Genomic DNA, 47,696 nt, shown 5'->3' with positions numbered 1-47,696 from the left:
TTTGTCGACGTGGTGGAGCCAGGTGTCGTCGGTGGTGGTGAGGGTGTCGATGAGGGACCAGCCGGTGAGGGGGTCGAGGGCGGTGGCGCAGGTGTCGAGGGCGTCGTGGAAGTGGGGGTCGGTGTGGTAGAGGTCGCGTGCCATGCCGGCCCATTGGGAGCCCTGGCCGGGGAAGACGAAGACGGGGCCACGTCCGGAAGGAGCCGCCACCCCGGTGATCAAGTGCGGTGCGTTGACACCGTCGGCCAGGGCCCGCAGGCCCTCCAGGGCGCTCTGGTGGTCCTCGGCGACCACGACCGCCCGGTGCGGGAGCAGGGCGCGGGTGGTGGCCAGGGCGTGGGCGACGTCGGGGAGGTGCTGCTGCCCGCCCTCCAGCGCGTCGGCGAGCTGTCCGCCCAACGCCGCAAGCGCCTGCGCACTCGCCGCGGACACCACCAACGGCACCGCTCCGTCGGGGGCGACGGCCGGTTCGTCCGGTGGCGACGGCGGTGCCTCCGTCAGCACGGCGTGGGCGTTGGTACCCCCCACGCCGAACGCCGAGACGCCCGCCACCAACGGGCGGTCCGGGCAGGGCCAGGGGCCCGTCTCCGTCTGCACCCGCAGCCGCAGCCGGTCGAACGGGATCGCGGGGTTCGGCGTCCGGAAGTTGAGGCTGGCGGGCAGTTCGCGGTGATACAGGGACAGAGCCGCCTTGAGCAGGCCCACCACGCCGGCCGCGCCCTCCAGGTGCCCGATGTTGGTCTTGGCCGAGCCGACCGCGAGGGCGGCCCTCCGGCCCGGGGCCGTGCCCAGCGCCGCGCCGAGCGCGGCGGCCTCGACGGGGTCGCCGACCGGGGTGCCGGTGCCGTGCAACTCGACGTACTGGACGTCCTCGGGGCGCACACCCGCGTGAGCGAGTGCCGTCGTGACGACCTCGCGCTGGGCCTCGCCGTTCGGCACGGCCAGGCCCTCGCCGGAACCGTCATGGTTGACGGCGGTGCCGCTGAGCACGCAGTAGACGCGGTCGCCGTCGGCCAGCGCCCGGGACAGCGGCTTGAGCACGACCAGGGCGCCGCCCTCGCCGCGGACGAAACCGTTGGCACGGGCGTCGAAGGTGTGGCAGCGGCCGTCGGGGGAGAGCGCGCCGAAGCGGTCGACCTCGGTGGTGCTCTCGACGGCGAGATTGAGGTGGACGCCGCCGGCCAGGGCGAGTGCCGCCTCGCCACGCCGCAGCGCCTCGGCGGCCAGGTGGACTGCGACCAGTGAAGAGGACTGGCCGCAGTCGACCGTCAAACTGGGGCCCCGCAGCCCGAGCGAGTACGAGAGCCGGTTGGCGATCAGGCCTCGCTGGACGCCGGTGAACACATGCCGCGTGATGCCTTGTGGGCCGCCGCGGCGCAGGAGAGTGGCGTAGTCGTCGGCGATCGCGCCGACGTAGACGCCTGCGGGAGAGCCACCGAGGGAGTCGGGGGCGATACCGGCGTCCTCCAGCGCTTCCCAGCCCAGTTCGAGGGCGAGTCGCTGCTGGGGGTCGATGGCCTGGGCCTCGTGGGGCGAGATGCCGAAGAAGGCGGCGTCGAAGCCGTCGACGCGGTCCAGGTAGCCGCCGGGCCGGGGGCCGTCGGTGTCGGCGCCGGGCGCCGGGTGCCGGTGCGGTGGCGGTTCGGTGATCGCGTCGCGGCCCGCCCGCAGCAACTGCCAGAAGGCCGCGGGGTCGGCGGCGCCCGGCAGCCGGCATGCCAGGCCGATCACCGCGACCGGCTCGGCATGGGCGTCCGTGGTGGCACCGGAGGCCGAGGAACGGCCCGCGGCCGTGGACGAGTCGTGCACCGCACCCATCAAGACATCCCTTCTGTGGACCGCCGAACCCGCGAAGCCGACCGCCGCCCGACCGCCGGGGAAGGCGACGGGCACGGCGGCCGGCGGTGTGTCAGATGTCCCCGTGCGGCCGGACCGGCATCTTCTCCAGGCCGTGGGTGACCGTGCTGAGCCGCCACTTGAGTTCGCCGGGGTCGCAGGCGAGGGCCAGGTGGGGGAAACGGTCGAGGAGCCGGCCGATGGCGATCTCCGCCTCCAGCCGGGCCAGCGGCGCACCCATGCAGTAGTGGATGCCGTGCCCGAAGGTCATCTGGCCGCCGATCGGCCGGGTGATGTCGAGGAGCTCGGGGTTGTCGAAGCGTTCGGGGTCGCGGTTGGCCGCCATCAGGGACACCATGACCACCTCGCCGACCGGGATGGTGACGTCGCCGAGCACCACGGGCTCGACCGTGTACCGGAAGGTGGCCAGGTTCACCGGGCCGTCGAAGCGCAGGAACTCCTCCACCGCCTGCGGCAGCAGCGAGCGATCGGCCCGCAGCCTCTCCAGTTCACCGGGGTGGGTGAGCAGGGCGAGCACACCGTTGCCGATGAGGTTGACCGCCGTCTCGGTGCCGGCCGAGAACATCAGATAGATCGTGGCGAGCAGCTCGCCCTCGCTGAGCTTGTCGTCCTCGTCACGGGCGGCGATCAACGCGCTCAGCAGATCGTCACCGGGATGGTCGCGTTTGACCTGGATCAGCTTCACCAGGTACTCGCGCATCGCCCGGGTGGCTTCCTCGTAGCCCTCCGGTGCGAGGTCGGACAGCACCACCGCCGCGTACCGGCCGAACGCCAGCCGTTCCGCCTCCGGCACCCCGAGCAGCGTGCACAGCAGCTCCATCGGGACCGGGTAGGCGAGCGCCTCCAGGAGGTCGATCTCGTCGTGCTTGTCCATCTCGTCGAGGAGCCGGGTCGTCAGCTCCTCCAGCATGGGCCGCATGCTCTCCACCCGGCGCGGAGTGAACGCCTTGTTGACCAGGCGGCGCATCCGCGTGTGGTCCGGCGGGTCACTGGCCAGCATGTGGCCGACGAGCGCCTCGTCGTACTGCTTAGGGGCGTGCCCCTCCTTGGTGTGCTTGGCCATCAGCTCGTTGAGACCCTTGAAGTTCTTGCTCAGGGCCGGCTCTGTGAGAGCCTGCCGCACCTCCTCGTAGCGGGTCACGATCCACACCAGCGAGCCGTTCGGCAGCATCACCTTCACGGCGGGTCCGGCCTCGCGGAGCCGCTTCAGCACCTCGTGGGGGGCCTGGACGAAACTGACGTCCAGTTCCTCGGTCACCTGGGTTTCCTGCACGACTGCGCCCTCCTGGCCACGGGACCGCGTCCCTGCTCCGGGTACTACGGGTTGCTGCCGGAAGCATGGTCCGCAGCCCTTGCCGGGCACGGGCGGGCGCCTTGCGGATCCCTGACGGGGAGGCTTGCGGAATCCTGAAGGAGGACTTGCCGGGTGCTTGCGGCCACGTTCCCGGGGGCCCGCGTCACCCCGCCCCGTTCAGTTTGCGGCGCAGATCGCGGGCGTCCGGGTGGCGCAGCGCGTCCAGCAGGGCGAGCGCCTCCTGCCAGGCGCGGGTCGCCCCGGCGCGCTCACCGCGGGCCAGCCGGGTGTGCCCGATGTGGATCAGAGTGGTGGCCTCGAGGTAGCGGTCGTCCAGCTCGCGGTGGAGAGCGAGGGCCCGGTCGTAATGGTCCAGGGCCCGGTCGTGGGTGCCGAGGTGGTGGTGGGCGTAGCCGAGGCTGTCGTGCGCCGTCGCCTCGCCGGGCAGGTGCCCGGCGGCGCGGAACAGTTCGGCGGCGCGCTCGCACGGGTCCAGGGCGGCCGCGTAGTCGCCCTGGAGCAGGTACGTCCAGCCGATGTCGTTGCGGACGTCGGCCTCGCCGATGGTGTCCGCCGCCCGCCGGTACAGCTCCAGGGAGCGGTGGTAGTGGTCGAGGGCCTGGCGGTGACGGGCCGCCGCGTTGGCCCGGAAGGCGATGCACCGGTGCACTGCGGCCTGGCCCTGATGGTCCTCGGCCTCCGCGAACAGGGTCAGCGCGCGGCGCAGGTGCGTGTGGGCGTCGGTGTGCCTGCCCAGCCGCCCGTGGGCGAAGCCGAGCGCGCGGTGCGCGCGCGCCCGCGCCGTCAGGTCGCCCTGGAGTTCGGCGGTGCGCAGACAGGTGCGCTGCAACGCGATCTGCTCGGCCCAGCGGGCCCGCCGGTCCAGTGGCAGTTCGAGGGCCAGCGCCAGCTGGCGGACGTGTGCGTGCAGACCGAGTTCGGCCGCCTCCGCCACCACGGCGCTCAGGACGGGCAGCAGTCGGCGGTCCAGCCAGGCGGCGGCCTCCGCGCGGCTGCCGAGCGGCTCGGGGCTGGTGCGCGGTTGGGGCGCCGGAAGCGTCTCGGACACGTTCCGGTGCGGAGTCAGGAGCAGTGCCGCCTCCCGGGCGGTGTGCACGTAGTGGTCGAGCATCCGGCGCACCGCGAGCCGGCGCAGGTCCTCCGGATCGCGCGCGAGGCACAGCCGCAGCGCCAGTTCGTGCAGCAGCGTGTGCAGGTGGTAGGAGTCCCGCTCCGGAGCGTCGAGCAGCCGGGCCCTGACCAGGTCGTCGAGGAGTGCGCGGGCCACCTCGGGAGGCACCCCGGCCAGGCTGGCCGCGGCGGTCACGCCGATGTCCGGGCCGGTGTGCAGCGCGAGCAGCCGGAACATGCGGGCCGTGTCGGCGGCCAGTTGTCCGTACGACCACGCCAGCACCCCGCGCACGGTGTCCGCCGTGGCCGCGGCGCCCGCGGGGCCGCTGCCGTCGGTCGTGGCGCGGTGTCCCCGCAACTCGGCGGCCAGGACGGCGAGTCGGGTCTCCGGCCGGAGTGCGGCGGCGGAGCCGGCCAGGGTCAGAGCCAGCGGGACTCCGGCGCAGGACGCGGCGAGCTCGGCCACCGCCTCGGGCTCGGCGTCGGCCCGTTCGGCACCCAGCCGAAGGATTACCGTCGCACGGCTGTGCGCAGGCTCCAGCGGACCGAGTGCCAACCGGTGGGCCCCCTCGGTGGTGACCAACTCGTCCAGCGGATCCCTGCTGGTGACGAGGGCCACGGAGCCGGGGGAACGGGGCAGCAACGGCTGTACCTGGCGGGCGTCCCGGGCGTCGTCCAGGACGACCAGCACCCGGCGGCCGGCCAGTTGGGCCCGGTACAGCGCCGTGCGTGCCCGCAGTCCGGCCGGGACCCGGTGTTCGGGGGTACCGAGGGCGACCAGCAGTCTGCGCAACGCCTCCTCCGGGTCGAGCGCGGTGCCGTGCAGGGAGTGCCCTTGCAGGTCGACGAAGACCTGCCGGTCGGTCGAACGGGCCGCCGACCGGTGCCCGGCCCGCACCACGAGCGCGGTCTTTCCGATGCCGGCCGGACCCACGACGGCCACCACCGGTGCGGGCACCGGGGGCGGGGGGACGGCCACGGGGGTGGTGACACGCGCCACCGGATGTGCGGGCACCCGGTGCACACACGAGTCCGTGTCCGGCTCGTGTCCTTCGGGACCTGAGAGGACCGGCTCCGGTGCCCGGGCGGGGAGCGGGGACTCCTCGTCCGCCGGTGACAGTGCGCCGAGGAACGCGAGTTCCGTCTCCCGGCCCACGAAGTCCTCGGGCGTCGCGGGTAATCGGCCCGGGGGGACGGCGTCCCGTACCCGCGACGTGCGCTGCCCGGGCAGCGCACGCGGGACCGTGGGCCTGGGGTTCGGTCGCCGGGGGGCCGGGACGACGGCGCCCGGCAGGGGCGGGGCGGCCTGGGCTCCTCGAAGGAGCAGGTCCTCGTACGCGGAACGCAGTTCGGGCCCGGGCGCGATCCCCAGCTGCTGGTCCAGATGGGCGCGCACCGCGTGATAGGCGCGCAGCGCCTCCGCCTGCCGGCCCGATGCGGCGAGCGCCTGCACCAGCTGAGCCTGCAGCATCTCGTCCAACGGGTGCTGGACGGCGGCCGGCTGGAGCACATCCAGTACGGCGCCCGGCTCGCCCAGCCGCGCCGCGATCCCGGCGGCCTCCTTGACCGCCGCCAGGTGCTCGCCCTCCACCGCCACGAAGTACGGGTGCTGGGCGACATGCGGCAGGATCCCGGAGGCGATCGGCCCCTTGGACAGCCGCAGCGCGCGGGCCAGCAGCCTGACGCTCTCCCGCATGGCGCCCTTCGCGGCCGACGCGCGTGCCTGCCGGGTGAGTTCACGAAAGTTCAGCAGGTCGAGGCTGGCGGCGGAGGCGTCGAGGCGGTAGCTGCCGGAGACCCGCGTCAGACGAGCGGCCCGCCGGTCCGCGCTCTGGTCGCCGCTCTCCAGGAGACGGCGGATCGCGGCCGCGTGGCGGTAGACAACGTTGGCAGCGCTGTGGGGCGGTTCCTGTTCCCACAGCACGTCGATGATCGTGCCGAGGCTGGTCGGCTGCCCCGTCCGGACCAGCAACAGGGCCAGCAGCGCCTGCCGTTTGGCCGGACCGAGGTCCAGCTCCACGTTGTCCTGCCAGGCCCGCACGGGCCCCATTACGGTCAACCACACATGACAGAGGGTAAACCTATTCGAATGTGATGTGCGCATGTTCGGGCCGTACGGCCGGTTTTGCTCATTCCGTGTGGAGGGCGATGGCCGGAATGCGTCTGTCGAGGGAGCGCTCTCACGGCGCGTCACATTTTCGGCACATCTGGTGTCCTACGATCGCACACCGATGCGACCTGGTGGCGGGCTCTGGTGGGAACGCATCGCGCAAAGGCATGGTGAGCTGTGTCGATGAACTGTCGCACCCGTGGAGGGGGGAGTGAGTGGGGCTGAAATTCAGGCGGGACCGGAAACGTCGCAACGCGCGAACACGGGCGTCACAATTCGCCGTTCAGTTCGGCTCATAAGGCTTCTTTGACCCGAAAATTACCGCAGTTCACGTGTAGTACCACCACTTGGTACCCGCATTTTCCGACACTTCCCTGTGGATGTAAGGAAGGGTATGACCGAACTGTTCGAACACATGGCCAGGGGCCGGACCGGCACGGTGACGCTGACATCCGGGGCCGCCGGGGAGACGACTGCTCCGGGGCAGGGGACCACCCAGGACACCTGGGAGCTGCGTGTCTTCGGATCGCTCACCGTGTTGCACGCCGGACAGGCACTGCGCCTCGGGCCACTGCGCCACCGCGCGTTACTGGGGCTGCTGCTGGTCCGGCTGGGCACCGTGGTCGCCGTGGGGCAGCTGGTCGACGAACTCTGGGGACCGCGCCCGCCCGGTCACCCCGTCGCCACGCTCCAGACGTACGTCTCCCATCTGCGCCGTGCGCTGGCGAGAACCCGGGAGGACGGCGGCGGCCGGGCCCGGCTCAGCCATCTGTCCCCGGGCTACGTCCTCGATCTCGATCCCGAACTGGTCGACGCCTACCGGTTCGAGCGGCTCGTGGAGCACGGCCGGAACGCCCTCGCCGCCCATCACTACCACCACGCCGATCACCAGCTGTCACAGGCGCTGGGTCTCTGGCGCGGCCAGCCCTACCTCGAACTGGTCTCCTACCGCCCCATCGCCGACGAGAACGAACGCCTGGGCCAGCTGCGGCTGACGGCCCTGGAAGCCCAGGCCGACGCCTGCCTGGCGCTTGGCGACGCGGACCGGGCGGTGCGGACGCTCTACCCGGAGGTCCAGCACAACCCCTGTCACGAACGCCTGGTCGGCCATCTGATGACCGGTCTGTACCGGCTCGGCCGCCAGGCCGAGGCCCTCAGGCTCTACGAACAGACCCGCCGCCACCTCGCCGAGGAACTCGGTGTCGATCCGGGCGCGGAACTCCAGCGCGTCCACTCGGACATCCTCCACCAGCGCCTCGCACTGCCGGAGAGCCCCGCACGCCTGTCGGCGAGCACCGGTGGGGCCGCCGAGGGGAGGAGCGACGCCACGGACGCCGCGGACACCACGCGCACCACGGGCCCCGCCGAGGCCACCGCCGCCACGGCGGCCACCTCCGGCCCGACGGACTCGGCGCGACCGGCGGCGACGGCCGGCCCGCAGCCGATGAGACCGTGGGCGCCCGTTGAGCCCGGCCCGGCGGTCCCCGCCACCCCGCCGACCCCTCCCGGCCCGCCGATGCCCAGGCCCCCCAAGTCCGCCGCTCCGGCAGCCGACCCCTTACCGTCCGTCGCCGCGCCGCGGTCCGCCGTCGTACCGCCCCCGCAGCCCTCCCACCGCCCCGTCGACGAGCCGTCACCCGCCGATCCACCGGGTGGGCCGGTGGTGCGGTCGGCCGCCGCGGTCGCGCCCAGGGTGACCACCTCCCCGGCGGCGCACGCAGACCGCGCTCTCGCATCCCCCTCCGGCTCGGCCGGCCCCGCGGACGCGGTCGTACCGGTCGTGTCGGTCAGCTGGTCGGCGGGCTGGGCCGCACGCCACTCCGCCCTGCTGCGGGCCTCCCTCGCGTCCATGGCCCTGTCCGAGGACGCGAGGCACACCGCCCCCGCCCCCGCCCTCGGCACGACCGACCCCCACCGGGCGCGAGGCCTGTTCGTCGGACGGGCCCGGGGACGGGCCGTACTCCGCAGGCACCTGCTCGACGCGCTGAACGGCGGCAGCCATCTCACCGCCGTACTGGGCGAGACCGGCGTCGGCAAGACCGAACTCGTCGAGCAGGTCACCACGCACCTCACCGACCAGCTCCAGGAGGTCGTGTGGGGCTGCTGCACCGCCGGGGACGGCGCGCCCGACTACTGGGTGTGGTCGCAGGTCTTCCGCCAGCTGAAGGTGTCCCGCCCGGAGGCGTTCCGCAGGGCCGAGACCCGCTTCGGAATGCTGCTGGCCCCGTTGATGCTGGACCCTGAGGCGGGTCGGCGCACCCTGCCGGCGGAGGAGCCGCCGCCGGTGACCCGGTTCCTCATCCAGGACGCGATGTGCGAGACGCTGCTCGCGCTCACCGCCGAGGAGCCCCTGGTCGTCGTCCTGGAGGACCTGGACCAGGCCGACGGGCGCTCCCTGGAACTGCTGACCCTGCTGCGCACCCGACTGCACGGGGAGCCCCTCGCGGTCGTGGTGATCGCCGAGGACACCGGGGTGGCCGCGGACTTCCTCGACGGCGGCGTCGTGACGGACATCCTCAGCGACTCGCGCACCCGCAGCCTGCGGCTGAGCGGACTCTCCCGGGAGGAGACCGCCGAACTCCTCACGGCCCACACGAACATCCGGCTCCCGGACGACACACTCCGCGTCCTCCACGAGCGCAGCCGTGGCAACCCGTACTTCCTGCTCCAGTTCCTCGCGGGCGTCGACGACCTCGGGCCGCTGTACGACCGCGGCGCGCTGGAGTCGGCACTGGCCGACGTGCCGCTTGGCGTCCGGCAGGCGCTGGGCCGGCGCGTCGCGGCACTGCCCGAGCCGGTGCTGGACGTGCTGCGCTGCTGTTCGGCGCTGGGCAACGCCTTCGGACTCGCACTGGTCCGCGAGGTCGTGACCCCTGGCACGGACCCCGAGCCGGCCGTCGAGGCGGCCCTGCGCTGCGGATTGTTGCGACGCGAGCCCCAACCGCCGTTCCGGCTCGCGTTCCGGGACCAGCTGATCCAGGAGGTGCTGCTCAGCGAACTGACCGGCACGGAACGGGCCAGGCTGCGCGCGACCGCCGTGCACGCGGCCCTGCGGGAACCCGGCCCGCACTTCACCGCCCGCACACCGGGCCGCCGCGCACCGCGGCCGGGCCGGCCGGCCGACCCCGCGGGCGCGTCCGACCCCCATCCCGCATGAGCGGGCGGGGCCGGGACCTGCCCGGCCCCACCCACAGCGACCGGGTGCGCAGCCACGGGCAAGGAAGCCGCAAGCGATGCGACAAGGCGCCCGCAGGGTGACGATCCCATGCTCAGCAGTGCGTCGGGACCCGAAGGCCCGTCGTCGTTCCCGACGTGCCCGGCGCGCCGACCCCCGGCCCCGTGTGCCGTCTTCCGAGGAGGAGACCCTGGTGACCACCGTGGCCCGGCAGTTCGACACCGCCGACATCTCGTCCATCGAGTTCTGGTCGCAGCCACCGGCGGCCTGGGACGACACCTTCCGCGTCCTGCGCGACGAGCGACCGGTCTCCTGGCACCGGGCGCCCGAGGGCAGCCTGCTGCCCACGCCCGAGGGCGACGGGTTCTGGGCCGTGGTCCGGCACGCCGACATCGTCGCCGTGAGCAGCCGTCCCGACCTGTACATCTCCGCCAAGGGCGTGCAGTTCGAGGAACTGCCCGACGACATCCTCCAGGCCACGCAGTCCATCGTGGCCATGGACGCACCCCGTCACCCGAAGGTGCGCGGCCTGGTCACCGCCGCCTTCAGCCCGGCCCGGATGGAGCGGATGCGGGGCTCGATGGAGGCCGAGGTCCGACGTATCGTCGAGGACTTCGCGACGGCGGGCGAGTGCGACTTCGTCGCCAAGGTCTCGATGCCGATGGCGCGTTGGACGATGACCTACATGCTGGGCCTGGAGGCGGCGGAGCTGGACCGCTTCACCGAGGCGATCACCATCATGCTGTCCAGCCGGGACGAGGCCGAGAAACTCGGCCGGGACCGTGCCGACATCGTGAACGAGGTCGTCGGACTGGTTTCGGACAAGGCGGTGGAGATCGCCAAGGCGCGCCGTGCCGACCCCCAGGACGACGTGATGACGGACCTGGTGCAGGCCCGTGTCGACGGCGAGGGGCTGACCGACGCCGAGATCAGCGCCTTCTTCCTGCTGCTGATCGGCGCCGGCTTCGACACCCCGCGCCAGACCATCAGCCACGCCGGCAAGGCGCTCTCCGACTTCCCCGAGCAACGCGCCTTCCTGGCGGCCGACTTCGGCAGCCGCTCCGGTACGGCCATCGAGGAACTGCTGCGCTGGTCCACCCCCGTGCTCACGCTGCGCCGCACCGCCGCCCGGGACACCGAGCTGGGCGGGCAGCGCATCCGCGAGGGCGACAAGGTGGCCCTGTTCTACCCCTCGGGCAACCGCGACGAGCGGGTCTTCACCGATCCGCTCACCCTCGACCTGGCCCGTACCCCCAACCGGCACATCGCCTTCGGCGGCGGAGGCCCCCACCACTGCATCGGCAACGGCCTCGCCCGCATGGAACTGCGCGTCCTGCTCAAGGAGCTCCTGCGCCGGACACCGGACTTCGAGGTCGGCGAGCCGGTCCGGGTGACCAGCAACTTCGTCAGCGCCATCACCCAGATGCCGGCGGTGGCACGTGTCTGACCTGGACCGCAGACAACTACTCGGATACGCCATCGCGGGAGCCACCGTGGCAGGAACCAGCGCCGGCCCCGCCCGGGCGGCGGACGGCGGCGCACCGGCGCCGATCGTGGTCACTCCGGGCGAGGGCCGCTACGACGACATGACCAGCGGCTACAACAAGCGCTGGATCGGCACTCCGGACCAGATCCGGGTCATCCGCTCCACGGCCGAGGCGGTGACCGCCGTCCAGGAACTGGTGGACGCCGGCAAGCGCTTCTCGGTCCGCAGCGGCGGCGGCTGCTTCGAGAACTTCGTCTACAACCCGGAGATCGAGGTCGTCCTCGACCTGTCCACCCTCGACGAGGTGTCGTACGACGAAAGGCGCCGCGCCTTCGCCGTGCAGCCCGGCGCGATCCTCCTCAACGTCTACGACACCCTGCTGCACAAGTGGGGCGTCACCCTGCCCGCCGGACTGTGCTACTCGGTCGGCATGGGCGGCCACGCCTGCGGCGGGGGCTACGGGTTGATGTCCCGTCAGCTGGGACTCGTCGTCGACCACCTGTACGCCGTGGAGGTCGTCGTCGTGGACGCGGACGGCAAGGCCCGCGCCGTAGTCGCCACCGCCGAGCCCGACGACCCGAACCACGACCTGTGGTGGGCGCACACCGGTGGCGGCGGCGGCAACTTCGGAGTGGTGACGCGGTACTGGTTCCGCAGCCCGGGCGCCACCGGCGACGACCCGCGCACCCTGCTGCCGCAACCCCCCTCGCACGTCCTGCTGAACATCGCGGCCATTCCGTGGAGCGCCGTCGACGAGGCCGACTTCGGCCGGCTGCTGCGCAACTTCATCGGCTGGCTGGGCGACCACAGCACCCCCGGCGCCCCGGAGAACGCGTTGTCCAGCCTGTTCGGCCTCAACCAGGTGGCGGCCGGCGTCCTCACCCTGATCACCCAGGTCGACGCGACCGTGGCCGGCGCCGAGGACATCCTGGCCGACCACCTCGCCGCGATCGGCGAGGGCACCGCCGAAGGCATCCGCAAGGCCCTCGTCGCCGCTCCCACCAAGGCCACCTGGGGACAGGCCACCCGGTTCATCTCCACGTCCAACTACGCGGCCCCCGCGGTCCGGGTCAAGGCCAAGTCCGCCTATCTCAAGGGCAACTTCACCACCGAGCAGGCAGCGACCATCCACCGCTACCTGACCTCGGCGGACTACAGCAACCCGGGCGCCTCCCTGATCATCTTCCCGTACGGCGGGCAGATCGCCGCGGTCGCCCCGGACGCCACCGCGATCCCGCAGCGCGACTCGCTGGTCAAGATGCAGTACCAGGCCTGGTGGACCGACCCGGCCCAGGACGACAGGCACCTGGCCTGGGTACGCGGCATGTACAAGGAGGTCTACGCCACGACCGGCGGGGTGCCGGTGCCCGACGGCACCTGGGACGGCTGCTACATCAACTACGTCGACGCCGACATGGCCGACCCCGCCCACAACACCTCCGGCGTGCCCTGGTCGACCTTCTACTACAAGGACAACTACCCGAGGCTCCGGCGGATCAAGGCCCGGTGGGACCCGCACAACGTCTTCCACCACGCGCTGTCCGTCGAACCGCCCACCGGCGATTGAGGTATCCATGTCCCTGACCGACGCCGTGCTGTCCGGAGCCACCCCGGACCAACTCGCCGCCGCCCCGGTCCCCGCCCGCTTCACCGCCGCCCACCTGCGCGTCGAGGACGAGGACCTCTTCGCCGACGCGGCGGACAAGGACGTGCGCCGCACCTTGCACGTCGGCGAGGTCCCGATGCCCGAACTCGCCCCGGACGAGGTGCTGGTCGCCGTGATGGCCAGCTCCGTCAACTACAACACCGTGTGGTCGGCGAAGTTCGAACCACTCTCCACCTTCCGCTTCCTGCGCTCCTACGCCCGCCAGGGCGGCTGGGCCGCCCGGCACGACCAGCCCTTCCACGTCCTCGGCTCCGACGCCTCCGGCGTGGTGGTACGGGTCGGCACGGGCGTACGGCGCTGGCGGATCGGCGACCACGTCATCGTCAGCCCCGCCCACGTCGACGACCAGGAACCGGCCACCCAGACCGACGGCATGCTCAGCGAGGCCCAGCTCGCCTGGGGATTCGAGACCAACTACGGCGGCCTCGCCCAGTACGCCGTCGCCCGCGCCAGCCAACTCGTGCCCAAACCGCCGCACCTGAGCTGGGAGGAGGCCGCCAGCATCCCGGTCTGCGGCGGCACCGCCTACCGCATGCTGGTCAGCGACCGCGGCGCCCGGATGAAGCAGGGTGACATCGTGCTGATCTGGGGCGCCTCCGGCGGCCTCGGCGCCTACGCGGCCCAACTGGTGCGCAACGGCGGCGGAATCGCCGTAGGAGTGGTGGGCTCCGAGGCCAAGGAGGCCATCGCCCGCAAACTCGGCTGCCAAGTGGTGATCAACCGCGAGGAGATCGGCATCGGTGACGACTCCGGCGAGGACGCCGAACTCGCCGTCAAGGCCGGCAAGCGGCTCGGCGCGATCATCCGCCGAGAGGTCGGGGAGGACCCGCACATCGCCTTCGAGCACGTCGGCCGCGCCACGTTCGGGATCTCCGTGTTCGTCGTACGGCGCGGCGGAGCGGTCGTCACCTGCGGTTCCAGCACGGGCTACCAGCACACCTTCGACAACCGCTACCTGTGGATGAAACTCAAGCGCATCATCGGCAGCCACATCGCCAACCTCCAGGAGATGACGGAGTGCGCCCGCCTGTTCACGCAGGGCCGCGTCGCACCGGTGGTCTCGACGGTGTATCCGCTGGCCGAGGTCGCCGAGGCGACCCGGCTCGTACAGCTCAACCAGCACATCGGCAAGGTCGGCGTCCTCTGCCTCGCCCCCGCGCCCGGCCTCGGCGTCACCGCGCCCGAACTGCGCGCCCGCATCGGCGAGGAACACCTCGCCCCGCTGCGCGAGTTCACCGCCGCCGCCACGGGCTGACCCCGCAGACCGACCCGAAGGGAACGCACATGACAGCGGACACCCCGTCCGGCGCCATAGGCATCCTCGCGACCGGCTCCTACCTGCCCGCACGGGTGGTCACCAACGCCGACATCGTCCGCATGGTGCCCGGCACCAGCGAGGAGTGGATCGAACGCAAGACGAAGATCGTCTCGCGTCGTTACGCCGCCCCCGACGAGGCGGCCTCCGACCTCGCCGTGCACGCCGCCCGCACCGCACTCGACGCCGCCGGTCTCGACGCGGCCGACGTCGACTACCTCATCGTCTCCACCACCACCGGCGACGCCCCCATCCCGGCCACCGCCACCCTCGTCCAGCACGCGCTCGGCGCCCACCGAGCGGGCTGCTTCGACGTCAACATCGCCTGCTCCGGCTTCGTCACCGCGCTGGCGCTGGCCCGCGCCCTGATCGCACTGCGGCCGGCCGCGCGGGCCCTCGTCGTCGGCACCGACGTCTACTCCCGGTTCATCGACTTCGACGACCGGGCCACCAGCGTCCTCTTCGGGGACGGCGCCGGAGCCGCCGTGGTCGCCGCCGTCGACGACGGCTCCGGCTTCCTGGACCTCGACATGGTCGGGGGCGGCGCCGCCCACGAACTGATCGAGATCCCCGCAGGCGGCAGCCGCCTTCCCGCCTCCGCCGCCACCCTCGCCGACCGCGGCCACGTCCTGCGCATGCGCGGCCGGGAGGTCCGCGACTACGTCATGGACCACGTCCCCGGTGTCATCGACGCCCTGCTGGAACGCTGTGACCACAAGGCGGCCGACGTCGACCACTTCGTGCCCCACCAGGCCAACGGCATGATGGTCGGCGAACTCGTCGACGCCTGCGGACTGACCGGCGCCGCCACCCATCTGCCACTGGACCACAGCGGCAACACCGGCAGCGCCTCCATCGCCATCGCCCTCGACGAGGCCAACCGCTCCGGCGCCCTGCGCCCCGGCGATCTCGTGCTGCTCGCCGGGTTCGGCGCCGGCATGGCGGTCGCCGCCGGGCTGTTGCGCTGGTCGGCGTCCACCACCGGGAGCGCGGCATGAGCGCCCGCCGGATCGGCGTCGTCGGCTGCGGCACCATGGGTGCCGGGATCACCGCCGAGTGCCTGCGCGCCGGCCTCGACGTACAGGTCCTCGCCACCGGTCGGGCCTCCGCCGACCGCGCCCGCACCCGCGTCCTCGGCCTGCTCGACCGGGCCCACGCGAAGGGCCGTATCGACGCCGGACAGCGGGCCGAAGCCGAACGCCGGGTGGCCTTCGGCACCGACCCGGACGCCCTCGCCGACCGGCACGCCGTCGTCGAAGCGGTGCCCGAGGACCGGGAGACCAAGCTGCGGCTGTTCACGATCCTCGCGAAGACCGTCGAGGACCCGGCGGCGGTGCTCGCCTCCACCACCTCGTCACTGTCCATCGCCGACCTCGCCGAAGCCACCGACCGGCCCGGCGCCGTGATCGGTCTGCACTTCTTCAACCCCGTCCCGACCATGCCGCTGGTCGAGGTGATCCGGTCCCCGCACACCACCGACACCACCGCCGAGCGCGCGGAGGCACTGGTCACCGAGTCCCTCGGCAAGCAGATCGTGCGTGCTGAGGACCGCTGCGGCTTCGTCGTCAACGCGCTCCTCATCCCCTACCTGATGGCCGCCGTCCGCATGTGCGAGGCGGGCATCGCCACGGCCGAGGACATCGACCGCGGCATGACCCTGGGCTGTGGCCACCCCATGGGACCCCTCGCCGTCCTGGACCTGATCGGCCTCGACGTCATCGCCGACGTGGCCCGCAGCATGACGGACGGCACGGGGGACACCCGGCACGCCGTACCACCCCTGCTGGACCGGCTGATCACCGAGGGCCGCCTCGGCCGCAAGACAGGCCACGGCTTCCACCGGTACGAGACCCGGCGAGCCGCCTCATGAGCACGGCCACCGACGGCGACCCGTCCGGCACCAGCCTGTGGATCCGCGGCTTCCGGCGCCGCCCCGACGCCCCCGTCCGCCTGGTCTGCCTCCCGCACGCGGGCGGTTCCGCCACCTTCTTCGCGGCGCTGCCCGAACTGCTGGGCGACGACCTGGACATGCTCGCCGTCCAGTACCCGGGCCGCCAGGACCGCCGCCACGAACCCTTTCCACCGAGCCTGGACGCCCTGTCCGAGCAGGTGGTGGCAGCGCTGCTGCCCTTTGCCGACCGGCCCCTCGCCGTCTTCGGGCACAGCCTCGGCGCCGCACTCGGCCACGAGGTGGCCCGCGGCCTCCAGCGGGCCGGCCGGCCGCCGGCCGCCCTGTTCGCCTCCGGCCGCCGGGCCCCCTCCCGGCACCGGCCCGAACAGGCCCACCTCCTCGACGACGAGGCACTGCTGCGCGAGGTGCGCGCGCTGAGCGGCACCGATTCCCGGGTCTTCGCCGACGAGGAGCTCGTGCGGATGGTGCTGCCGGCCATCCGCGCCGACTACCGCATCGTGGAGAACCACCGCTCGGCCCCGGGTCCCCTTCTCGACTGCCCGATCACCGTCCTCACCGGCGACGCCGACCCGAAGGTCACCGCGGACGAGGCCCGGGCCTGGCAGCACCACACCTCGTCCTCCTGCGACGTGGTCACCTTTCCGGGCGGCCACTTCTACCTCACCGCGCACGCGGCCGACGTGGCCAGGACGATCACCGCCGCCCTGACCGCCGGCCGGTCACTGCCCACCGGGCCCTGACGGCTCCGCCAACCGCCCTCCCGCGGACGGGCGCGGTGAAAATGCTTGTCGTTGTGCAAGCAGCCGGTGACGGGGTACCTGCGTCACACGGCCCGCAGTCAGCGGGCGTCCGGCGGGTGCCGGTGCGCGGAATGGGGCGATCGAGGTGACAGTGGCCGAGGTACGGAATCCCCGGGCCGAGCGGGGCTCCGCCAGGGTTCTGGGAGGCCGTTACCGGCTGGACGCGCTGATCGGCTCGGGCGGATCCGCGAACGTCCATCGCGGACTGGACCTTCGGCTGCACCGGGCGGTGGCGGTGAAGGTCTTCCGCGCCGGTACCGGCTTCGACACCGAGGAGGACTTCCGCAGCGAGGCGATGATCCTGGCCCGGCTGCAACATCAGGGACTGGTGACCGCCTACGACGCCGGATCCCAGGACGGCGAGGCCTTCCTCGTCATGCAGCTGATCGACGGTCCCACCCTGAAAACCCGAATAGCCGAGGGCCCCCTCCCGTGGGAGACCACCGCCGCGCTCGGGGCGCACCTGGCCGACGCGCTGGCGCACGCCCACGAGAAGGAGATCGTCCACCGGGACGTCAAACCGTCCAACATCATCCTCGACGCCTCCGGCCGGCCCCATCTGACGGACTTCGGGATCTCCCGCCTGCTGGACGCCACCACCCGCACCGCCACCGCCACCCTGATCGGCACGGCGGCCTATCTGTCCCCCGAACAGGTGCTGGGGCAACGCGTCGGCCGTCCCGCCGATGTCTACGCGCTCGGCCTCGTCCTCCTCGAATGCCTCACCGGCCGTCTCGAATACGACGGCGGCCCCCTGGAGTCCGCGATAGCGCGCCTGCACCGTCGGCCGGTGCTGCCCGACTTCCTGCCCGAGGCCTTCGCCGCCCTGCTGCGCGACATGACCGCCCTGGACCAACAGACCCGGCCCTCGGCACGCGACTGCGCCCAAGTCCTCACCCGTCTCGCCGCGGACGCGACTCTGGCCGCATCCGCTCCGCGGCCCGCGCCCGGCATTGTGCCGCGGCCGGCCGCGGACCACACCGACCGCACCCACCGCAGCCTGTCACCCGCCGCGGGAGCATCCCCCACCCCCGGCGTCCCGGAAGGCCCGCCCCGGCTGTCCTCCCGGCCCCTGTCCGCCCGTGGCCGCCTGCGCGCACGCGGGTCGGCGGCCGCCCTGGCCGCCCTGGCCGCCGTCGGCCTCGTCGTCGGTGACGGATTCTCACACCGCGCCGCCTCCAACGAAGCGGCCCCGTCGGTCACCGATCCCGCCACCCCGTCCGCGTCCCACGACAGCGCCGCCCACCACGACGGGGCGACGCGGCTCTCCCGCAGCCCTTCCCCCGCCGCCCGCCCGGCGGACAACTCGGCCCGGATCCCCGGCACGCGCCCACCCTCCGACTCCGCAGGGCCCGCCACCCGTGCGGCCGCCCCTCCTCCTCACGCCGCCGAACAGACCACGGCCGACACGGTCGCCAAGGGCAAGGGGGCCGCACACGGTGAACCACCGGGTCAGACGCGGAAGAACCACCATGGCAGGAACGCGGCGCATGCCAGGTGAAGGAGTCCCCCGTACCGGCGGCAGCTGCCCGACCACGGTCGGCGGCGACGCCGTGCCGCCGGTCGACGTCGTCGCGCCCTACGGGCTGACCGCCGCGATGGAGCGGCCCGGCAGGCTGGCCCACCTCGGGTACCGACCAGGATGGGCGGTCCCGGCGCTCCCGACGGCCTTCGCGAGGGCCAGCTCACCCAGGTCTGGCCGTCCACACCGGAAGCGCCGTCGCACCTCGCTGACGTACCGGCGGGGACAGCCGCCGCCACCCGGCCGGCCCCACGTCGCGTCCCGCCTGGCGGAACCGGACGATGCCGACGCAACAGGCCCCCTAGACTCGGCCCTCGCCTGCGGCCTGGAGGCCGAGCGGGTGTCGTCAGCAGGAAAGGGACCAGTACGGTGAGTGCAGCGGCACAGAGCGACGCTCCGATCTACGAACGGCTCATACGGGAACGGGGTGATGTGGCCGCCGACGCGCGCAGGACGGCAGAGGCGACCTGGCGGGAGGTCAGCCGGGCCATGGACTTCCGCCTTCCGTACGCGAGCGCCCCGCGGGACGCCAGGCCCCGTTGACCGTCCACACGTGTCAGGCCGCGGTGGGCGGCAGGGGCGGGAGACGGGTGTCGTAGAGCCAGGCGCGCAGCAGTGGTTCCGCCGCCGCGGGCAGGGAGCGTCCGGCGTGGGCGACGAAGGCCGCGGTGTCCGCGCTGCCACCGCGGTGGGCGTGGTGCCAGCCGCGCAGCATCGAGAAGAACCGCTCGTCGCCCGCTGTCAGGCGCAGCGCGTGCAGGGCGCACGCGCCGCGGTTGTAGACGCGGTCGTCGAACATGCGGTCCGGTCCGGGGTCGGCGATCCGCAGGCCGTCGGGTCTCCTGGCCATGGCGTGCCAGGCCGCCCTGGCGAGGGCGTCGGCGGAGTCCTCGCCGATGTGCTCCGACCACAGCCACTCCCCGTAGGTGGCGAAGCCCTCGTTGAGCCAGATGTCCCGCCAGTCCCGCAGACTCACGCTGTTCCCGAACCACTGGTGGACGAGTTCGTGGGCGACGAGCGTCTCCCACGTCCGGTCGCCGTCGACGTGGTTGCGGCCGAAGACGGACGCCGTCTGGTTCTCCACGGGCTCGTCCAGGTCGGCGTCCACCACGACCGCGCCGTACGTCTCGAAGGGATACGGGCCGAACCAGCCGGTGAAGGTTTCCATCATCTCGGGCTGCCGGGCCAGGTCGTACCCGGCCCGCCCGGCGATGCGGGCCGGGTACGCGTCGCGGCCGGTGATGGGGCGGCCGGTCGCGGTGTCACGGGCCTGCCAGGTCCGGAGGGCGAAGCGGCCGGTGTACAGCGCGGCCAGATAGGGGGCCATGGGACCGGGGTGGTGGTACGTCCAGCACTCGGTCGGGCCCGTGGCGGCGCGTTCCACGAGCGTGCCGTTGGCGATCACCTGGTGGCCGCGCGGCACGGTCACCCGGAAGGTGAACTCGGCCTTGTCGTCCGGCCGGTCGTTGCACGGGAACCACGAGGCGGCGCCGAGCGGCTGCGCGGCCACCAGTGTGCCGTCGTGCGGGTCGCCGGTGCGGTCCCAGCCGATGAGGCCGAACGGGGTGCGCACCGGGCCCGGCCGGCCGCCGTAGCCGATCTCCAGGGCGAACGGGGTGCCCGCCCTGACCGGCCCCGGCGTGGGCAGGACCAGCTTGCGCCCCTCGCGGTACGGCCGCGTGGCGATCCCGTCGACCAGGGCGTCGTGCACGGTCAGCCCCGCGAGGTCGAGACGGACCTGCCGCAGCGTCCGCTCGGCCACCGCGCGGATGTGCGCCCGGCCGTCCAGCGTGGCGGCGGCCGGGTCGTACGTCAGGCGCAGGTCGTAGGCGAGCGTGCGGTGGTCGTGGGTGCCGTGGTTCGCGAAGTAGCGCTCGGCACCGCGCGGCAGGCTGTCCGTCGCGGTCACCGCCAGGGGAGCGAGCGCCGCGCCGCGCAGCAGCGCACGACGGCTGCACCCCGTCATGCCGCCTCTCCTTCCTCGCCGAGGCTGTCCCTGGTGCCGGTCGCGGGGACACCGGCGATGGGGTTGCCCGCCCAGCGCGTACCGTCGGGCACCGTCTCACCGCGCATCACGAGGGAGGCCGCGCCGACGGACGCGCCGGCACCGATCGTGGTGCCGGGCAGGGCGATGCTGTGCGGGCCGAGCGAGGCCCCGGCGCCCAGGCGCACGGCGTCCATCCGCATGATCCGGTCGTGGAACAGATGGGTCTGCAGGACGCAGCCGCGGTTGACGCTGACCCCGTCGCCGAGGCTGACGAGATCGGTCTCCGGCAGCCAGTACGTCTCGCACCACACCCCGCGGCCGACTCGCGCGCCCAGCGTGCGCAGCCACCAGTTCAGTGCGGGCGTGCCGAGGTGCGCACCCGCCCCCCAGGGTACGGCCAGCGTCTCCACGAACGTGTCGAACAATTCGTTGCGCCACACGAACGACGACCACAGCGGCCGCTCGACAGGCCGGAAGCGCCCCACGAGCAGCCACTTGGCGCCGGTCGTCACGAGGCAGGCCACGACCGCCCCGGCAAGGAGCAGGGGAGCGCCCACCAGGGCGGCCAGGACGAGCCCGCCGCGGTCCAGGGCTTCCTGCCCACCGAGGAACAGGCACTCCGCCAGGAGCGTGCTCAGGATCATCGGCAGCAGCCGGCACAGCTCCACGGCCGCGCGGGCCGCCACCAGCCGCCGGGGCGGGGCGAACGTCCGCGCCGGGTCGGTGCTGTCGGGTACGCGCGGCAGCGGCATCACCGGCCGGCCGATCCAGGACATGCCCGGCCCGCCGCCGGCCGGCGCGTCGGACAGCACCCCCACCAGTGCCCGGTCGGGGACGTCGCGGCCGGGCGCGACGATGCCGGAGTTCCCCACGAACGCCCGTGCCCCGATGCGCACGCTTCCCAACCGGAGCCATCCGTCGCGCAGTTCGAACGGCGCGACGAGTGTGTCGTCGGCCAGGAAGGCCCCGTCGTCCACGCGCAGCAGGGACGGCAGCGGCAGCACGGTGGAGATCTCGGTGCCGTGGCCGACGCGTGCGCCGAGCAGCCGCAGCCAGTACGGCGTGGCCAGACTCGCGTAGAGGGGGAACAGGCTGCCGCGGGCACCGTCGAGCAGCCGGGTCACCAGCCACGCCCGCCAGGCCACGCCCCCGTCCGCGCGGTAGAGACCGGGCCTGATCGAGCGGCTCAGCAGACGCACGGTGACCGCGGTGACCAGCATCCCGCACACCGTGGTCAGGACCGTGAACAGCGGCGCGGCGGCGAGCAGATGCCCGGCCGCGTCCGGCAGCGTCGGCGTGTCGCGGACCAGCAGCCAGGCGACGAACAGCGCCGGGGCCGCCGCGAGCAGCGACAGCAGCGGCAGCAGGCCGAGGGAGAGCGCGTAGGCCGCCTGCCAGGAGCGCGAGCGGCCCACGGGCCGCGCGGGCCGGCCGGCGTCCGCGAGGCGCCGCGCGGGCCCGGCCGGCCGGGCCGGGGAACCGGTCCATACCTGGCCGTCGGGGATCCGGCCGTCGAGGCAGCCGCCCGCGGCGAGTTCGGCGCCGCGTCCCACCACGGCGCCCGGCAGCAGTGTGCTGCGGTGGCCCACCCGGGCGCCCGCGCCGACGGTGACGGTGCCGATGTGCAGCGTGTCGCCGTCCAGCCACCACCCCGCGATGTCCGCCCCGGGCTCGACGCTGCATCCGTCGCCCAGGTCGGCCAGGCCCGTCACCGGGGGCACGGCGTGCAGCTGTACGTCGCGACCGGTACGGCAGCCGAGGATCCGGGCGTACAGGACGGCCCACGGCGTGCCGAGCAGGGCGGGCACACCGAACGCGGCCACCGCCCGTTCCGCGGTCCACAGCCGCAGGTGGACCCGCCCGCCGCGCGGATGTTCTCCGGGGGTGATCGAGCCGGCCAGCGCCCGGGCGAGACCCGCGCCGATCAGGCAGCGCAGCGGCGCACTGAACAGCACCGCCCAGCCCACCAGGACCAGCCACCACGGCGTGTGCGGGGCCCAGCGGTGCGGGGCGACCCAGCCGAGCACGTTGTCCGCCCCCGCCAGGCCGACCAGGCCGCGCAGCGCGGTGATCCCGTAACCGGCCTGGGTGACGACGAACTGGACGACAGCGGTCCGCCGGGGTACCGGCCGGACGGGGCGTACCTCGCGCAGGGACCCGGCGAGCGAGTCGAGATGGTCGGCCATGTTCCGCAGCACCGGATGCCGGTAGAGGTCGGCGACGGACAGGCCCGGATGGTCCTCGCGCAGCATCGAGGCCATCCGGGCGGCGGTCAGGCTGCTGCCGCCGAGTTCCACGAAATGGCTGTCGGGGCCGGGGCGCAGGCCCAGCAGCTGCTCCCAGACGTCCGCCAGCCGTGCGGCCGTGCCGTGCAGCGGGTGGACGGTGTCACCGCGGTCGGCGTCGGCCAGGGCCACCGGCCAGGGCAGCGCGTCGCGGTCGACCTTGCCGGACGCACGCGTGGGCAGCGCAGGCACCTCGGCCAGGACCGGTACGAGGGGTGCGGGCAGCCGTTCGGTCAGCAGCGCCCTGGCCTTGGCGGCCTCGAAGGCGGAGCCGCCGTCGGGGGCCCGCTGGGGGAGGACGTAACCGACCAGCACCTGGGCACCGGCCGCCGTCGACCGCACGGCAGCGGCCGCCCCGTGCACGCCCGGCAGGGCGAGGAGGGCCGCGTCGATCTCGCCGAGTTCGACGCGGCGGCCGCCGAGCTTGATCTGGTCGTCGATGCGCCCGAGGAAGACCAGTCCCTCGGCGTCGGCGCGCACGAGGTCGCCGGAGCGGTAGGCGCGTGGCGCGTCCAGCGCCGGGCAGGCCCGGAACCGTTCCGCGTCCTTGACGGGGTCGAGGTAGCGCCCGGTTCCGGCGCCGGCGATGACCAGTTCGCCCTGCTCGCCGTGGGCCACCGGTTGCCCGGCCTCGTCGACCACCGCCAACTCCCAGCCGGCCAGCGGCAGTCCGATGCGTACGGGCTGTCCGGGTACCAGCGGGGCGGCGCAGGCGACGACGGTGGTCTCCGTGGGACCGTAGGTGTTCCACATCTCCCGTCCGGGGCCGGCGAACCGTTCGACCAGGCCGGGAGGGCACGCCTCGCCGCCGAGGATCAGCAACCGCACCTGGGCCAGGGCCTCCTGGGGCCACATGGCCAGCAGGGTGGGGACGGTGGAGACGACGGTGATCCCCCGCCTCGCCAGCCAGGGACCCAGCTCGTGACCGGCCCTGACGAGGGCGCGTTCGGCCGGCACCAGGCAGGCGCCGGAACGCCATGCCAGCCACATCTCCTCGCAGGAGGCGTCGAAGGCGACGGACAGTCCCGCAAGCACCCGGTCGCCGGGCCCGAGCGGACGGTCCCGCAGGAACAACGCCGCCTCGGCGTCCACGAAGGCGGCGGCGGAACAATGGGTGACGGCCACGCCCTTCGGCGCGCCGGTCGAGCCGGACGTGAAGATGATCCACGCGTCGTCGCCGGGAGCGGGCGCCGTACCGGCCACCGCACCGGACGGCGGCACGAGGCCGGCGGGCGCCGGGTGCGGCCCCATGACGTGGCACACGCCGGCCTCCCGGAACACCGTGGCGGCGCGCTCCTCGGGATCGTCGGCGTCGACCGGGACGTAGGCCGCGCCGCAGCACAGTACGGCGAGGATCGACAGGTACAGTTCGGCGCCGCCCGACGGCACCCGGATGCCGACCCGGTCGCCGGGGCCGATTCCCCGGTCGGTGAGGTGCCGACCGCGACGCTGGATCTCGGCACACAGTTCGAGGTACGACAGCACCTCGGCGCCGGTGTCGAGGGCGGGCGCGTCCGGGTGCCGGGCGGCCGTGGCCCGCAGGACGTCGACGAGGGTTCGGGGTGACGCGGCCGGGGAGGAGCGGAAGAGGGCCCGGTCACCAGGGGGTTCCGGGGACGGCGCCGGGGTATCGAGTGCGGTCGATGTCAAGGTCGTGCCTCTTGCTTCCTGTACAGCGGGCTGCAAGCCCATTACAGGCTGTCAGAGGGCTGTGCGCGGCGCGGCGTTCGCCAACTCCGGGCAATTGATTACGTGCTTTTTCATGGGCCGAAAATGACGAGTCGTAGACCCGGACGAGCCGGTGCATTCACGTTGCGCGCGTTCTTTTCGAGTTCGGGAAGAAATAGGCGAGAGAATGGTTCATTTCGCGGCGCGAGCCGGTGTTCGACAAAGGAGCGCGTCCGCGGTTCGTCACGGTGCGGCAACGAGACGGTGCGCGGCCGACCGGATCCCGCTCCGTGGCGTTAACGTGCCGCAGTGACCACACAATCGAACACACCTGACCCGAAGGTCAGTCGCCAGGTGCGGCAGCAGGCCGGGATCACCTCGAGCGGTCCCGGCGGCGGCACCCTCTTCACCGAACCGGTGCTGGTCGTGAACCAGAAGGCGAAACTCATAGAACTGACCAACGAGTACAAGGTCATGGACCAGCACGGCAACCAGCTCGGCTCCGTGGTCGAGGTCGGGCAGAGCGCACTGCGCAAGGTCGTGCGCTTCATCAGCGACTGGGACCAGTACTTCACCCACCGGCTGGAGATCCGCGACGCCCAGGGGCAGCCGGTCCTGAACCTGACCCGCCCCGCGAAGATATTCAAGTCACGGGTGATCGTGGCCCGTCCGGACGGCGAGGTGCTGGGCGAGCTGGTCCAGCAGAACGTCTTCGGAAAGATCGACTTCGCCATCAACGCCGGCGGTCAGCAGATCGGCGCCATCAAGGGCGAGAACTGGCGCGCCTGGAACTTCGCCGTTGTCGACCACGCGGGGACCGAGGTGGCCCGGATCACCAAGACCTGGGAGGGCCTCGCCAAGACCATGTTCACCACGGCGGACAACTACGTCCTCCAGATCCACCAGCAGCTCCCCGATCCCCTGCGGAGCCTGGTCGTCGCCACGGCACTGACGGTGGACACGGCCCTGAAGCAGGACGCCCGCGGACTGGGCTGACACCGGGCCGGTCCGGGGCCGGCCCTCGCACGGGACGTAGGCGGCAGGGGCCGGTCGCGCCGGCTTTGATATCGTCACGGTGTCGGACCGCCCAGCGTCCTCGCGGTCCGCGGAACCGCGGCATTCCCAGCCGGTAACTCGGGCCTACGAGCCGTCAGTCCGGCCCAAGTCGCCAGGACCACGCGCGTCCGAGGCGGGGCATGCTTTCTCATCCAGAGGCAGACCGTCATGCGCACCCCCCGGGCCGGCTCCCGCCCTGCCACCGTCCCCCTCGCCGCCGCCTTCCTGGCCGTCGCCCTCCTCATCGCCGGCTGCTCCGGCACCCCCACCACCGACGCGGGCACCACTTCGGGAAGCCCCTCGGCGAAGGTCTCCGCACCGCCCGCCCACGCCGGAGTCGACTACCAGCTCGGCGGCGCCTACACCCCGCCGAAGGGCGTCTTGGTGGTCTCCCGCGACCACACGGCGTCGCCCGCCGCCGGCCTGTACAACATCTGCTATGTCAACGCGTTCCAGGCGCAGCCCGACGCGCAGAAGGAGTGGGACGCCGACCTCCTGTTGCGGGACGGTTCCGGGAAGGTCGTCATGGACGATGACTGGGGCGAGGCGATGCTCGACATCGGCACCCCGGGCAAGCGGGCGCGGATCGCCAAGAAGGTGGACGGCTGGATCGACGAGTGCGCCGACAAGGGATTCGACGCCGTCGAGCCGGACAACTACGACAGCTACACCCGCGCCCCGCACGGCCTGCTGACCGCGGCCGACGCCGAGGCGTTCCAGACTCTGCTCGCCCGCCACGCACACGCCCGGCACCTCGCCGTCGCCCAGAAGAACACCCTCGAACTCGCCAAGGACCGCAAACGGGTCGGCCTCGACTTCGCCGTGGTGGAGGAATGCGGGCAGTACGACGAATGCGGGTCCTACGTCGACGCGTTCGGCGACCACGTCATCGTCGTCGAGTACACGGAGAAGGGCATGAGGAAGGCCTGCGCGGGCTGGGGCGACCGGATCAGCGTCGTCCGGCGTGACCTCGACGTCACCCCGGCCGGCCAGGAGGGCTACCTGCGCGAGACCTGTGACAGCTACTGACGGCCGCCCCGGCCGGGAGGCTCAACCGGTCGGCGGCTGGACGTAGTCCTCCAGGCGCGCAACGGCGAAGCCCTGCTCGTGGATGCGCCGGAGCAGATTGGCGAACATGTGCGTCATCGTCGTGCCCTTGAGTTCGGACGGTCCGCGGAAGTGAGCCAGGATGATGTCCCCGGGGCGCAGCTTCTTGTCCGCTGACTGGTACTGCATGTTGCGGATCTGCATGGACTCCCGCCACCACACGATCGCGCGGGGCCCGCACTCCCCGACCGCGACCTTGGTGTCGGAGTTGTACGCGCCGTAGGGCGGCCGGAAGAGCAGGGGCGCGGTGCCGTACTCCCGCGTGAGGATCTTCTGGTCACCGCACACCTCCTCCTTCTGGCGGGCCAGGGGAAGGGTGTTCATGACGGGGTGGTGCAGGGTGTGGTTCTGGACGTGGTCGCCCAGCGCCTGCAACGGTTTGAAGTAGGCGTAGTCGGACTTGACGGCGTCGTTCATCAGGAACATCGTGATCGGGACCCGCAAATCCCGCATCATCCGGATGAACTCGGGGTCCTTCTCCTGCCCGTCGTCCACCGTGATGAAGACGACCTTCTGCGCGGTCGGTATGTGGGTGAATACCGGGACCGGTCCGGTGGCCGAGAGTTTCACCGGCTTGTCGACCGGCGGTCGCGGGGCTGCGGGCAGCGGCGCCAGGCCCCACCTGCGCCAGGCCGCCGCGGTGGCGGAACGGCCGGGCGCGGTGCTGGTCGTGCCGTCCGAGGGGGCGGGCCGGGAGGCGGCGGCGCCGGCGTGGCCCTTGCCGCCGCCCGCGTCGCAACCGCCGACCGCCAGGGCCACTGCGACCGTCCCCGTCACCCACCGGTACAACCTGCCCCGGCTCCCGCGCTGCTTCACCGTGTCCGTCCCTCACCTGGCATCGATTCTCAACTCGCCGAAAGGTAACCCGACGACACTAAAAAAGGATCAAGGGTGAGGTGTGATTACGCCAGTCGCTGCGGTGGCGGGTCCGCCGGGTGCGCCGGGGCGGGGCGGCGTACCACCAGGTTCTCGACCTGGAAGGACAGCTCGGTGGTCGTGGAGTCGGGCCGCGGGTGGTAACGACCGGCGCACACGGAGAGGTTGACGATCAGGTAGGCGTGCCAGCCCGCCCCGACACCCCTCCCGTCGGCGAACACCTGTGCGCCGTTGAGTGTCCACACGACGTTGCGGCGGCCGAAGGTCACGCCCAGCGCGACGGTGCTGCCGGGCCGTACCCCGGGATGGGTGACGTAGCTGTGCCCCTGGCGTACGTGGTTGGAGAGTTCCAGCAGGTCGGGGTTGTCGGGGTGGTACTCGAAGACGTCCACCTCGTTGCCGCCGTCCCGCCATGTCCAGATGGCAGGCCAGGCTCCCACGCCGGTGGGCAGGCGCACGTCCGCCCGGAGCTGGTCCCCGGTGCGGACCGCGAAGCCTTCGGCGCTTCCCTCGGTGGTGAGCAGCCCGGTGTTCCACCAGCCGTCCGCCCTGGGGGTGGCCCGGAAGGTACCGGTGCGGGAGTAGGCGGGATCGGCGGTGAGATAGTCCAGCTTGTCGTCGTCCGGGTTGGTGGGGCCACCGTCGGGATAGGCCCAGGAGTGCCCGGCGATCCACTGGCGTTCGGAGGTGAAATCTGCGGTGAAGACGACATCGCTCACGTGCGTGCTCCCTCGGCGGCCGGGGACGGCGGCGACATGCCCGATGGCTTTCCTGGGCTGTCGTCGCCCATGCGGCGGCGGCGGGAAGCGAAGCGCCTGTCGAGCGTGTGGGTGACGCACGTGCCGTGTCCGGCCGAACGACTGCGCGACGAGTGAACGGTCCGCTCGAACGCCCGGTGGGTCACGCAGGATTCACCGGCACGGTGCATCAGGGGTAGGTGTCATGGGCATGTATTCGGGCGTTTGATCCCTCCCCCACGAGGAGCGAACGCGTGCCGCACGCACCCACCACGTCACCCACCCTCGCCCCCACGGCCCCCGGCGGTCTGCCGCTGATCGGGCACGGGCTCCGGCTCGTCCGCGACCCGCTGCCGTTCATCACCTCGCTGCGCGCATACGGCAGTGTGGTGCGCATCCGCATCGGTCCCACCCCCGCCTACGTGATCACGGACCCCGCACTGACCCGCCAGGTCCTGGTGACCGACGCCGCCCATTTCCCCAAGGGCGGCAGGTACTACGACGCGCTGCGGGTCTTCCTCGGTGACGGAGTCGCAACCGTCACCGACGGCGACACCCATCTGCGCAACCGCCGTCTGATGCAGCCCATGTTCAGCAAGGCGCACATCGCCGAGCGCGGCAACGCCATGATCGACCAGGTGCGGACCACGGTCGGCGCCTGGCCCGCGGCCGAGCCGCGCGACATGTTCGCGGGCATGAACGAGATCACGCTGGCCACGTTCCTCGTCGCCGTGTTCGGCGCGGACCTGCCCGAAGGCCTGGAGGGCGAGTTCACCGCCCTCATGCCCGAGATCATGAAGGGAACGATCCGGCAGGTCATCCTTCCGCCCTGGATCACGCGGCTGCCGCTGCCGGGCAACCGCGCGCACGCCGACCGTGTCGCCCGTCTGCGCACCCTCATCGACCGGGCCATCGACCATCACGCCGACGTCACCGCACCCGGATCCGCCGAGGCATGCCCGCATGCGTCCCAGGCGGTGAGCCGACAGCAGGCGGGCCTGTTCGAGACCCTGCTCGGCGCTGAGGAGCACCTCGGCCGCCGGCAGCTCCAGGACGAGGCCATCACCCTCCTGGCAGGCGCGATCGAGACCACCGGCACCACCCTCGCCTGGGCGCTGTACGAGATCGCCCGGAATCCCGCCGTCGAACGACGTCTTCGTGAGGAACTGGCCTCGGTGTGCGCGGACCGGCCGCTGCGCTACGACGACCTGGACCGGCTCCCGTACGCGCGCAGGGTTCTGCAGGAGGCCATCAGAAAATACGGACCGTCCTGGATGGTGACGCGGACCGCCGCCCGTGACGTCGTCCTCGGCGGACACCTCGTACCCGAAGGCGCGGACGTCGTGTGGAGCCCCTATCTGCACCAGCACGACTCCTCCTACTTCCCCGACCCGGACACCTTCGACCCGGACCGCTGGGAGGCGGACCGCGCCGCAACGGCCCGAGGCACCTTTCTCGCCTTCGGCGACGGACGCCGCAAGTGCATCGGAGAGAACTTCGCCTGGGTGGAGCTCCACATCATCCTCGCGACCGTCCTCCAGGTCTGGCCCCGGCTGAAGCCGACCTCCCGTCCACCGCGCCCCCAGGCCGTCATCACCGTCAAGCCCGACGCCCTGACCATGGAGTTCCACCGGGACAGTGCGCCACGGTGAACAGCCGCTTGCCGTGTCGGTCAATCCTCGTCGGGCCGCCACAGCCAGCGCAGCGCGTCCGGCAGCAGGACGCCGCCGTGGTTGGGGCTGTGTCCGCCGTCTCCCAGGACCAGGCGGAAGTCGTAGCCCGCCTCGGCGAGCGCCGCCGCCACGCGCAGGTTCTCGGCGAGCCAGTTCCCCTGCGGCTCATTCCAGCGGAGGTCGCGGTGGCCGGCTTGCATGAAGATGCGCAACGGCATGCGGGGGACACGGGCGATGAGGTCCGGGTAGGGGTTGCCGCCTGGCATCTGCGCGAAGCTGGACAGGTATCCGATGACGCGGCGGAACGTGTCCGGACGCAGCCACGCGGCGGTGAAGGCACAGTTGCCGCCGCTGCTCCCGCCGCAGATGCCCCACCTGTCCGGTGACGGGGTGATGCTGTAGCGCTCCGCGACCCACGGGATGATCTCGGTGCGGAGCAAGGTGGCGTACCGGTCGTCGAAGGCGTCGTACTCGTTGTTGCGGTTCTTGGGGTTCTCGGCGTCGGGGAAGACGCCAGGATCGACGAACACGCCGATGGTGACGGGGATGTCGCCGCGGTGAACGAGGTTGTCCAGGACGGTCGCGCCGCGTACCTCCCCGGCGGGGTCCAGGTACCACCAGCCGTCCTGGAACACCATCAAGGACGCCGGTTCCGCCGGATCGTACCGTGCGGGCACATGGACCCAGAACTTCCGGAAGGTGCCCGGGTAGACCTCGCTGCCTCGCCACTCGAACGCGACCGTCTCGCCGGCGGGCACGCCCGGCTGCGGTGTCGAATCCGGTCCGTGGACATAGCGCACGTCCGACTGGTCCCTCGGGAGTGGCTGATAGGGCATCTCGACGGTCACGGGCAGCAACCGTAGGGCAGCCACTGTCCTTGACCGCAAGGGATTTTCGCGTCGCCGCCGGTTGTCAGTGCCGGGTGGGAGACTTCCCGGCATGATCGAACCGAGTCCGAAAGCGGACCTTCTCCGATACCTGCAAGAGGCGCGTGACGCCCTGGTGTGGAAGCTCGACGGGCTCTCGGAGTACGACATCCGGCGCCCGCTGACGCCCACGGGTACGAATCTGCTGGGGCTGGTCAAGCATGTCGCCGGTGTGGAACTGGCGTACTTCGGCGATACCTTCGGACGGCCGTTCTTCGATGAGGCGCCGCCGCCCTGGTGGTACACCGAAGAGCCTGAGAACAACGCGGACATGTGGGCCACCGCGGACGAGTCCCGGGAGCAGATCGTCGGGTTGTACCGGCAGGCGTGGGAGCACTCCGGCCGCACGATCGCGGAGCTGGCGCTCGACGCGACAGGCCACGTCCCGTGGTGGCCGGAGGCACGACAAGAGGTGACACTGCACCACATCCTCGTGCGCGTGATCTCCGACACCCAGCGGCATGCCGGCCACGCCGACATCGTGCGGGAGCTCATCGACGGATCCGTCGGCTATCTGCAAGGCAAGGAGAACCTGCCGCCCGAGGATCGGCAAGGGTGGGAGGACCACCGGAACCGACTGGAGCGCGTGGCCCGGGAAGCCGACGCCTGACGACGGCGGCCCGAGCCTGCCCCCTCGTTTTCCGCGGTACCGGGACCCGCTCAGCAGCCCCGTGCGGGACCGCGGAAAACGCGTCGGAAGGGGAGCGGCTCAGCTCACAGGGCGGTGAGCGTCCACAGCAGGTTGGCGCTGGAGCCGTACGTCCACTGTTTGGTGACCGAGCCGGAGGACACGTTGCCGCCGCCGTCCAGGACGAGGCCTGTCGTGCGGTTGGCTATGGAGTAGCGGCCGTCACCGCGGTGGGTGATCAGCCACTGCTGGTTGGTGCCGCCGTTCCAGGCGGCCTGCCGGGCGGCGGAGCCGTCGGAGGTGGCGCCCCAGCCGTCGGCGACCATGCCGTTGGTGCGGTTGACCAGTTTGTAGTAGCCGCCGCCGACTTCGACCGCCTGCCACTGCAGGTTGGTGCTGCCGTCCCACGTCCACTGTTTGAGGTTCGAGCCGGAGTCGACGTCACCGCCGCTGTCCAGGGCCAGGCCGTCGGTGACGTTGACGACCTTGAAGTACGCGGCCGGGTCGAACTGCACCTTCAGCGAGGTGACCTTGTCGTTGCTGCCGGTGTTCCTCAGGTCGGAGTTGTCTGCGGTGAAGGTCCAGGCGGTGCCGGTGAAGCCGTCGCCCGAATAACCGATGACCCGGTAACCCGGTGCGAGCCGCAGCGAGGACAGGGTGCGCGGGCCGAGGCCGGCCAGCGTCAGATCGTCCGCCGTGTGGTCGCCGACTTCGAGGACGGTACCGGTGCCCGAGTAACCGACGTCCCTGAACGCCACGGCCCCGGCCGGCGGGCGCAGGCTGGGGATCTCCCCCCGGAAGCTGAACTTCAGCACATAGGCCTTGGCGGTGAAGGGCGCCGACGACGGCAGGGCGACGGTGAGGCCGCTCGCGTCCTGCGTCGGACCCGCGAGGCTGAGATAGGAGCCCGCGGTCGAGTCGAGCAGCTGCACCGACTGGAGCGAGGAGACGTCGATCCGGGCGGAGTTGAGGGTCCTGATCGTCAGTGAGCTGCCCGGCCAGCCCAGCACGGTGGCGTACAGGACCTTGTTGGCCTTGTCGCGGGTGAAGCGGATGTCCTGTGCCGTACCGGCGGTGGGGGTGGTGAAGGAGCCGCCGCCCATTTTCGTGGGGCCCTCGCCGTACGCCGTCCAGGCGCGCGTCCCGTAGACCGACTCGCCGAAGCGCCTCAGGTAGTCGCCGATGGCGAGCAGGACGTCACGCTGTCCCTGGGGGATGGTGCCGTCGGCCATCGGTGCGATGTTCAGCAGCATGTTGCCGTTCTTGCTGACCCGGTCGATCAGGGCGTGCAGCATCTGCTCGGTCGAGTAGTAGCCGATGCCCTGCGTGTAGCACCAACTGGAACTGGAGATGCTGTCGTCGGTGAGCCAGTAGGGGTTGGTGAGGTCGGCGGGGCCGCCCCGTTCGAAGTCGAAGACCTCGCCGTGGCTGTCGAGGCCGTCCTTGTAGGTGGCGACGACCTCCTTCCCCCAGGTGGCGGCCTGGTTGTAGTAGTACGACAGGAACCTGAGCCGCTGGGTCTCGTCGACGTGGTCGAGGCGCCAGTCCTGCCACAGGATGTCCGGCTCGGCGAGGTCGACGACCTCCTTGAGCTTGTCGTACCAGAGCTGGTTCTCGTCGGCCGAACTCAGTTGTCCGTAGAGCTTCTTGAGACTGTCGTCGGTCTGGGCGGGCGCGTACTCGTAGTAGCCGGTGAAGTTGTAGGCGTGGTGCATCGCCACCAGCAGCTTCAGGTTCTTGGCGCGGATGGCGTCGGTGAACAGCCGCAGCAGGTTCAGGCCGGGGCCCTTGTCGACGGAGTTCCACTCGTTGACCTGGCTGTCCCACATCGAGAAGCCGTCGTGGTGTTCCGCAACCGGCCCGGCGAACTTCGCGCCCGCGTCGACGAACAGCTGCGCCCACTCGGCCGGGTCGAAGTTCCCGCCGGCCGAGGTGAGCCGGGGCTTGAACTCGGTGAAGTTGCCGGCCAGGTCGTCCGCGCCGTTGATGAAGTCGTGGAACGGCCACGCCGACGGATCGCCGTAGGTGGCGATGTGGTGCGCGTTGGCCCTGCTCCCGCTGTCGTACATGTTCCGCGGGTACCACTCGCTGTCGTACGCGGGGACGCTGAAGACGCCCCAGTGGAAGTAGATGCCGAACTTGGCGTCGCGTAACCACTCGGGTGCGGCGGTGTGCTGGTTCACGGAGTCCCACGTGGGTGTGTAGGTGGCGGTGGCCGCAAGGGCGCGGGCGGGCGTGATCGCGTCGGTGGCGACCGCGGCCGCCACGACGGCTGTGGCGCCGGCGACGAACTGACGTCTGCTGAGCGAACTCGACATGTGGAAATCCCTGATGCAGAGGGGGGACAGGGGAGACCCGGGCGCCGGATGTTACGGACGAAGGTCGTGCCTGTATCCCGTCCGTGTCAACCGCTGTGCAGGGATGAATACGGAGTCCGGTCGACGCAAGAGGGGAGTTATTACCCTTGATGTCGGAATAGTCGAGGCATAGACATGCGATGTATTTTTCCGGCCTTGATGCAGGTCAGTTGGCCGTTTCGGGAAGGCCGATGGGATGGATGTGGCGGCTGCGCCCGGGAGCGAAGCCGGACCGCGTGGAGATGCCCTCGTGGGGGCCGCCCCTGCCCGCCGCCGCGATCGCCCTCCCCGCCAGACATCCCAGTATCATCAACGTCACGGCGGAAGGAGTTCGCGGTGTCCCTGACGGACAAGGCCATCGAGCAGATCCGTGAGCTGATCCGCTCCGGCGCGCTCCCTCCGGGTTCCAAGCTGCCCCCGGAGCCGGACCTCGCCGCCCAACTCGGCCTGTCGCGCAACCTCGCCCGCGAGGCGGTCAAGGCACTGGCCGTCGCCCGCGTCCTGGAGGTACGGCGCGGCGACGGCACCTACGTCACCAGCCTCCAGCCGAGCCTCCTCCTGGAGGGGCTGGGCGGTGCGGTGGAACTCCTGCAGGGCGACGCGGGTGCCCTGCGGGACCTGATGGAGGTACGGCGGCTCCTCGAACCGGTCGCCACCGCGCTCGCCGCGACCCGCATCACCGACGAGCAACTGGCCGAGGTCAAGCGGCACCTGGACGCCATGCGCGAAGCCCGTGACGACGTGGAGCAGCTCAACGCGCATGACGCCGCCTTCCACCGCGCGGTCGTCGCGGCCACCGGCAACGAATCCCTGCTCACCCTCCTGGAAGGGGTCTCCGGCCGCACCCTGCGCGCCCGCATCTGGCGCGGCCTGGTCGACGACGCGGCCTCGGGCCGTACCCTCGCCGAGCACGAGGCGATCTTCGCGGCACTCTCCCAGCGCGACGCCGCGCTCAGTCAGGCCGCCGCACTGCTGCACGTGAGCAACACCGAGCAGTGGCTGAGAGATCACCTCCGGGCCCAGGAACCCGACGTAAAAGACCTATAGCAAACTGACTCGCGGGTAATATCTTAAATGGTTCAAGTACTCATGCTACGATCTTTGCGGTCGGAGCGACTTCCCGCACGCTCCGATGTGCCCTCGGTGTTATTGCGAAAACCTGCCCGATACAAGCTCTCTCTGTGTCCCGGCCGAAATGAACGCCAGGAAATGCCTCGGCGACATCCATGAAACGCGTCAGGTGGGGGGACCTGCGGCGCAAATGCACCAACCAGAAAGTTGAGATGCGAAATGGTCGAAATGACAGGCAGGTCGTTATTTTCGGTCGATGGGCTCCGCTCGACACCGGACGACGGTTCGGTGGCTGACTTCAGGGCGAAGGCGCGGGCCACAGGGCAGGAGTGGGGCGAGGAGCCGGACGCCCTGGTCGAGCTGCTGCGCCAGGCCGCGGCAGGCGATCCCAGGCTGGCCGCCCTCATGCGCGCCGGAGGTGGCCTGCTGCACGATGTGCTCGACGCATACCGGCGAAAAGGCGCCGCGGGTGTTCCGCGTGATCCGGCAGGCGACCTCGCCGACGGTCGTGCACTGCCCGCGGACCTCGCCGAAGGGCTCACTCCCCGGTACCTGATAGCGGTCGCGAGGCTTGCGGAGCCCGGCCGGCAAGCGGCCGCGCTGCGCGCGGTCGCGGGGGACGACGCGCTGCTGACGCACCGGGACGGCGACGTCGTGCTCTTCATCCCGGCGGCGGGCCCGGGCAGCGGTGAACGCTCGGTGACGAGGCTGGCCCAGTGCCTGGGGGGCAAGGGCTGGCTCGCGACCGCAGAACGGGACCGGGCACGCCTCGTCGACGGGCTCGACGAGGCCTGCTCCGTCCTGAGGCTGGTGGTGGCCGGACTGCGGCCGAGCGGCGCCTACACGATCTCGGACGTGCTGGTCGAGTACGCGGTCACGCTGAACGAGAAGGTGCGGACCGACCTGGCCGCGATGATCAGACCGCTTCGGGCGCACAAGGTGCTGTGGGAGACGCTCACCGCCTTCGTCGACTCGGACTACAGCAAGAACAAGACGGCACGGAGCCTGTTCATCCACCGCAGCACGCTGGACTACCGCCTGAGGCGGATCGAAGACGTCACCGGCTGCGACCCGACCAGCGGCAGGGGCGCACAGACACTGACGGCGGCCATGATCGCCGAAGCCTTGCAGAGCTGATCAGGACGCCTCCCGAGGACCCGGCCGACGCTATTCCCAGGAATGCATCAATGCAAACCAGAGTAAAGTTCCGCAAAATTGGGAGAGAATTCCGAGGCGGTCGGAAAGTGGCAGGATGCAATGGCCCGGCAGTGACAAGGAGTGAGGGGCCTCCCTAGGATCTCATCCCAGTACTTCGCGTCTGGCTGTACGGAATGGGGTGGGTGCCATGCGTAACGACCAGAACGGCTTCGACAATTTCAGGCCAGCCGGTGGCTGGATTCTGAGCTCGGTTCAGGCCAGGGTCCTGGAAGGTGTCGCCGCCGGCTTCTCCAGCGGACGGCTCTCCAGAGAGTTGCACCTCAGCTCGAAGACCATTGATTACCACGTCCGCGTCATGTCCGAAAAGCTACAGGCACCGAATCGTGTCGCGCTGGTCTCGAGGGCGTTCGTCCTCCAGATCCTGCGCACGGACTCGTGGCCCCCGCGCATTTCCTGTGAGACCGCGGATTGATGCTCAGGCCTCGACATCCACGCCCATCTCCTCGGCGATGCGCGCGGCTTCGGCCAGGAGGGTCTCCACGATCTTCGACTCCGGGACCGTGCGGATCACCTCGCCCTTGACGAAGATCTGGCCCTTGCCGTTGCCGGCGGCGACACCGATGTCGGCCTCGCGTGCCTCGCCGGGCCCGTTGACGACACAGCCCATCACCGCCACCCGCAACGGCACCGGAAACCCCTCGAGCGCCGCGGTGACCCGCTCGGCGAGGGTGTGCACATCGACCTGGGCCCGGCCGCAGGAGGGACACGACACGATGTCCAGCCCTCTCGGCCGCAGCCCGAGCGACTCCAGGATCTGCGTGCCGACCTTGACCTCCTCGACCGGTGGTGCGGAGAGCGAGACACGGATGGTGTCGCCGATGCCCTCCGCGAGCAGGGCCCCGAACGCGACCGCGGACTTGACGGTGCCCTGGAAACGTGGGCCCGCCTCGGTGACGCCGAGGTGCAGCGGGTAGTCGCACCGGGCGGCGAGCCTGCGGTACGCCTCGATCATCACCACCGGGTCGTGGTGCTTCACCGAGATCTTCAGATCGGTGTAGCCGTGTTCCTCGAACAACGAACACTCCCACAGTGCCGACTCGACCAGCGCCTCCGGCGTGACGCCGCCGTGCTTGCGCAGCAACCGCCTGTCCAGGGACCCGGCGTTCACGCCGATCCGGATCGGGACGCCCGCGTCCTTGGCCGCACGGGCGATCGCGCCGACCTGGTCGTCGAACTGGCGGATGTTCCCGGGATTGACCCGTACCGCGGCGCAGCCGGCGTCGATCGCGGCGAACACGTACTTCGGCTGGAAGTGGATGTCGGCGATCACCGGGATGCCCGACTTGCGGGCGATCGCGGGCAGCGCCGCCGCGTCGTCCGCCGACGGCACGGCGACCCGCACGATCTCGCAGCCCGCCGCGGTGAGCTCGGCGATCTGCTGCAACGTGGCGTCGACGTCGGCGGTGGGCGTGGTGGTCATCGACTGCACCGAAACCGGCGCGGCGCCGCCGACGGGCACCGTGCCGACCATGATCTGGCGGGAGGACCGCCGTGTGGCCACCGAGAGCGGGACCTCGTCCCTGCGCGGCGAGGGCATGCCCAGATCGACGGTCGTCACTGTTCCTCCCCTGAGTGAACCGGCCAGGTGCCGGAGTCGTCGATGCCGCCCGGCGCCGCGTCGAGGCCGGCCAGCAGTTCCACCACGACCCGGGTGACGTTCTGCGCGGTCAGCCCGCAGGCGGCGAGCACCTCGGCCCGTGAGCCGTGGTCCAGGAACCGCCTCGGGAGGCCGAACTCCCGTAAGGGGGTGCGCACGTCGGCGTCCCGCAACGCCTGCGCGATCGCCGAGCCGACGCCCCCCGCGCGGCTGTTGTCCTCGACCGTGACCGCCAGCCGGTGGCGGCGGGCCAGGTCGGCGAGCGCCGGGTTGACCGGGGTGACCCATCGCGGGTCCACCACCGTCACCCCGATGCCCCGGGCCCGGGCCCCGTCCGCGACGGCGAGCGCGAGTCCGGCCAACGCGCCCACCGCGACGATCAGCACGTCCAGCGGGCCGGAACGGCGCAGCACGTCGAGCCCGTTGAACGTGGCGACGGCAGGAAGGTCCGCACCGGCGGGGCCCTTGGGGAACCGCAGCAGGGTCGGGCCCTCCTCCCACGCCACCGCCTCGGCCAGCAGGTCGGCCAGCCTGGTGCCGTCCCGTGGCGCAGCGATCCGCAGCCCCGGCACCACCTGCAGCACCGACAGGTCCCACATGCCGTTGTGGCTCGGACCGTCGTCACCGGTCACCCCGGACCGGTCGAGGACGAACGTCACCGGCCGGCGGTGCAGTGCGACGTCCATGAGCAGCTGGTCGAACGCGCGGTTGACGAACGTGGAGTAGATCGCCACCACCGGGTGCACGCCGCCCATGGACAGGCCGGCGGCCATCGTGACCGCGTGCTGTTCGGCGATGCCGACGTCGACCACCCGGTGCGGGAACCTGCGCTGCATCGGCAGGAGTCCGGCCGGCTCGGCCATGGCCGCCGTGATCGCCACCAGGTCGTCGCGACCCTCGGCCAGTTCGGCCAGCTTCTCGCCGAACACCGAGGTGAACGAGGGGGGTGACGCCTGTAACGCCTGCCCGGTGCCCGGGTCCATCGGTTTGACGGCGTGGCCGAGGTCGAGGTCGTTGGCCTCGGTGTGCCGGTACCCCCTGCCCTTGGCGGTGATCGCATGCACCACCACCGGCCCGCCCAGGGCGATCGCGCGGCGCAGGCAGTCCTGGACCGCGAAGAGGTCGTGTCCGTCGACGGGGCCGAGGTAGCCGAGCCCGAGTTGTTCGAACACGCCCGGCCCGCGCCCGGCCCGCAGGTCGGCCAGGTGCGCGGCGAGTCCGCCGACGGTCGGAGCGTAGGAGCGCTGGTTGTCGTTGAGCACGATGACGAGCGGCCTCTTCGGCCCGCCCGCGATGTTGTTGAGCGCCTCCCAGGCCATGCCGCCGGTCATCGCGCCGTCGCCGATGACCGCGACGGTCGCCCGGTCACACCGGCCGAGGTGGGCGTCCGCCCTGGCCAGCCCGTCCGCGTAGGACAGCGCGGTGGACGCGTGCGAGTTCTCCACCAGGTCGTGCTCGGACTCCTTCCGGCTCGGGTAGCCGGAGACTCCGCCGGACTTGCGCAGCCGGTCGAATCCGGCCCGGCGACCCGTCAGGATCTTGTGGACGTAGGACTGGTGCCCGGTGTCCCACACCAACCGGTCCCGCGGGGACTCGAACACCATGTGCAACGCCATGGTCAGCTCGACCACACCCAGGTTGGGTCCCAGATGTCCCCCGGTCGCGGAGACCCGCTCGATCAGGAACGCGCGGATCTCCCCGGCGAGGTCGCGGAGCTCTCCGGCGGTCAGCTCACGCAGCCGCGTCGGGTCGTGCACGGTTTCCAGCAGCGCCATGGCGAACAGGTCTCCTCACCGGGGTCGGTAGGCGGCCTCGGCCGCTGTCTCCGTCAGTTCGGGCCGACCGCCCGGCGCGACACCGGTCCGGCCGGCCGGACCGCGGCGGCCGCGCGCGGTCACGGCGCGTCCGCCGCTCCGGTCAGCCGCGCGGGCGGGGAGAACACGATGTCCTCGGTCGCGACCCGTGCCACGGAGGTGTCCGCGTACCCCAGTTCGGCGAGCCGGTCGAGCAGTTCGTCGACGAGGATCTCCGGCGCGCTCGCCCCGGCGCTCACGCCGACCGTGCGGACGCCGTCCAGCCACGCGGGGTCGAAGCGGGTCACGTCCGGCACCAGTTCGGCCCGGCCGCCGAGCCTGCGCGCCACCTCGACCATCCGGATCGAGTTGCTGGAGTTGGTCGAACCGACCACCAGCACCAGCTCGCACCGGTCCACGATGGCCCTGATGCCGTCCTGGCGGTTCTGGCTTGCGTAGCAGATGTCGTCGGTGGCGGGTCCGCGCAGGTCGGTGAACCTGCGCTGGAGCACGGCGATGATGTCCTTCGTCTCGTCCACCGAGAGCGTGGTCTGGGTGAGGTAGGCGACCGGTGCGTCCGGGGGAAGGTCCAGAGCCTCCGCGTCGGCCACCGTCTCGACGACGACCGTCTGCTCGGGAGCGTGCCCGTAGGTGCCCTCGACCTCCTCGTGGTCCGCGTGCCCGATCAGCAGCAGCGTCCGCCCGTCGCGGGCGAACCGCCGGGCCTCCTGGTGCACCTTGGCCACCAGGGGGCAGGTCGCGTCGAGCACGTCCAGGCCGCGGGCGTCCGCGTTCTGCCGCACCTGCGGGGAGACACCGTGCGCGGAGAAGACACACACCGCGCCCTCCGGCACCTCCAGCTCGGAGTCGACGAACCGGACACCCCGGCGCTGGAACTCGCGCACCACGTAGTGGTTGTGCACGATCTCCTTGCGGACGTAGACCGGCGCTCCGTGCTGCTCCAGTGCGAGGTCGATGATGGCTATCGCCCGGCGCACCCCGGCGCACAAACTCCGCGGCTCGGCCAGCAGCACCTGCTTACCGCCACTCATTCCCACTCCGTTCCGTCCGTGACGTCCGAGCTCGGGAAGACTTCTCTGCCGTTGGGTGCCGGCTAATCGCCGGACTCGAATTCGGCCCCGGTGCCGCCCAGCGGCCACCACTCCGCAGAGCAGTCTAATCCAGACCTCGCACCGTTATCTTTGGGGTTTTTCCTAAAGTCGAAGACGGTCGAGAGGTGTCGTTGACACGACCAGGGCCGCCCTCCAGGATGGAGTCCGATGGCTGCCACTTGATTTCGAGACGACTCAATATCCGAGTCGTGCGGGCGGCTCTCCATTTTGAACCGCGTGTGCGCCGAAATCGCGGCGAGCGCAGGGCGACCACCACAGCAGGCCGATCGCCAACGTCGTCGGCATCCGGGCTCTGGAGGAGTGACCGTGTCAAATCTGGATGAACTTTCCACCTCGCCTCGAACGGCGCCGGAGCCTCAGGACGAGGTGAAAATAGTCGGCCAGTACTACGACGACAAAACGGCCAGGCTTGTGCGGAAATACGGGCCTGGACCCCGGATTCACTATCATGTAGGCCACTACCCGTCCTCCCGGACGCCGCTTGACGTCCACGACGCGACGCCGGACGCCATCCGTCGCAGCATTCGGCTGCACCAAGAGGGTCTGCTGCGCTACGCGGCCAAGATCTGGGGTGCCGAACACCGGCTCTCGGGGCGGATCCTGGACGTCGGCTGCGGTCTCGGCGGGGGTTCGCTCTTCTGGGCGCAGGAATACGGCGCCGACGTCACCGCGGTCACCAACGCGCCGGAACACGCGCCGATCGTCGAGGGTTTCGCGCGCGAGTGCGGGGTGGACGGGCGGGTCCGGGCGCTGGTCTGCGACGCGATGCACCTCCCCGCGGACGGCGGCCCCTACGACGCGGCGGTGGCGATCGAGAGCAGCGGCTACTTCGACCGCCCCCGGTGGTTCGAGCGGCTGGCGCGCGCGCTCCGTCCGGGCGGGAGCGTGTGCATCGAGGAGGTGTTCATCACCCGCCCGCACGGCGCCGATGTGTGGGCCGAGTACTTCTACACGAAACCGGCAACGGTGCGCGACTACGCGGAGGCCGCGCAGGCCGCGGGTTTCGAACTGGTCGACGACGTCGACGCCACCTCGGAGACCGCGCCGTTCTGGGAGGAGAGCACCGCCTGGACGAAGGCGGTCCTGGAGACGGACAGCGGCCTTTCGGCAGTCGAGCGCCGGCAGCTGAGGATATCGCTGATGGCGAACCAGGCACTCGGCGCCGAATGGCGGGCGGGCGGCCTGCGGCTGGGCTTCCTGCGCTTCGAGCTGAAGTGAGCTGACCGCCTGACGGCCTGCGCGGCCGGTCGGCGGATCACAGGCGCTCGGCCGGCGTTGCCCGGCCGGGCGCGGCGGGTTTCCGCCCGCCTTTCGACAGAGGTACGGCCGGACCGGTGCCGGCCCGTGCGATCCTCACCACGACACGGAGTTCCTCATGACGCTCAAGCAGTCTCCCGCTCCCAGCGACGTCCGCACCGTGTACGACGGTTTCGGTCGGATCTACGGTTCCGCGTGGGGCCGCAACATCCACTACGGCTACTGGGAGAACGACGCCGACGACAGCTCCGTCGAGGTGGCCACCGACCGCCTGACCGACCTGATGATCACGGGCCTCGCCGCGCAGCCCGGCCAGCGGGTCCTGGACATCGGCTGCGGTGTCGGCCACCCCGCGCGGCGGCTGGTCCGCGCCTGTGACGTGGACGTGGTGGGCATCACCGTCAGCCACATCCAGGTGGCGGAGGCCACGGAACTCACGGCCGAGGCCGGCCTCGCCGACCGGGCCACGTTCCAGTTCGCCGACGCGATGGACCTGCCCTTCCCCGACGGCTCGTTCGACGCGGCCTGGGCCTTCGAGTCGATGTGGCACATGCCCGACCGTGGCCAGGTGCTCTCCGAGACCGCGCGCGTCCTGCGTCCCGGCGGGCGCCTCGCCATCGCCGATGTCATCCAGCGCGACCCGGTCAGCCCCGAGGGGCGCGTGGTCCTGGACCACATCTGCGAGAACTACGCGGTCCGCTCCCTGGGCACGGTGGACGAGTACCGGGTGGCCCTGGCCGAGAACGGTTTCGTCGACGTGGAGATCCGCGACATCACCGACAACGTCATCCGCACCCTCGGTCTCATGGCCGACGCGTTCGAGACCGTCCGCGACAAGCTGTCCGATCTGGTCGGTGCGGAACAGGCCGACTCGCTCATCGACTTCGTGCGCAGGTTCGGATCCATTCCGGAGAGCGGCTACCTCTTCCTGACCGCGGTCCGCGCCTGACCGAAGGCGCCACACCCCGTCCTTCCCGACACCGAAGGGCACCGTCGAGTTCCGGTGAGGCTGTCGGCCGCCGACCGCGGCCGGCAGCCTCCTCGATGTGCGGGCCTGCCACCGGGTCCCACAAGCCGAAACGGCCCGCCAGGTGAACCGGCGGGCCGTCACTGCACGCGGATCAGGTGAGTTCCGCGGGGGCCAACGTGTCGCTGAGACCTCCCGAAGGACGCCCGGACGCCCGTCCCTGCTGCCTGACCCGCAGCTCGCTCAGCGCCCGCAGCGGAAACACCGGCCGGTGAGGTGGCGGCGCCCCCGGTGCCAGAGCCAGACCCGGCATCCGGTCGGCGACGGCCTCGATCGCGACCTCCAGTTCCATGCGCGCGAATCCGGCTCCGAGGCAGAAGTGGATGCCGTGCCCGAACGCGAGATGCGCGGCGGACCCGCTGCCCGGACTGAACCCGGCCGGACACGCGTGGGCGCGACGGTCCCGGCCGGCCGCTCCGTACAGCAGCAGGAGCCGGCTCCCCGCGGCCAGGTGGACGTCGCCGACCACCACGTCGTGGAGCGCCGTGCGGTACATGCCCGCCAGGGGACTGTCGAACCGCAGCCCCTCCTCGACGAGGTCCCGCGTGGCGATCGTGCCGTCGACCACCGCGGCCCAGCCGCCGGGTGACCGGAGCTGCTGGTAGACGATCGTGCCGAGCGCCTCCGCACAGGTCATGTGTCCGGCGAAGATCAGCGTGGGGACCTGGACGGCCACCTCGTCGGCGGTGAGCGTGTTGCCCGCCCTGCCGTCGTGGAGCAGTTCGCTGATCAGGTCGTCCTGCGGCGCGGCGAGCCGCTCCTGCACGAGCGACCGGGCGAACGCTCCGAACTCCATCAGGCCACGGGCGTATGCACGCAGCCAGTCGGGATCGGTGTAGCTCTGCAGCATCATGAGTTCGATGCGCTGCTCGGACCAGGTCCGGCAGCGGTCGACGTACTCGTCCGGGATCCCGAGGCGCCGGCAGATCACCTCCAGCGAGTACGGAACGGCGAACTCCGTGATGAAGTCGAACTCCGCCGAGGCCGCGGTCCGCCCGGCGAGGCCGGCGGCGATCGCCCGGACCGTCGGTGCGAACGCCCTGACCCTGGCGGGCGTGAACCCGATGTTGAGCACTTCCCTGATCCTGGAGTGCTCGGGAGGGTCGAGCGAGCCGACGGCCAGCGCACCGGCACCGCGCCACGTCCGGAGCATCCGACTCACATCCTCGGGCAACTCGACCGAGGAACGGGGGTTGTGGTCGCGAGCCGAGAAGTTACGGTCGTCCCGCAGCACGGCGACCATGTCCTCGCGCCGGGTGACACACCACGCGTCGAGCAGCGGCGCGTAGAACACCGGCTCCGTCTCCACGATGTCGGCCAGAAATGAATACGGGTCGTCGCGATGTGCGCCGTACGGGTCGAACGGCCTGCCTTCATGTAATTGCTCAGAATCGACTGACACAGGCATTCCGCCTCTCAACCTTTCGGTGAACAATTCCCGGCGGTGATCGGTCGCGTTCGGCCCTGGTGCCGCCCGGCGGCCACCACTCCGCAGGGTAGTCTAATCCAGACCCTGCGCCGTGTTCTTTGGGGTTTTTCCTAAAGTCGAAGCCGCTCACCCTGCGTCGTTGACACGGCAGGGGAGGTCGTTCAGGATGGCGGTCGGAACGCTCAGGCACATTCCATCGAGCGGCATATCCAGCACGATGATTTCCAGTGGTGCAATTCGCGAACCCCATGCGCGTCGGTTCTGACCAGTAATCGGGACGGCGTGCGACCGGAGGAAAATCTCGATGAGCGCACTCGACACCTCGTCGGCCGGGGTTCGTACCTCCCCGTCGCCGAGGACGGTGCGGGCCACGGTATGGCCCGTCATCCGGCAGCAGGTCTCCGCCCTGGAGCCGACCCTGGCCCGGATCTGCTCCTACCACCTCGGCTTCGCCGACGAACACGGTGCCCCCAGCAGCGCCCCGAGCGGCAAGCTGACCCGCTCCGCCCTCATGATGGCGGCGGCGGACGGAGTCGGCCTGCGGCCGGCGGACGTGCGCAGCCACGCGGCGGCACTGGAGCTGCTGCACAACTCGACCCTGATCCACGACGACATCATCGACGCGGACGAGTCGCGTCGCGGCCGGCCGGCCGCGTGGAAGGTGTTCGGCATCGGTGCGGCCGTGCTGGCCGGTGACGCGTTGCAGGCCCTCGGCCTGCGGATGGTCGTCGACGACACCGGCCCCGGCCGGGCGGAGATCTCCGGCGCGTTCGCCGAAGCCCTCGCTCTCGTGCTCGCCGGCCAGGCCCGCGAGCTCACCGTCCGGCTGGGTCCGGGCACCGGCGTCGCGGAGTACGACCGGATCGTGACGGAGAAGACGTCCGCGCTCCTGGAGTGCGCACTGGTGACGCCCGCCCTGCGGGCGGGCAGCCCGGAACGCGTCCTGAACGCCCTGCGCGGCGCGGGGCGGCATCTGGGCCTCGCCTTCCAGATCCTCAACGACGTCGAGGACATCTGGGGCGACCCCGCGGTCACCGGCAAGCCCGTCCGGAGCGACATCGCGCGGCGCAACCCGAGTTTTCCCGTACTGGCCGCGCTGTCCGCCGGCCATCCGGCAGCCGACCTACTGCACCGGCTGTGGCACGCCGACGGCACCACGCCGGCGCACCTGCAGGAGATGGCCGACCTCGTCACGGAATCCGGCGGCCGGCACGCCGCCGAGCAGGTGTCCCGCACCCACCTGGACTCGGCTCTGGAACACCTCGCACGAGCCGAGCTGTCCCCGGCCGCGACCAGCGAACTGACCGCGCTGTTCGACCGCATCGTCCATCGCACACCATGACCCGACCGACCTGCCGCCGGCCGGCGGGTCCGCCCTCCTCATTCCCCGACGGACACCGCAGCGACGGCTCCCGTACGTCGTGATCGTCTTCGAGATGGTGGTCCGAACCCCGATTCCGGCGGAGGCCGTCAGTGAGTACCCCAGCCCAACTGCCCTTCGAGCAGACGCATGTGCTGCACCTCGCGCCAGGGCTGCGCACGCTCCAGTCCCAGGGCGCGATCCATCGCGTTCGTACCGCCGAAGGCGACGAGGCATGGCTGGTCACCGCGCACGCCCGGGTGCGGCAGCTGCTCGACGACGACCGGCTCAGCCGCTCGAACCCCGACCCGCGGGCAGCGGCCAAGGACAGCGGGTCGGCGCTTCTCGCCGGCCTGCTGGGCGGCTTCGCCACCGACCACGCCCGGCTGCGTGCGCTGCTCGAACCGCACTTCGCACCCGAGCGGATGCTGGCGCTGCGCCCCTACGTCGAGAAACTGACCGGGCAGCTCCTGGACGCGGTGGCCGGGCAGCAGCCACCCGTGGACCTGCGGCAGGCGTTGGCGCTGTCGCTGCCGATTCAGGTGATGTGCGAGTGGCTGGGCGTCCCCCAGGAGGACAAGGACCGGTTCGGCGGCTGGACCCAGGACGCCGCCAACGTCGGGGACCCGGACAGGTCCCGACAGGGGCTGGGCGAGCTGTTCGCCTACTGCAGGCGGCTCGTCGCCGACAAACGGCAGAATCCGGGCGACGACGTGATCTCCAGGATCTGCGCGACCGAGGGGATCGAGGACAACGAGGTCCTCGGGCTGACGGCGCTGTTGCTGTTCGGCGGTTACGAGACGACCGTGGCCCGGATCGGCACCTGCGTGACGCTGCTGCTGTCCGACCCCGCACAGTGGCAGGCGCTGGTGGACGACCCGAGCCTGGTCCCCGGCGCGGTCGAGGAAACCCTGCGGATGTCCATGCCGAACCCGCACAACGGCGGTATGCCCCGTTACGCGCTGACGGACTTCGAGATCGACGGGGTCACCGTCCGGACCGGCGATCTGGTGCTGCTCAACATCATCGCGGCCAACCACGACGAGACGGTCTTCACCGACGCCGGCCGGCTCGACGTCAGGCGCGACACCACGGACAGCCTCGTGTTCGGGCACGGCGCGTACCACTGCGTGGGCGCGACGCTGGCCCGGATGCAGCTCCAGGTGGTGATCGGCCAACTCGTCGCACGCTTCCCGACCCTGCGTCCGGCCGTCGGTGTCGAGGAGCTGAGTCTGCGCCACGACACGCTGATCGGCGGGTTGGTCCACCTCCCGGTGACTTGGTGATCGGATCCTGATGCTGCACAAGATATCCACAGACGTCGTCACGAAGAGCCCCCACCCGGTCCGGGCCTACCTGCTGTTGATGCGCCTGGACAGGCCCACGGGCTACGTCCTCTACCTGCTTCCAGGGCTGTGGGCCGCCGTCCTCGCCTCCGGTCGACGACCCGACCTCCTGGCGGTGGTGGTGCTCGCCGTCGCCGCGGTGCTGGTGCGCGGCGCCGCCTGCGCGGTCAACGACGCGGTGGACCGGGACGTCGACGCCCGAGTCGCCCGCACCGTGACGCGCCCGGTCGCGTCGGGGACGATCAGCGTCGGGAACGCACTCCTGTTCGCCGCCGCACAGGGCCTGGTCGCCCTGCTGGTCCTGGCGGTCCTGAACGTGCAGACGGTTCTGGTCGCCGCGGCCTCGTACCCGTTGATCGTCGCGTACCCCTTCATGAAACGCGTCTTCTTCTGGCCCTCGGCCTTCCTCGCGCTGGTCATGAGCGTCTACGTGCTGATCGGCTGGACGGCGGCGACCGGGAGCCTCCACTACCCCCTGGCGGTGTACGGCCTGTACGCCTGCGGGGCCTTCTGGACCCTGATCCACGACGCGATCTACTCCCATCAGGACAAGGAGTACGACCGGCACATCGGTGTCAAGTCCTCCGCGCTGCTGTTCGGCAAGGCCACCAAGGCATGGCTTGCGGTCTTCCTCGCGCTCAGCGTCGGCGGCGTGTGGTGGGCCGGTTCCCGAATGTCCATGGGGTGGGCGTTCTACCTGATCGTCGTGGCCGCGGGAGTCTTCCTGTCCACCCTGCTCGTCCGCGTGGACCTGGATGATCCGACATCGTGCTGGGACACCTTCGTCGCCAACACCTACTACGGCTGGATCCTCCTCGCGGGCGTGCTGGCGGGGCAGTTCACATGAACGAGGAGCTGTGTGTGTCAGATTCGATGTGGCAGGGCGGCGGCGTCGAC

At 71.3% G+C, this 47,696-nt stretch carries 35 protein-coding genes (1 of these 35 only partly in view); 22 read left to right on the top strand and 13 right to left on the bottom strand.

Going from position 1 to position 47,696, the window contains the following annotated elements; translation table 11 throughout:
• The 3 genes from AB0G52_RS34345 to AB0G52_RS34335 all read right to left on the bottom strand — a co-directional run.
• Positions 1-1,818: beta-ketoacyl synthase N-terminal-like domain-containing protein (locus AB0G52_RS34345; RefSeq protein ID WP_361342000.1), on the bottom strand; the 1,818-nt coding region annotated here is incomplete at its 3' end.
• A 91-nt stretch (positions 1,819-1,909) separates the two neighbouring features.
• Complete coding sequence (locus AB0G52_RS34340; RefSeq protein ID WP_132891824.1) at positions 1,910-3,130, bottom strand: cytochrome P450; 1,221 nt, start codon at positions 3,128-3,130, stop codon at positions 1,910-1,912.
• A gap of 184 nt (positions 3,131-3,314) precedes the next feature.
• The gene (locus tag AB0G52_RS34335) at positions 3,315-6,347 is read right to left on the bottom strand and encodes a BTAD domain-containing putative transcriptional regulator (protein WP_361341997.1); all 3,033 of its coding nucleotides are present in this window, start codon (positions 6,345-6,347) and stop codon (positions 3,315-3,317) included.
• A gap of 439 nt (positions 6,348-6,786) precedes the next feature.
• On the opposite strand from AB0G52_RS34335, the gene AB0G52_RS34330 reads away from it, so the two are divergent.
• From AB0G52_RS34330 to AB0G52_RS34290, 9 genes are all read left to right on the top strand, one after another.
• Positions 6,787-9,549, top strand: coding sequence for a BTAD domain-containing putative transcriptional regulator (locus tag AB0G52_RS34330; protein WP_361341994.1), 2,763 nt, complete (start codon positions 6,787-6,789; stop codon positions 9,547-9,549).
• Positions 9,550-9,760: 211 nt separating this feature from the next.
• On the top strand, positions 9,761-11,014 hold the full coding sequence (locus AB0G52_RS34325) for a cytochrome P450 (RefSeq protein WP_361341991.1): 1,254 nt from the start codon (positions 9,761-9,763) through the stop codon (positions 11,012-11,014).
• A gap of 46 nt (positions 11,015-11,060) precedes the next feature.
• Positions 11,061-12,620, top strand: a complete 1,560-nt coding sequence (locus AB0G52_RS34320) for a BBE domain-containing protein (protein ID WP_361341988.1) — start codon at positions 11,061-11,063, stop codon at positions 12,618-12,620.
• A 7-nt stretch (positions 12,621-12,627) separates the two neighbouring features.
• Positions 12,628-13,974 carry a crotonyl-CoA carboxylase/reductase gene (ccrA, locus tag AB0G52_RS34315; RefSeq protein ID WP_361341985.1) on the top strand — a complete coding sequence of 449 codons (1,347 nt, stop codon included), beginning with the start codon at positions 12,628-12,630 and terminating at the stop codon, positions 13,972-13,974.
• 29 nt (positions 13,975-14,003) lie between these two features.
• On the top strand, positions 14,004-15,032 hold the full coding sequence (locus tag AB0G52_RS34310; RefSeq protein WP_361341982.1) for a ketoacyl-ACP synthase III: 1,029 nt from the start codon (positions 14,004-14,006) through the stop codon (positions 15,030-15,032).
• Complete coding sequence (locus AB0G52_RS34305) at positions 15,029-15,904, top strand: 3-hydroxybutyryl-CoA dehydrogenase (RefSeq protein ID WP_132891818.1); 876 nt, start codon at positions 15,029-15,031, stop codon at positions 15,902-15,904. Before AB0G52_RS34310 ends, AB0G52_RS34305 begins: the two co-directional genes overlap by 4 nt.
• Positions 15,901-16,686 carry an alpha/beta fold hydrolase gene (locus AB0G52_RS34300; RefSeq protein WP_132891817.1) on the top strand — a complete coding sequence of 262 codons (786 nt, stop codon included), beginning with the start codon at positions 15,901-15,903 and terminating at the stop codon, positions 16,684-16,686. Before AB0G52_RS34305 ends, AB0G52_RS34300 begins: the two co-directional genes overlap by 4 nt.
• Positions 16,687-16,831: 145 nt before the next feature.
• Positions 16,832-18,247, top strand: coding sequence for a protein kinase (locus tag AB0G52_RS34295; protein WP_361341978.1), 1,416 nt, complete (start codon positions 16,832-16,834; stop codon positions 18,245-18,247).
• A gap of 390 nt (positions 18,248-18,637) precedes the next feature.
• Positions 18,638-18,811 carry a hypothetical protein gene (locus AB0G52_RS34290; protein WP_361341975.1) on the top strand — a complete coding sequence of 58 codons (174 nt, stop codon included), beginning with the start codon at positions 18,638-18,640 and terminating at the stop codon, positions 18,809-18,811.
• Between the two features lie 13 nt (positions 18,812-18,824).
• Here AB0G52_RS34290 and AB0G52_RS34285 read toward each other — a convergent pair whose 3' ends face one another.
• Both AB0G52_RS34285 and AB0G52_RS34280 read right to left on the bottom strand, forming a co-directional pair.
• Positions 18,825-20,234, bottom strand: coding sequence for a M1 family metallopeptidase (locus AB0G52_RS34285; protein WP_361341972.1), 1,410 nt, complete (start codon positions 20,232-20,234; stop codon positions 18,825-18,827).
• Positions 20,231-24,190 carry a Pls/PosA family non-ribosomal peptide synthetase gene (locus AB0G52_RS34280; protein ID WP_361341969.1) on the bottom strand — a complete coding sequence of 1,320 codons (3,960 nt, stop codon included), beginning with the start codon at positions 24,188-24,190 and terminating at the stop codon, positions 20,231-20,233. The genes AB0G52_RS34285 and AB0G52_RS34280 overlap by 4 nt, the downstream gene beginning before the upstream one ends.
• Positions 24,191-24,517: 327 nt before the next feature.
• Here AB0G52_RS34280 and AB0G52_RS34275 point away from each other — a divergent pair, with 327 nt between their 5' ends.
• Together AB0G52_RS34275 and AB0G52_RS34270 are read left to right on the top strand one after the other, a co-directional pair.
• Complete coding sequence (locus tag AB0G52_RS34275; protein ID WP_132891814.1) at positions 24,518-25,204, top strand: phospholipid scramblase-related protein; 687 nt, start codon at positions 24,518-24,520, stop codon at positions 25,202-25,204.
• A gap of 228 nt (positions 25,205-25,432) precedes the next feature.
• A complete protein-coding gene (locus AB0G52_RS34270; protein WP_361341965.1) occupies positions 25,433-26,293 on the top strand; it encodes an endo alpha-1,4 polygalactosaminidase in 861 nt (286 codons plus the stop codon).
• A 21-nt stretch (positions 26,294-26,314) separates the two neighbouring features.
• Here the strand turns inward: AB0G52_RS34270 and AB0G52_RS34265 are convergent, their stop codons facing one another.
• Entirely contained in the window at positions 26,315-27,148 is an 834-nt protein-coding gene (locus AB0G52_RS34265) for a polysaccharide deacetylase family protein (protein ID WP_361341962.1), read from the bottom strand.
• A gap of 125 nt (positions 27,149-27,273) precedes the next feature.
• Positions 27,274-27,966 (bottom strand): beta-glucanase, encoded by a 693-nt coding sequence (locus tag AB0G52_RS34260; protein WP_207921860.1) that lies wholly within the window; start codon positions 27,964-27,966, stop codon positions 27,274-27,276.
• A 272-nt stretch (positions 27,967-28,238) separates the two neighbouring features.
• Between AB0G52_RS34260 and AB0G52_RS34255 the strand changes: the two genes are divergently transcribed.
• A complete protein-coding gene (locus tag AB0G52_RS34255) occupies positions 28,239-29,636 on the top strand; it encodes a cytochrome P450 (protein ID WP_361341959.1) in 1,398 nt (465 codons plus the stop codon).
• 20 nt (positions 29,637-29,656) lie between these two features.
• Here AB0G52_RS34255 and AB0G52_RS34250 read toward each other — a convergent pair whose 3' ends face one another.
• Positions 29,657-30,505, bottom strand: coding sequence for an alpha/beta hydrolase-fold protein (locus AB0G52_RS34250; RefSeq protein ID WP_361341956.1), 849 nt, complete (start codon positions 30,503-30,505; stop codon positions 29,657-29,659).
• Between the two features lie 91 nt (positions 30,506-30,596).
• Between AB0G52_RS34250 and AB0G52_RS34245 the strand changes: the two genes are divergently transcribed.
• Positions 30,597-31,193, top strand: coding sequence for a DinB family protein (locus AB0G52_RS34245; protein WP_132891809.1), 597 nt, complete (start codon positions 30,597-30,599; stop codon positions 31,191-31,193).
• 104 nt (positions 31,194-31,297) lie between these two features.
• On the opposite strand, the gene AB0G52_RS34240 is transcribed toward AB0G52_RS34245, so the two are convergent.
• Entirely contained in the window at positions 31,298-33,529 is a 2,232-nt protein-coding gene (locus tag AB0G52_RS34240; protein WP_361341952.1) for an alpha-L-fucosidase, read from the bottom strand.
• A 375-nt stretch (positions 33,530-33,904) separates the two neighbouring features.
• On the opposite strand from AB0G52_RS34240, the gene AB0G52_RS34235 reads away from it, so the two are divergent.
• The 3 genes from AB0G52_RS34235 to AB0G52_RS34225 all read left to right on the top strand — a co-directional run bounded on the left by AB0G52_RS34235 (position 33,905) and on the right by AB0G52_RS34225 (position 36,269).
• Positions 33,905-34,615: a FadR/GntR family transcriptional regulator gene (locus AB0G52_RS34235; RefSeq protein WP_132891807.1), complete on the top strand. Its 711-nt coding sequence runs from the start codon at positions 33,905-33,907 to the stop codon at positions 34,613-34,615.
• Positions 34,616-34,927: 312 nt separating this feature from the next.
• A complete protein-coding gene (locus AB0G52_RS34230; protein WP_361341949.1) occupies positions 34,928-35,776 on the top strand; it encodes a helix-turn-helix domain-containing protein in 849 nt (282 codons plus the stop codon).
• Positions 35,777-35,984: 208 nt separating this feature from the next.
• Entirely contained in the window at positions 35,985-36,269 is a 285-nt protein-coding gene (locus AB0G52_RS34225) for a LuxR C-terminal-related transcriptional regulator (protein ID WP_132891805.1), read from the top strand.
• 3 nt (positions 36,270-36,272) lie between these two features.
• Here AB0G52_RS34225 and ispG read toward each other — a convergent pair whose 3' ends face one another.
• The 3 genes from ispG to ispH all read right to left on the bottom strand — a co-directional run bounded on the left by ispG (position 36,273) and on the right by ispH (position 40,299).
• Positions 36,273-37,415 carry a flavodoxin-dependent (E)-4-hydroxy-3-methylbut-2-enyl-diphosphate synthase gene (ispG, locus tag AB0G52_RS34220; protein ID WP_207921859.1) on the bottom strand — a complete coding sequence of 381 codons (1,143 nt, stop codon included), beginning with the start codon at positions 37,413-37,415 and terminating at the stop codon, positions 36,273-36,275.
• Entirely contained in the window at positions 37,412-39,229 is a 1,818-nt protein-coding gene (locus tag AB0G52_RS34215) for a 1-deoxy-D-xylulose-5-phosphate synthase (protein WP_361341944.1), read from the bottom strand. Before AB0G52_RS34215 ends, ispG begins: the two co-directional genes overlap by 4 nt.
• Positions 39,230-39,348: 119 nt before the next feature.
• Positions 39,349-40,299: a 4-hydroxy-3-methylbut-2-enyl diphosphate reductase gene (gene ispH, locus AB0G52_RS34210; RefSeq protein ID WP_132891804.1), complete on the bottom strand. Its 951-nt coding sequence runs from the start codon at positions 40,297-40,299 to the stop codon at positions 39,349-39,351.
• 387 nt (positions 40,300-40,686) lie between these two features.
• Here ispH and AB0G52_RS34205 point away from each other — a divergent pair, with 387 nt between their 5' ends.
• On the top strand, positions 40,687-41,598 hold the full coding sequence (locus tag AB0G52_RS34205; RefSeq protein ID WP_132891803.1) for a methyltransferase domain-containing protein: 912 nt from the start codon (positions 40,687-40,689) through the stop codon (positions 41,596-41,598).
• 157 nt (positions 41,599-41,755) lie between these two features.
• Positions 41,756-42,586, top strand: coding sequence for a methyltransferase domain-containing protein (locus AB0G52_RS34200; RefSeq protein ID WP_132891802.1), 831 nt, complete (start codon positions 41,756-41,758; stop codon positions 42,584-42,586).
• 172 nt (positions 42,587-42,758) lie between these two features.
• Here the strand turns inward: AB0G52_RS34200 and AB0G52_RS34195 are convergent, their stop codons facing one another.
• Entirely contained in the window at positions 42,759-44,066 is a 1,308-nt protein-coding gene (locus tag AB0G52_RS34195; protein ID WP_361341939.1) for a cytochrome P450, read from the bottom strand.
• A 331-nt stretch (positions 44,067-44,397) separates the two neighbouring features.
• On the opposite strand from AB0G52_RS34195, the gene AB0G52_RS34190 reads away from it, so the two are divergent.
• From AB0G52_RS34190 to AB0G52_RS34175, 4 genes are all read left to right on the top strand, one after another.
• Positions 44,398-45,435, top strand: coding sequence for a polyprenyl synthetase family protein (locus tag AB0G52_RS34190; protein ID WP_207921858.1), 1,038 nt, complete (start codon positions 44,398-44,400; stop codon positions 45,433-45,435).
• 131 nt (positions 45,436-45,566) lie between these two features.
• Positions 45,567-46,739 carry a cytochrome P450 gene (locus AB0G52_RS34185; RefSeq protein ID WP_361341936.1) on the top strand — a complete coding sequence of 391 codons (1,173 nt, stop codon included), beginning with the start codon at positions 45,567-45,569 and terminating at the stop codon, positions 46,737-46,739.
• Positions 46,740-46,749: 10 nt separating this feature from the next.
• Positions 46,750-47,646 (top strand): 4-hydroxybenzoate octaprenyltransferase, encoded by an 897-nt coding sequence (locus tag AB0G52_RS34180; RefSeq protein ID WP_361341933.1) that lies wholly within the window; start codon positions 46,750-46,752, stop codon positions 47,644-47,646.
• A gap of 14 nt (positions 47,647-47,660) precedes the next feature.
• Positions 47,661-47,696, top strand: partial view of an arylamine N-acetyltransferase gene (locus tag AB0G52_RS34175; protein WP_361341930.1) — the 5' portion only. Its footprint extends 795 nt past the window's final position; 36 of the gene's 831 nt are visible here — the first part of the coding sequence; its start codon is at positions 47,661-47,663; its stop codon lies off the right edge, out of view.

Origin of the sequence: Streptomyces sp. NPDC021562 (genome assembly GCF_040640875.1) — a bacterium.
GTDB lineage: Bacteria > Actinomycetota > Actinomycetes > Streptomycetales > Streptomycetaceae > Streptomyces.
Note: the sequence above shows the minus strand (reverse complement) of the source record. Positions and strands in the feature narration are given on the sequence as shown.

Excerpts from the sequence above, each read along its gene's own strand:
- AB0G52_RS34330 (WP_361341994.1), top strand. The coding sequence starts at position 6,787 with ATGACCGAACTGTTCGAACACATGGCCAGGGGCCGGACCGGCACGGTG.
- ccrA (WP_361341985.1), top strand. The coding sequence starts at position 12,628 with ATGTCCCTGACCGACGCCGTGCTGTCCGGAGCCACCCCGGACCAACTC.
- AB0G52_RS34310 (WP_361341982.1), top strand. The coding sequence starts at position 14,004 with ATGACAGCGGACACCCCGTCCGGCGCCATAGGCATCCTCGCGACCGGC.
- AB0G52_RS34305 (WP_132891818.1), top strand. The coding sequence starts at position 15,029 with ATGAGCGCCCGCCGGATCGGCGTCGTCGGCTGCGGCACCATGGGTGCC.
- AB0G52_RS34300 (WP_132891817.1), top strand. The coding sequence starts at position 15,901 with ATGAGCACGGCCACCGACGGCGACCCGTCCGGCACCAGCCTGTGGATC.
- AB0G52_RS34285 (WP_361341972.1), bottom strand. The coding sequence starts at position 20,234 with ATGACGGGGTGCAGCCGTCGTGCGCTGCTGCGCGGCGCGGCGCTCGCT.
- AB0G52_RS34270 (WP_361341965.1), top strand. The coding sequence starts at position 25,433 with ATGCGCACCCCCCGGGCCGGCTCCCGCCCTGCCACCGTCCCCCTCGCC.
- AB0G52_RS34245 (WP_132891809.1), top strand. The coding sequence starts at position 30,597 with ATGATCGAACCGAGTCCGAAAGCGGACCTTCTCCGATACCTGCAAGAG.
- AB0G52_RS34240 (WP_361341952.1), bottom strand. The coding sequence starts at position 33,529 with ATGTCGAGTTCGCTCAGCAGACGTCAGTTCGTCGCCGGCGCCACAGCC.
- AB0G52_RS34225 (WP_132891805.1), top strand. The coding sequence starts at position 35,985 with ATGCGTAACGACCAGAACGGCTTCGACAATTTCAGGCCAGCCGGTGGC.
- AB0G52_RS34215 (WP_361341944.1), bottom strand. The coding sequence starts at position 39,229 with ATGGCGCTGCTGGAAACCGTGCACGACCCGACGCGGCTGCGTGAGCTG.
- ispH (WP_132891804.1), bottom strand. The coding sequence starts at position 40,299 with ATGAGTGGCGGTAAGCAGGTGCTGCTGGCCGAGCCGCGGAGTTTGTGC.
- AB0G52_RS34200 (WP_132891802.1), top strand. The coding sequence starts at position 41,756 with ATGACGCTCAAGCAGTCTCCCGCTCCCAGCGACGTCCGCACCGTGTAC.
- AB0G52_RS34190 (WP_207921858.1), top strand. The coding sequence starts at position 44,398 with ATGAGCGCACTCGACACCTCGTCGGCCGGGGTTCGTACCTCCCCGTCG.
- AB0G52_RS34180 (WP_361341933.1), top strand. The coding sequence starts at position 46,750 with ATGCTGCACAAGATATCCACAGACGTCGTCACGAAGAGCCCCCACCCG.